The organism is Stenotrophomonas sp. CFBP8994 (genome assembly GCF_034044835.1).
GTDB lineage: Bacteria > Pseudomonadota > Gammaproteobacteria > Xanthomonadales > Xanthomonadaceae > Stenotrophomonas > Stenotrophomonas rhizophila_A.
In genome coordinates this window covers 56,142-112,542 of record NZ_JAXCWT010000008.1, presented here as the reverse complement: position 1 = coordinate 112,542, position 56,401 = coordinate 56,142, and the positions used below count along the sequence as shown (strand labels likewise).

The following is a 56,401-nucleotide window of genomic DNA, read 5'->3' as shown; positions in this document are numbered from 1 at the left end:
GCGCTCTACCAACTGAGCTATTCCCGCAAAATCAGGCGCATATGTTACCGGAACCGCGGGTAACACACCAGCCTTTTACACTTCATCGCCGCGTGCCACCGCGGAGAAAAACAAAGCCCCTGGGGGGCCCTGTCGAAATCTGGAGCGGGAAACGAGACTCGAACTCGCGACCTCAACCTTGGCAAGGTTGCGCTCTACCAACTGAGCTATTCCCGCAGTGTTGCTGCGTCCTGCGACCGGCACCTGCGTCGAAGGAGCGCTATTGTGTCGGGATTCCTTCACGTCGTCAACAGGTTTATGCAGCGGTATTCAGCCGTACAGGCGCATGCCGCGACGATGAAAATAGACCTGTTCGGCCACCCGCCGCAGCAGGCGGGACTGCAGCAGAAGATCCAGCGGCCAATCCGCCTGCAGGTGGTCCATGGCCCAGCGCAACACCCGTTTGCGCCGGAACGTGGGCGCGGCGCGGACGGCGACGCTTTCGGCCGCAGGCCCCCTGCCGCGCAGGTGGCGGGCCACCGCATCGCCAACCGTCCAGCCATGCCGCCAGGCCGAATGGATGCCACCGGCCGACAGCGGCGAGACGATACCGGCCGCATCGCCAGTGAGGATCACGCCCGGCGCCGCGATTGGCCCGCGTGCGAGCCCGCAGGGGACCAGCCCGGCGCGGGTCGCGCTGGGGCGAGCCGCTTCGGGCAGTCCGATCACGCTGCGGATGTGCGCCAGGAAACCCGCCAGGTCCGGCTGGCGCGCATGCGCGGGGTCGTGGCGCAGCGCAAGCCCGATCTGCACGCCGGTTGGGTTCTGTGCTGCCCAGCCGATGTAGCCGGGCGCGAAGCGACGGCTGGCGAAGCAGTGCAGCGCGCCACCTTCTGGCAGCTGCAGGCCGGCAAATTCCTGCTCGATCCCGAACAGGGTGTCGTGCACCCGCCCCAGCCCGGTGCGCTGGGCCACGCGCGAACGGGCGCCGTCAGCGCCCACCAGGTAGCGCGTGCGCCCTGCCCCGGCCACCTGCCAGCCCTCGCCATCGCGCACGGCCTCGGTGAAGGACTGCTGCAGGCGAAGCTCGACACCATGCGCAGGCAGTTCGGCTGCCAGCCAGCGCATCAGGTTCGGCGTGTCGGTGGTCATGAAGTAGTAGCCCGGTGCGGCCAGCTGCACGCTGCGCAGGTTCGGCGCATACAGGCGCACGCGTTCCACGCGTTGCAGCAGTGCGGGCGGAATGCGCTGCAGCCAGGTCTGTTCAACGACCTCTTTGACCAGGATGCCGGTGGTATGCAGGCGCGCGCCTGGATCTTCCTTGCGTTCCAGCACGCATACGCGCAGGCCGAATTCGGCAGCGGCCAGTGCGCAGGCGGCGCCGGCGAAACTGGCGCCGACCACGACCAGGTCCCAGTCGTATGCGGCGTTGGGGGTGTTCATTGCGATGCATTCCTGCGGATGCGGGCGCACAGGATCGCGGCGGCAGGCGGGGCGGCCATGAAGTGCCGGTGAAGCGGGAATGAAGCGCGGCCACCAACGAAAAAAGCGACCCGAGGGTCGCTTTTTTCTTGAATCTGGAGCGGGAAACGAGACTCGAACTCGCGACCTCAACCTTGGCAAGGTTGCGCTCTACCAACTGAGCTATTCCCGCTTGGGAGGCGAAATTCTACAGCCAAACGCGGTGCTGTCAACAGCCCTCAGCCCTTCTTTTTCAGGCGTGCGGTTTCACGTGCGGCGCGTTCGTCCTCGCGCAGGCTCGGCCACGCCGCATGCAGGTACTGCAGGCCGGAGAACAGGGTGAGTACCGCAGCGATCGCCAGGGTCCAGTCGCCGACATGGAATACCGGTTCGCCCATCCAGATATCGGACACCGGCGTGTTCGGCGCCACCGAATACAACAGGCACAGCAGCGCGACCATCTGCGCGGTGGTCTTGATCTTGCCGATCAGGGCCACCCGCACCTTCGCGCGCTGGCCGATTTCAGCCATCCATTCGCGCAGTGCCGACACCGCGATTTCGCGGCCGACGATGACGGCGGCCCAGAATGCCATCCACGGCGTGGGGTGGCCCTGCACGATCAGGAACAGCGCCACGGCCACCATCAGCTTGTCCGCAACCGGGTCGAGGAAGGCGCCGAACGCCGAGGCCAGGTCGTAGCGGCGGGCGATCCAGCCATCCAGCCAATCGGTCAGCGCGGCGATGCCGAAGATCGCCGCCGAGGCGAAATTGGTCCAGGTGTAGGGAAGGTAGAACACCAGCACCAGCACCGGGATCATCACGATCCGCAGCAACGTCAGCCAGGTGGGGAGGGTCAACTTCATTGCGTCTCTCTACTCGCCGGCCGCAGGGGGCGTGGGCAGTCCATGAAGGTTAGCGTAGATGCGTGCGGCAAGGGCGTCATTGATGCCCTCCACCTCGGCGATTTCCGCCTCGCCGGCCGCCTTCAGGCCGACCAGCCCGCCGAAATGCTTGAGCAGGCTGGCGCGCCGGCGCGGCCCGATGCCGGGAATGTCCTCCAGCTTGCTGGTCATGCGCGCCTTCTGCCGGCGGCCCCGATGGCCGGTGATCGCAAACCGGTGCGCTTCGTCGCGGACCTGCTGGATGAACTGCAGGGCCGGTGATGCGGCGCCGGGGCGCAGCTCGCGGCCATCGGGCATCACCAGCGCTTCGTGTCCGGCGCGGCGCTCCACGCCCTTGGCCACGCCCACCAGCATCACCCCTTCCACGCCGAGGTCGGCCAGTGCGGCCTGCGCCTGGGCCAACTGGCCGGCGCCGCCGTCGATCAGCAGCAGGTCCGGCAGCACGCCCTCCTCTTCCACCGCGCGACGGAAGCGACGGTCGATGGCCTGGCGCATGGCCGCGTAGTCATCGCCGGGTTCGATCCCGCTGATGTTGAAACGCCGGTACTGGCTGCGCACCGGGCCGCTGGCATCGAACACCACGCATGAAGCGACGGTGGCTTCGCCCATGGTGTGGCTGATGTCGAAGCACTCCACGCGCTTGACCTGCTCAGCCAGGCCGAGCATCTGCCGCAGGTCCTCGCTGCGCGCATGCTGGGCGCTGCGGCTGGTGAGCTCGCTGACCAGCGTGATCTGCGCGTTGCGGCTGGCCAGCTCGACATAACCGGCCCGTTCGCCGCGCACGTTCCACTTCAGCTGCACCTTGGCCTCGGCCGAGGCGCTGAGCGCCGATTCGATCAGGCTGGCATCCGGAATCTCGCGGTCCAGCAGGATCTCGCGCGGCGGGGAATGTTCGGCGTAGTACTGCGACACGAAAGCGCCGAGCACTTCGTCCGCGCTTTCCTCGCCGTTGGTGCGCGGGAAGAACGGTCGCGTGCCCATGTTGCGGCCATCGCGGAACGCCAGCAGCATCACGCAGGCGCTTGCGCCCTGCGTGGCGCAGGCCAGCACGTCCAGGTCGGCGGCGCGGCCATCCACGTACTGGCGGGTCTGCATGCTGCGCAGGGACGTGACCAGGTCGCGCAGGCGCGCGGCCTGCTCGAATTCCAGCGCTTCGCTGGCCGCCTGCATCTGCGTACCCAGTTCGCGCGCCAGCTGGTCGCTCTTGCCTTCCAGGAACATCGAGGCGCGCCGCACCGATTCGGCGTAGTCGTCGGCGGCCACCAGGTCCACGCACGGCGCGCTGCAGCGGCCGATCTGGTACTGCAGGCACGGTCGCGAGCGGTTGCGGAACACGCTGTCCTCGCAGCTGCGCAGCTTGAACAGCTTGTGCATCAGGTTGAGCGTTTCGCGCACCGCGGTCACCCCCGGGTACGGACCGAAGTACCGGCCCGGCACCGCGCGCGGCCCGCGGTGCAGCGCGATGCGCGGCCAGTCTTCGCGGGTCAGCAGCACGTGGGGATAGGTCTTGTCGTCGCGCAGCGAGACGTTGTAACGCGGCGACAGCGACTTGATCAGCTGGTTTTCCAGCAGCAGCGCTTCAGCCTCGGAACGCGTCACGGTCACATCCATGCGCGCGACCTGCGACAGCATGGACATGATCCGCGCGGTCTTGGGCGCGCCATTGAAGTAACTGCCCACGCGGTTGCGCAGCGCGCGGGCCTTGCCGACATACAGCAGGGTGTCGTCGGCGGCGTACATGCGGTACACGCCGGGCGCGGTGCTCAGGTGGGCCGCGAATGCCTTTCCATCGAAGGCCGGAGCGGTAGTGAGGGTCATTCGCTGATCGGCACGTCGCTCAGTACGCCGCTCACCGGGTCGAAACGCAGTACGGCATGGGCATCGGTCTCGGCGATCCACACCGCACCGCCGCCCAAGGCCAGCCCGGCCGGACCATGCAGCCGCCGCGGCAGCGCCACGGTACTCAGTTCACCGCCGCCCAGGCGCAGGGTGCGCAGTCGGCCGTTGCCGGCGTCGGCGATCCACAACACGGGCGCGTCCGGGCTCATCGCAATGGCCTGCGGGTACTGCAGCTGGGCAGCGGTGCGCGGGCCATCCTGGTCGCCGAACGACCACATCCCCTGCCCCACCAGCGTCTGCACCAGGTCGCCGCGCAGCTGCATCGAACGGATCGACGAACCCAGCGCGTCGCATACGTACAGCACCTGCTGCACCGCCGCCAGCGCGGTCGGCTGCGCGAACGCGGCCAGATGGCCGCTGCCGTCACGCTCGTCGATCGCGCCGGAGCCGGCGCGCCAGGACAACGCGCGCTGGCCCAGGTGATAGCTCCAGATGCGGTTGTCGCCGGCCATCGCGATATGGATCTGGTTGTCGGCGACCACCAGGCCCTGCGGATGGTTCAGGGGGGTCTGGCGCGGGTCGCCCACCGCGCCTTCGCGCGGCTCGCCCGGACGGCCATTGCCGCACAGGGTGTCGACCTGCCCGGTCAGCAGGTGGATCCGGCGCAACGCATGGTTGCCGGTGTCGGCGACGTACAGCCACTCGCGTTCCAGGGCCAGGCCCTGCGGCCGGTTGAACGCGGCCTCGCCCGGGCCGCCATCCATCATGTCGGCGGTGCCCATCCCGAACTGGCGAAGCACCCGCCCGGCATGGCTGCACTCGAGGATGCGATGGTGGCCGCTGTCGGCGATGTACAGCCGCTCGGTGCTCACCGCCAGCGCGGTCGGGAACAGCAACGGCAGGCGCGGCTCGGGATGCAGCTCGCGCTGGCGCGATGCGTCCGCATCCAGCGGGCTGGACGTCCCCTGGCAGAGTGCATTGAGCGCACGATCCAGCTCCTCGCCGAAGCCGACCAGGCGGTCGACCTCACGCCCCTGTGCATCCAGCAGCACCAGGGTCGGCCAAGCCGCCACGTTGAAGCGGCGCCAGCCGTCCCAATCGGCATCCAGCAGCGCCGGCACTGTCACGCCCTGTCGGCGGAGCAGTTTCAGCGCCTGCTCCGGTTCGCGCTCGAAGTCGAAGCGCGGCACCTGCAGGACCAGTACCTGCAGCTTGCCGGGGTTGCGCGACTGCCATTGGCCAAGCTCGGCCAGTCGGTGCGCGCACCACACCGAGGCGGCGTTGACAAAGGCCAGTACCACCGGGCGACCACGCAGTTCGGTCAGGGTGGTCGGGGCGGCATTGAGCCACGTGGCGAATTCGGGCAGATCCTGGACGGGCTGTACGTTCATGCGCTGATTATGCCGGACTGGGCGTCATGCAACCGTCGTGCCACCGTCAATTTCGCGGCGGGCCAGCCAGCCCTCGGCACGCACCAGGTCCTCGGGCGTATCGATCCCCGGCGGGAAGGCGGCCGGCGACAGCGCCACACTCAGCCGGTGGCCCGCCTCCAGCACCCGCAGCTGCTCCAGCGATTCCAGCTGTTCCAGCGTGCCCGGCGGCAACGCGGCGAACTGCTGCAGGAAACCGGCCCGGTAGGCATAGATGCCGATGTGGCGCAGCCAGTGGGGGCCGGACAGGCGCTCGCGCGACTGCGCGAAGGCGTCGCGGTGCCAGGGAATGGGAGCGCGGCTGAAGTACAGCGCGTCCAGGTTCTGCTGGCGTACCACCTTGACCACGTTCGGGTCGAACAGGGTCTCGGCATCCTCCACCGGGGTGGCCAGGGTCGCCATGGCGGCACCGCTGTAGACCAGAGCTTCCGCCACCGCGCGGATGCCCTCGGCCGGGGCGAACGGCTCGTCGCCCTGCAGGTTCACCACCACGGTGTCATCGGACCAGCCGGCCTGGCGGGCGCATTCGGCCAGCCGGTCGGTGCCGGAGGCATGGCTGGCGGCGGTCATCGCCACCTGCACGCCGTCCAGGCCCTGCAGGGCATCGGCGATGCGCGCATCGTCGGTGGCCACCCAGACCTCGCGCGCACCGGCCAGCAGCGCGCGTTCGGCCACGCGCAGCACCAGCGGTCTGCCGCCGAGCAGCCGCAGCGGCTTGCCGGGCAGCCGGGAGGCGGCGTAGCGCGCCGGAATGGCGACGACGAAATCGACGGGCTGGCTCATGCGGACCTCTCGGCAATACACGGGAACAATGGCCGCCAGTGTGCCGCAAACGCGGTGCTCAGCGCTTGCCGAGTTTGTCCACGCGGTCCAGCAGGTTGACCCAGAACGCGGCGGGCAGATCGGCCGACAACGGCACCGAAAAATGCCATTCGTTGGCGAACGCCTTGCACTTCACCGCGTCCTTTTCAGTCATCAGCACCGGCAGTTCGCTGCCAAAGCGAAGGTCCGCCGCCTGATACGCATGGTGGTCGGCGAAGGCATGCGGGACCACCCCGATACCGTGCGCACGCAGCATGTCGAAGAAGCGCTGGGGGTGCGCGATCCCGGCCACGGCATGCACGCGCTGGCCACGGAAGTGCGACAACGCGCGGGCACGGCCGCCGCTGAGCGGCTGCGCGCTGTCGATATGCAGCTGCATCGCCCATTCGCCGAATCCGCAGGAGGCGAGCGCGGACGGATCGGCGCTGGCCTGGCCCAGGTTGACCACGCGGAAGTCGCAGTCGCGCGCGCGTTCGGCGGGTTCGCGCAACGGCCCGGCCGGGATCAACCGGCCGTTGCCGTAGCGGCGTTGTGCGTCCACCACCTCGATTTCGATGTCGCGCGCCAGCCGGTAGTGCTGCAGGCCGTCGTCGCAGACGATGATGTTGCAGCCCGCCTCGACCAACGCGTTGCCGGCGGCCACGCGGTCGGCATCGACCCGGACCGGCACGCCGGTTTTCCACGCGATCAGCACCGGTTCGTCGCCGCCCAACGCGGTCGGCGTGCTCGCCTCGACCCAGCGCGGGACCTTGGCCTCTTCGCGCCCATAACCGCGACTGGCCACGCCCGGCTTCCAGCCCGCCTCGCGCAGGCGGTCCACCAGCGCGATGGTCAGCGGGGTCTTGCCGGTACCGCCGGCGGTCACGTTGCCGACCACGATCACCGGCACCGGCAGCGCGTGGCGCTTGCGCCAACCGCCCCGGTACAGCCCACGGCGCAGCGCCACCACGGCGCCGTACACCGGCGCCAGCAGCCGTGCGGCAAACGGAATCGCACTGCCGTCGTACCAGTACGACGGCGTCTGGGAACCCTTGGACGCCATCAGGGCTGCCTTTCGCGGAACTGCATCTTGTGCAGGTGCTCGTAAAGCCCGCCCAGCGCCAGCAGCTCGCGGTGGGTGCCGCGCTCGACGATGCGGCCGTGGTCCATCACCAGCACCTGGTCGGCATGTTCGATGGTGGACAGGCGATGTGCGATCACCAGCGTGGTGCGCTCGGGCATCAGGCGCTGCAGGGCATCCTGCACCAGCCGCTCGGACTCGTTGTCCAGCGCGGCGGTGGCTTCGTCGAGGATCAACACCGGCGCGTCGCGCAGGATCGCGCGGGCGATCGCCAGGCGCTGGCGCTGGCCGCCGGACAGCAGCGCGCCGTTCTCACCCACCGGGGTCTGCAGCTGCTGCGGCATGCGCTCGATGAACTCCCACGCATTGGCGGCCTCGGCGGCAGCGCGGATCTGCTCGTCGCTGGCGTCCATGCCGTAGGCGATGTTGGCGCCCACGGTATCGTCGAACAGCATGACCTTCTGCCCGACCATCGCCACCTGGCGGCGCAGGTCGGCCAGCGGGTAGTCGTCCAGCGGCACGCCATCGAGCAGGATGCGGCCGCCGCTGGGCTCATAGAAACGCGGCACCAGCCGGATGAGGCTGGTCTTGCCGCTGCCGGAGCGGCCGACGATGGCCGTTACCGTGCCCGGCTTGGCATCGAAGGTGATGTCGTCCAGTGCGATGCCGGTATCTTCGCGATAACGCAGCATCACGTGCTGGAAAGACAGCTCGCCACGCACGCGCTGGGCGCGGGTGCTGCCTTCGTCGCGCTCGACCGGCAGGTCAAGGATGCCGAACAGGCGCTCGGCAGCGGCCACGCCGCGCGAGATGGAGGTCTGCACGCTGGTCAGGCGGCGCAGCGACGGGATGATGGCCATCATCGAGGTCATCAGGCCCATGAACTGGCCGGCATTCAAGCGCCCGGCCAGCGCTTCGCGGGTGGACACCCACACGATCACGGCCAGCGCCAGCGCGGCCAGGAACTGCACGGTGCTGGACGCCAGCGCGCGGGTGGTTTCGACCTTCATGTTCAGGCCGAGCATGCGGTTGGCCAGCCGCGAGTAACGCGAGATCTCGTGCGCCTGGGTGCCATGCACCTTCACTTCCTGCTGCGCGGCCAGCGACTGTTCGGCGGTCTGCGCCATGCTGCCCATGCCGTCCTGGATGCCGCGGCTGATGCGCCGGTAGCGCTTGCCCACGAACGACACGATCACGCCGATCAGCGGCACCACCACCAGCATCGCCACGGTTACCTTGACGCTCATCTGCAGCATCACCACCAGCATGGCGATGATGGTCAGGGTGTCGGCGACCAGGGTCTTGAGCGCATCGGCGCTGGCCTGGGTGACCTGCTCGGTGTCGTAGTTCAGGCGGCTGACCATCACCGGCGTGGCTTCGCTGTCGAAGTGCGACGACGGCAGGTGCAGGTACTTGGACAGCACCTGTTCGCGCAGGTCGCGCACCACGCTGCGGCCGGTGCGGGCCAGCGCGTAATCGCTGACCAGCGTGGCCAGGCTGCGCATCATGAACAGCCCGAGGATGGTCAGCGGCAGGATCACCGCCATGCGCGGCTCGGGGTTGACGAAGCCGCGGTTGACCAGCGGTTCCATCAGCTTGGTGAAGTGGTAACCGGCCAGGGCTTCGACCACCATCGCGATGACGGCGGCCACCATGAACACCCAGTAGGCGCGGGTGTAGCCCAGCAGGCGTTTGTAGATCGGCCATACCGGCGCGTGTTGTTTACTCATGGACGCACCTCCGGCGCGGTAGCGATGGCGATGCGACGGAAACCGAGCTGGCCCAGGGCATCCTGGGCGGTCACTACGGCCTGGTACGGGGTGCGGGCATCGGCGCGCAGCAGTACGGTCTGCTCACGGTCGGTGCCGGCGACGGCGGCAATGGTCTGCTTGACCGATTCCACGTCCGTGCGCAGTACTTCCTGATCGTTGATGAAGTAACGCCCTTCGGCGTTGACCAGCACGCTGAGCGAGCGCGGCGGCTCGGTGGTGTCCTGCTGGCTGGCGGTCGGCAGCTGCAGCTGCAGCGTCGAGCGCGCGTCGAAGGTCGTTGTGACCACGAAGAAGATGATCAGCACGAGGATGACGTCGATCAGGGGTACCAGATCGATGTGCACCTCGTCCTGGACCCGGTCGTTGCGGATACGCATCCGTCAGCCCTTGGCCGTGACGGGCGCGGCGCCGGCCGCCGGCGCGGTGCCGGCGCGCGGTGCCGCGTTCATGACGCCGGGGCGGCCGTCCAGTGCGTCCAGCAGGGCCGAGGCCTCCATTTCCATCTCGATCACGTAACCGCCGATGCGGCCCTTGAAGTAGCGATGGAACATCAATGCCGGGATGGCCACGATCATGCCGGTGGCGGTGCACACCAGCGCCTTGCCGATGCCGCCGGCCAGCTGGTTCACATCGCCCACGCCGTGGTCGAGGATGCCCAGGAACATCTGGATCATGCCCACCACGGTGCCGAGCAGGCCCAGCAGCGGGCCCGCCGATGCGATGGTGCCCAGCGCGTTCAGGAACCGCTCCATGCGGTGCACCAGATGCCGGCCGGCATCTTCGATGCGCTCGCGGATCTGGTCGCGCGGGCGGTTGCGCGCTTCCAGCGCCACGGCCAGCAACGCGCCCAGCGGCGAGTTGGCCCGCAGCGACTGGATGTGATTCGGATCGAGCTTGCCGCGCGCGGCCCAGTTGCGCACTTCCTGGCCCAGCCCCGGGGGCAGGACCTCGTTACGCCGCAAGGTCCAGAAACGCTCCAGGACGATTGCCAAAGCCAGTACGCCCAACAGCAGCAGCGGCACCATCGGCCAGCCACCGGCCTTGACCAGTTCCCACACGTTTCAACCCTCCGGCCCATTGGCCGCCTGTATGACCGCCGATAGGATAGCAGCCGACCGCGTCCGCTCCGCGGCATCCCACCAACGGCGTTCGAAAAGACGCTGTTCCCGCACCTGCAATCCCTCCTGGCCCAGCCACAGGCGCAGCGCGCCGCTGTCGGCGGTGTTCAGCACTTCGGCAGGGACCGCCTGCCAGCGCTGCACGACGTCCCGGCGCGGGTGCCCGAACCGGTTGCCATGCCCGGCCGAGACGATGGCCAGGCGGGGCGACACCGCCTGCACCCAGTCGGCGCCGGACGAGTTGGCGCTGCCGTGGTGCGCCACCAGCACCGCGTCGGCGCGCAGCGCGGCCGGTACCGTGGCAACCAGCATGGCCTCCTCGCGCTGGCCGATGTCGCCCGTCAACAGCACCACGCCATGCGCGGTCTGGATGCGCAGCACGCAGCTGCTGGCGTTGCCTGCGTAGTCCATGCCCGGCGGCGGATGCAGGACGGTGAAGTCCACCCCGTCCCAGCGCCAGGCGTCGCCGCTGCTGCAGGGCAGCTGGATGGCGGGCACCGCACCCGACGGCGCCTGCAGCTGTGGCTCGCGAAAGGCGCGGCGCACCGCCGGCATGCCACCGGCGTGGTCGCGGTCGCCATGGCTGAGCAGCAGCCGGTCCAGCCCAGCCTCGCCCAGCGCGTGGAGGGTCGGCACCACCACCCGTTCGCCGGCGTCGAATCCCCCTTCCGCAGCGGGGCCGGCGTCATACAGCAGGCGGTGGTGGCGGGTGCGCACCCACACAGCCAGGCCCTGCCCCACGTCCATCACCAGCAGCTCGACCTCGCCGGGGCCGGGACGATCGCGGGCCGGCCACAGCAGGGGCAGGCACAGCAGCAGCGCCGGCAGGCGCATCCCGGCGGCGCGCGGCAGCAACAGCCAGAACACCCCGAGAACGGCGACCGGAACCGCCGCGACGCCCGCCTGCGGCGCCCACCACAACGCCCACGGCTGGCGCGCAAGCGCCCCGAACAGCCACCAGCTCGCGTCGAAGCAGGCGGCCGCCCAGCGCCACGGCCAGCGCCCCGCCCCGTCGATCAGGGCTTCAAGCCCGGTGCCAAGCAACGCCAACGGCACCACCACCAGGCTCCACCAGGGAATGGCCAGCAGGTTGACCAACGGCCCCGCCCGCGAGGCCTGCCCGAACAGCGCCACGGTGAGCGGCAACAGCGCCAGGGTGGCCACGCCCTGTGCGGCCAGGAAGGTTCGCAGCCAGTGCACCCCGTGCCCCGGCAGGCACCACACCAGCCACAGCACCCCGGCGAAGCTGAGCCAGAAGCCCGGGGCCAGCACCGACAATGGATCCACCAGCAGCACCGCCAGCGCCGCCAGCGCCAACGCCTGGCCAACGGTGGCCGGTCGTCGCACGCAGCGGGCGGCGGCGACCACCGCGATCATCAGCACCGTGCGCACCGTGGGCAGCGCGAAGCCGGCCACGGCCGCATACAGCGCGGCACCGGCGACGGCCGCCAGCGCGGCCGCCAATGGCCGTGGCCAATAGCGTCCCAGCGCAGCAACCGCTCGCCAGGCCAGCCCCGCCAGCCACGCCGCGAACCCGGCCACCAGCCCGACGTGAAACCCGGAGATCGCCACCAGGTGGGTCAGGCCGAGCGCGCGCAGATCATCCCAGTCGCCCTGCCCCAACCCGCGGGTATCGCCCAGCGCCAGCGCCTGGATGAAACGGGCGCCGGCGCCCGGCACGTGTCCGGCGATGGCATCGGCCATGCGCTCGCGCCACGCCGGCAATCCGGTCGGGTCGCCCAAGGCCATCGCTGGGGCGCGCACGTGCCCGGTGCCGCTCAACCGCTGCAGCAGCGCATGCCGCTCGGCGTCGAAGCCACCCGGGTTGCGCAATCCACGCGGTGGGCGCAGCCGCGCGTGGAGCTGCCAGCGTGCGCCGGCGCGAAGCGAGCAGCGCAGCGCCGGTTCGGCTGCAGGCTCGCGCGCAGGCGTTTTTGCCGCAGTGACGTCATACCAGGCCAGCGCAAGCTCGCGGCCGCGCAGGTGCGCGGGCATCGTCGCATCGTCATCCACGCGGAACCGGAAGCGGGTGCTGCGTGATCCATGTTGCGGCAGCTCCACCACCCGGCCGCGCAGCACCTGGTCCGCAGGCGCGGCAGCTGCGGGCAACTGCAGGGCCAGGCCGGCATGGGCGTGCAGGGTGACCCAGCCGATCCCGGCCAGCACTGCGCCGCACCACCGTGCACGCGGCACCGCACACCAGACCCCTGCACCGCACAGCAGCGCGCACCACGCAGGCATCCGGGGCAACAGCACCGGCGCGAACACGACACCGCACACACCGGCCAGCAGTGCGACCGCACATGCCTTGCCGAACAGGGGCAAAGGCGCTGGAAACGAACGGGAGAAGACGTCCGACAGGAACGACATGCAGGCCACCACGCGCTGGAGCCTGCATCCTTGGCCCTCAGCAACCAGGTCGCCATCAGGTGGGTGCGGAACGCGTTGTGGGGAAGCGCCGCTGTCACGGAACCCACAACGCAAAAAAGCCGACCTGATGGCCGGCTTTTCTGTTGTTCCACCGCAGTCGCTGGGACTGGAGTGGTGGGCGGTACAGGGTTCGAACCTGTGACCCCTACCATGTCAAGGTAGTGCTCTACCGCTGAGCTAACCGCCCGTTTGTCTCGCCGCGCCGCTGCAATTGCGTCGGTGCAGGCCGCGTATATTACGGACGTCGGGTGTGAAGAGCAACACTTTTGTGAAGGTATTTCACAACGCGTTGTTCAGCCCAGGCTGGCCTCCTTCAGCTGGCGGATCTGGTCGCGCACGCGCGCCGCATCTTCGAACTCCAGGTCGCGGGCGTGCTGGTACATCTGCTGCTCCAGCGCCTGCAGCCGCTTGGCGATCTGGGCCGGTTCCAGGGTGCGGTAATCCACCGCCTCCTCGGCCACCCGGCCACCGCGTCCCTTGCCTTTGCCCCGCGCTTCTTTTTCGGCCGCTTCGGAGCGCGCACCTTCCAGCACGTCCACGATCGGGCGCAGCACCGACTTGGGCACGATGCCGTGCGCTTCGTTGTACTCCACCTGTTTGGCACGACGGCGGTCGGTTTCGTCGATCGCCGCCTGCATCGAACGGGTGATCTTGTCCGCGTACAGGATCGCCTTGCCGCGCAGGTTGCGTGCGGCACGGCCGATGGTCTGGATCAGCGAACCGGTCGAGCGCAGGAAGCCCTCCTTGTCCGCGTCCAGGATCGCCACCAGCGATACCTCCGGCATGTCCAGGCCTTCGCGCAGCAGGTTGATGCCGACCAGCACGTCGAACTTGCCCAGACGCAGGTCGCGGATGATCTCCACGCGTTCCACCGTATCGATGTCCGAATGCAGGTAGCGCACCCGGATGCCATGTTCGGTGAGGTACTCGGTGAGGTTCTCGGCCATGCGCTTGGTCAGCGTGGTGACCAGCACGCGGTCGCCGAGCTTGATGCGCTCGTTGACCTCGCTCATCAGGTCGTCAACCTGGGTGCCCACGGGGCGGATCTCCACCACCGGGTCGATCAGGCCGGTCGGGCGCACCACCAGCTCGGTGATTTCATCGGCGGCTTCGCGCAGCTCGTACGGTCCCGGGGTAGCGGACACGTAGATGCTGCGCGGGCAGCGCGCTTCCCACTCTTCGAAGCGCAGCGGGCGGTTGTCCAGCGCCGAGGGCAGACGGAAGCCGAATTCGACCAGGGTTTCCTTGCGCGAGCGGTCGCCCTTGTACATCGCGCCGATCTGCGGAATGGTGACATGCGATTCGTCGATGACCAGCAGCGCATCGGGTGGCAGGTAGTCGAACAGGGTCGGCGGCGGCTCGCCGGCGGCCTTGCCGGTGAGGTGCCGCGAATAGTTTTCGATGCCGTTGCAGAAGCCGACCTCGGCCATCATTTCCAGGTCGAACTGCGTGCGCTGCGCCAGGCGCTGCGCTTCCACGAGCTTGTTCTGTTCGTACAGCTGTTCCAGCCGCACCTTGAGCTCGGCCTTGATCGTATCCACCGCCGACAGCACCCGCTCGCGCGTGGTGGCGTAGTGCGTCTTGGGGTATACGGTGTAGCGCTGCAGGCGGCGCAGGCTTTCACCGGTAAGCGGATCGAACATGCTGATCTGTTCGACTTCGCCATCGAACAGTTCGATGCGCACCGCTTCGCTGTCCGATTCCGCGGGGAATATGTCGATGACCTCGCCGCGCACGCGGAACGTGCCGCGGTGCAGCTCGTACTCGTTGCGGGTGTACTGCAGCTGGGTGAGATGGTTGATCAGGTCGCGCTGGTCGATGCGTTCGCCGGTGGACAGGATCAGGCGCAGCGACAGGTAGTCCTCGGGCGCACCCAGGCCGTAGATTGCCGACACGGTGGCCACCACGATCGCATCCGGGCGCGACAGCAGGGTCTTGGTCGCCGCCAGCCGCATCTGCTCGATGTGCTCGTTGATCGAACTGTCCTTCTCGATGAAGGTGTCCGATGACGGCACGTAGGCTTCGGGCTGGTAGTAGTCGTAGTAGCTGACGAAGTACTCCACCGCGTTGTGCGGGAAGAACGCCTTGAACTCGCCGTACAGCTGCGCGGCCAGGGTCTTGTTCGGCGCCATCACCAGGGTGGGCTTCTGCACCTGCTGGATGACGTTGGCAATGGTGTAGGTCTTGCCCGAGCCGGTCACGCCCAGCAGGGTCTGCTTGGCGATGCCGGCTTCGAAATTGGCCGTCAGCTTCTCGATCGCGGCCGGCTGGTCGCCCGCCGGGGAGTACGGAGATACAAGTTCGAAGCGATCGCTCATGGTGCCGCCATAGACCGGGCCTTCCATTATAGCGGGGGGTTGGGTGACGGCCGGCTGAGGGGGTGGCCTACCCTGGAGTCTGCCTTTGACCGATGGTCGGCCTGCTCCGGACAGGGCACGGTGACGGATTGTCTCCGGTATCTCCCATGCACCGCCCTAGCCCCTTCCCCCGGCCCCGGGGGTTCACCCTGCTGGAACTGATGGTGACCCTGCTCATCCTGGCCGTGCTTTGCGCGCTGGCCCTGCCCTCGCTGAGCGCCACGGTCAGCCGGATGCGTGCCGACATGCTGCGCATGCAGCTCGTCTCGGTGTTCAACAGCGCGCGCAGCACCGCGATCACCCGCGCCGCGCCGGTGGCGGTCTGCCCGAGTGAGGACGGCATGCACTGCGGGGACGACTGGAGCCGGGGATGGCTGATCCACCTGGACCGTGGATCGGAATCGGGGACTTCCCCGCCCTCGTCGACGGATGTCCTGCAGTACCGCCCCGGGTACCGGGATGGCTCGGTGGTGGCGCGGTCCAGCCAGAATCGCCCGCGCCTGCGCCTCCAGCCCGACGGGCGCAGTGGCGGCAGCCCGCTCACGGTGGCCATCTGTGCCGCAGGGCAGCTGCACGGCGAGGTGGTCGTGAACAACGTGGGCCGCACCCGTGCCGCACGCAGGCCGGGCACCGTGGACTGCCCGCACTGAGCGGCCGGGTCTACCTCTACACCAGCCACCGAAACGACAAAAGCCGCGATTGCTCGCGGCTTCTGCAGAAACTGGCGCCCGAAGTTGGACTCGAACCAACGACCCCCTGATTAACAGTCAAGTGCTCTAACCGGCTGAGCTATTCGGGCGGGGACGCGAATTCTAGACGTTCACTCGTGGCGTTGCAACCGCCGGCGGCCATTTACCAGCAATCCAGCGCACTGGTGTTGGCCGGGGTCTTCACCCCCGCCTGGTTCACCGAGATGGTGCCGCACGGGTCTTTTGCCTGGTCACCCTGCGGAACTGCCGTAATCGTAAACGCGTTGGCATTGGCCGACGCAAAGGTCACCTGGTACATCGGCTTGCTGCCATCGCGTGGCGAGGCGATGGTAGTGCCGCTGTTTTCCACGAACTTGAAGTTCGTGTAGCTGTTGTTGAGCGTGTGCTGGCGCTCGGCGCGCTGTGCGTACTCCACCAGCTCCGCCTTGGCCGCGGCGCGCTTGGACTTGCGCACCTGGGCCGTGTAGGAGGGATAGGCGATGGAGGCGAGCACCGCGATCACTGCCACGGTGATCATCAGTTCGATGAGGGTGAAGCCGAGCATCTTGCGCGGGCTGCGCCACTGCTGGGAGGAAAGCTTGCTCACAGGATCTGCCTCCACGATTGGCGACCGCATGGATAGGGAACGTAGACGATGTCCGGGCCATTGGGATAGCCCATATAGCAGCCGGCCCCACCCGGAGGCGATGGCGCCGGACCACTACCGCCACCGCCACCGCCGCCCCCCAGAGAAGCAACGGGCACACGCGGCAACGCAAACGGGGTGTTGTTGAGTACGGGCGCACTCCCCGTGCCCTTGTTCTTGAGGCCCGCAGTACCGACAGCGAAGCCCGTGCCGCCCGGCGAATTAAGGGTGGCACGGCCCAGCGCACCCTCACCGGTCAACGGATTCAGTCCGAAGAACCAATTGATACCGGTGGCGGCGCAGCCACCCGAGGTGGCGGGCTGCGGCGCGTACGTGGACAAGCTGACGATACCGTTCGCCAGCGAAGGATTGCCGACAACACGCTCGCTGAGGCCATCCTTGAGGGAGCTGACCGGCAGGTCGACATACCATCCACGGGCGGTAGATGGAGTACCCGCAATGGCAACCAGGGTCCGCTCGTCACCCGAGGTGTTGATCGTCCGTCCCACGAGATTGCTGCGCGTAATCGTGCTGGTGACCGCGCCGACGTTGGTATCGTTCACCGCATAGATGCTCTGCTTCGAGTTGTCGCGCACATCTTCATTGAAAGAGAAGCTGCCGGTGCCAAAGTACAGCATCAATCCGCCATTGGGACCCGAGCCGGTGGTGATGCCACCGGTAATCGGCTGGCGCACCGTAAGCCCCTTGTCAACCGACGGGAGGCTCGTGAACAACGGCATGGTCGGCGGCGTCATGTCGCGCAGGTCGAACTTCCACACCGCACCCTTCTGATCGGTACCGTAAACGGTGTCGGAAATACCATCGCGAGAGCGAACATTCTGGTCGGCACCGCCCCAGCGGTCGACCACGACGATGCTGCCCAAGCCGTTGGTGCCCGAAGGGACCCCCGTACCGGTCTCGACCGCTTCGATCATCGTTGTCTTACCGTCGGCGATATCCACGACAAACAGCACCGCCTTGCCGTTCGCGCTGTTGAAACCATTGCCAAAGATCGCCTTCCACTCCACCGCGTTGCCCACCTTCACCGGCACGATCACCGGCTTGGCCAGGACGAAGCCGATGTTGTTCCGCACATCCGCCTTCAGGTTGGCGTCCAGGTCGCTGATCTCCCAGAGCTTCCGGTTTCCACCGAAGGTAGTACCCGCGGTCACGTCCAGGCCGAATACACCGCGGCCACCGGCACCGGACGCGGCCACCAAGGTGGTGTGCCACGCACTGCCGTAATAGGTGTCACCTACGGCAATCTGCCCGTCTACGTAATATTTGTGCTGGAACTTCTGGGAGCTCTTCTTTTCCGGTTCCGCACGGAACAGCAGGTTCGCCATGTGACCGAGTGCGGTATTGGGAATGTAGGCAAACGCTTCACTGCCGCCACCGGAGACCGTCTCGCCCTTCGCATTCATGCCGCCATTGAATGCGTGCAGCATGCCGTCGTTTGCACCCACGTAGACCATGTAGTTGGCCTGCTTTGCCTTGGTCTCCAGATAGGTCGCATAGGCCTTGCTGATCGTCTGGTCCGCCAGGCGGCGGTAGCCGTAATCGTCGGTGGGCGAGCTGATGAATGGGGTGGACGTGACGATGTCACCCAGCCGGGTGGTTCGATCGCGCAGGTTGCCTCCATTGCGCACTTCGCGGGAGGTGTCGCCGCGCAGGTAATTGACGGCCGCAGCAACATCGATATTGCGGTCGGTCAGCTCCTTGGTGGCGGCGCAGATCGACATGTCCGGATACAGCCCCGGCTTCAGGCACAGGTCGTCGAGCGTCACGTTGCCGGAGGTGAATTCCTTGGTCGCACCATTCTTCGTGAAGAATATCTTGCGTGCGGATGCGCCCGGCAACTGCGCACTTGCTTCCCAGAAGGGCGTCTGTACCACCGCACGCGTGGTCGGATCAACCGACAGCTTGGTGGCCGTCAACTTGCCGAACCAGTCAGTGCCTTCGTTGGTGTACTCATAGTACGGACTGACGCTCAGCGAGCCTGCACCGATGCGCGCCCCGCTGAAGCCGGTACCGCCGGACGGCGACGAACCGGAGGTCACGGCCGACAGCACGCGGCGCATTGCGTCGGTGATTTCCGCCGGGGTACGCGCATTGATGTACTCGCCGCGGGTATTGACGGCGGCGTGCCAGATGTCGTCAACGGTGCTGCGCGCATCGTTCTCCCACGCAGGCCAGTTGTTGTAGATCGCGGGCGTGGTATACGCGTTCTGCGGATTGTCAGGGTCGAACAGATTGCCGCGCGCGCCCAGGGTCACGCCATAGAAGTTCAAATGAAGGTTGGTCTGGCAGTCCAGCTGCGGGTCAGGCGAACCGGTCTTGCAGGCTGCAGGCACTGGCACCTGGCCCGCCGTGAGGTCAGGGCGGAGCGGCGCGAGGCCGTTGATGTTGTTGTAATACTTCGTGACGATATCAGCCATGGTATCGGCATTGCCGTCTTTGAACGGGACACCCATGTTCTGGTCGTTGTTACCGACCGTCTTGGTGCCGCCATTGCTGAAGCCGTCGGTGAACAGCATCACTGCATTTTTCTGGCAGACCTCCAGCACCGGCGCTGCATCATCTGACCGGGTGAACTGCTGCGTGGCCGAATACACGGCCTGGCGGTTGGGCGTGCCTCCACTTGCCGGCAACGCCAGCATCTCATCAAACAGCGCCTTACGCTCGGTATCGACGCTCAGCTTACGCATGGGCAGGCGCTTGGCGGCGGTGTCGTAGCTGCCATTCTGGTTGATGCGGAAATAGCCCACGCGCAGATTGGCGACATTCGAAAGCGAGCGAGTCATGCCGGCGATCATCGCGCGGTTGCGATTACCGTAGTACGTGAACCAGTTGGCGAAATTCTTCGAACCGGCATCGGAGTCGCTGGCGGGAAGCGTGTACTTCCACATGGCGCAACCCGTACCACACGCGTTGTTCACCTGTACACGGGTCGCATTCGCATACGCATTGGTGCCGTTGAGCTGCGGGTATGGATCGCTGGTACCGTTGACTACCTTGATGTAGAAGGTTGCGGGCCAGTACTGGACGCGCGCGTCAGTGGTGCCACCGCTCCACGTGCCCGCATTGCGGTATGTCGAGCCATTGATGTAGGCGCCCGCCTGGTACGACATATTGTTCAGGAGGCGGAAAGTTTCGGTACCGTAGTAATTACTGGTCAGGTTGACCGTCGTGGTGGCACCTGTTGGCTTGGGATCTATGCGGGCTGCGGACGGGATGGCCTCAGCAAAAGAAACATCCTTGTCGTCCTTCCACGGCTCGTACTTGATCGTCGGATTGAAGTACGTTGGGTTGTACTGCGCAGAGCGGGCGAAGCCCAGCGAATCGAGCGGCGGCAGCCCGAAATAGTTACCGCTGATGCGCGGCCCTGGCATCAGGTAGAAGTAGTCGCAGGTGTTGCCAGTGGTATTCAGCGCACCGTTGGTGTCGAAGAAGCTCTGTCGCGAGTTGTTCCAGCAGCCCTCGCCGTCCTGACCTGGGAACTGAGTCTGAAAGGTCATCGAGCCGGAGTCATCCACGGCCATGATGAACGCCGGGGTCGTGTCTGCCGGAATATTCAGCGGCTTCTGAGCGAGTATGCCCTGCCCCTGCGCGGCAATCAGGTTGTAGCCCACAAATGCCAGGCCAATCACTGCCACCGCCGAACCGGCGGCCGTCCATTTGAATCTGCGCGAAGCCATGGCCGCGTTCCTCAGAGCTTGAAAATGGTGTCGATGACCGAACGCGACGTAGGGTTGTCCTTGTCGTCGGCGGCATACGCGGTGATCTGGAAGGTAGCCGTGGCTTGGTCAAGCGGCAGGCCTTGGTCGTTCGAGTTGCCGCCCGGACCACCACATTGATCGATCTGGCGTACCCGCACCGCCGGCGCAGCGGCATTGGCCTTCGCCAGGTCCCTGCCCCACTGGACCGGATCGAATCCGTCTTCACAGTTCTGGGTGATGCTGGCAGCGTCAACGAGACTGTTGCCAGGCGGCGACTCGCGGTCGGTGATCGCCTCCACGGCATCCTCTACGTTGCGCACGGCGCCTTCCGTATTCTGGAAGGCGCGGCCGGCAGCACGGTAGTTGGAGGCCATTTTTTCCTGCATGCCGGCTACCTGCATGCCGGCCACACCGATCAGGGCGAGCAGGAGCAGCATGATCAGGGCGACATACAGCACGGCACCGCGCTGTTGGGCGGACGCCGGGATAGGACGGTGACGGGGCGGGCGGTTCATGGTCAGTTCCCGAACAGACGGTTGCGCAGGGCTACGCTCACTTCATAGGCGGTGCGATAGCGCCCATCGGTGACGGCATCCTGGTTGTAGGTCATGCCCAACACGCCCAGCCGGGCGGCCGCGTCGGTGGGCTTGGAGTTCGCGTTGGTGCCCGTGCGGTCTGAACTGCGAGCGACCAGTCCGACCTGGACCAGGCCCACTCGGCGCCATTGCCCCGCACCGGTTGCATTGGCGGCAGTGGTGACGCCAGAGGCCACGTTCTGCACGCTGATGTAACCGGAGGGCGCGGTTGCTCCGGTGATTTCTGGAGTCGAATCCAGTCCGTACATCAACTGCAGGTTCTCGATGCCCTCAACGAGCTCTTCGTTGATCGCATACACGCCAGCCGAATTGGCACGCGCACGTCGCAATCCGGGACCATTGGTGCCGGCCCCGATGTAATACACCATCGACTCTGCGCGGTAGAGCTCGGTCGGCTCGGGCTGAGGCGCATATCGGGTGAGGTCAACGGTGCCTGCCGTGATCTCGTCAGTGGCCAACGTACCTGCAAACACGTCAACGTTGTCGCAGTTGGCAATTCCAAACATGGTCGGCGCGGCAACTCCGCCTTCCGTGAGGCGCTTCCAGCGATCTGTGCCTGCCGCGACCTTAATTTTCTGCCCATTTATGGCAGTCACCGGCACGCCTTCCGGCGCCAGGAACCGCAGCACCAGGATGTCGCTTCCCGCCATCGGCGCGGGGTTAAGGCCAGAAATGGATCCCGGCAAGCTGCCTGGCACAGTTCCGGCGCCTACGTTCAAGGTATTGGTCGGCCCGGTACCGGCGGCCTCGTAGCCCTGGATCGCCACGCTGAAGTCCAGCGGGCTGCCGTTGCCTATGTTTGCTGCGGCAAGCATGTTGTTACGCGGCAGGCCGGTTTCCTTGATGAAGTGGGCCTGGTCGTTCACGCAGCCCATGTGCCCTGCCATGCGGATGTCGCGCTCGAGGAAATCCAGCGCGAAACGGCCGTTTTCCTGTGCACGGGCCACGCCTTCTGAGAGACGAGAGGCCGAATGGGACGCGATGAAGACCTGGGTGATGCCCAGCATCAGGATCAGGCCGATGACCAGCGAGATCATCAGTTCGATCAGGGACAGACCTGCCTGGCGGCTGCGGAACATGTGCGGACCTTTCATAGCTGGGTCTGGGTGCGGAAGGTGGTGGCGGCGTCGGGGGCTGTCTTGCTCCAGCGCTCGTCGGCCCAGCTGATCTCAACGGTGGCCACACCGTTCGCGACAGTGACGTTGGCGGCGGCGTTGTCGCCCAGCGCCTTGACCACCTGGCACTGCCAGCGCGCGATGTTCTGTTCCACCGTGACGGTATTGATCGGCCGCGCGCACACGCCTGTGGCCGTCTTGCTGCCCGAGGCGAAGGTGGCATTGCTGTACCACTCCGACGAATGGCGGTTGCTGCGCATCTGTTCGGTGAGGTCGTAGGCCAGGTTGGTGGCCTGGGTGCGGTAGTTGGCGCTCTGCACGTAGCGAACGTTCATGGTCTGCAGCAGGGCGAAGCCGAGCAGGCCAAACGCCAGCACCACCACGGCAACCAGCACCTCAAGCAGGCTGAAGCCGCGTTGGTGGCCACGCGGACGATAGGGGGTTCGGATCATTTGCAGGGTCCCTTGACGGTAGTGACCTGCCCGGAGGCGTTGATGGTCATCGTACTCTGCAGCGGCTGGCTGTCGCACTTCTGCGGACGCAGGGTCACCTCCTGGTCGGTGCCGTTGCGCCTACGCCCACGGCCATCAAAGGAGATCATGTCGCTCGGGCCGGTCACGACCAGTGCGCTGTTGATGGCGGCGTAGCGCAGCACGGTCTCGCTGTTGCTGAAGGCTGCATCGCCATTGGCATCGCTGAAGGCCAGCATGCCCACGGCCCACTTGCCGTCACAACTGGTACCGGTGCTGCTGCCGCAGACCGCGCCGCCCTGATTGTTCCGGATCGCGTCGCTGCGGGCGAGATTGACCAAGCCGATCAGCTCGTTGTGGGCAGTGGCGATCCGGTTGGAGCGGATCAGGTTCTGGAAGTTCGGGAAGGCAATGGCAGCCACCACCCCGACCACCACGACGGTGACCATCAACTCGATCAGTGTGAAGCCCTTGGACAGGCGTGCAGACATGTGACGCTCCCCAGCGTGATGACACGAACAATGGACGCCCTGCCGCCCAGCGGCAAGCGACAGCAGGACGAACGGTCGCCCGGAGGCGACGGGCGTCAAACCGTTGACACCCGTACGGTTGGGCAGGGGTGGCTCGGGCTCCCGACCCGGCCACCCCGCTTTCTCAGGCCAGCACCCTGTAGCAGGGCTGGTACTCGCCCGAGATCTTCATCCGGCGCTGTTCGACGAAGGCACGCAGGAGTTCATCCAGGGCCTGCATCATGTCGGCGTCGCCGTGGATCTCGAACGGACCGAACTGCTCGATCCGGCGCATGCCGTCTTCCTTCACGTTGCCGGCCACGATGCCGGAGAACGCGCGGCGCAGGTCGGCCGCCAGTGCATGCGGCGGGCGCCCGTGGTGCAGGTCCAGCGCGGCCATCGCTTCATGGGTCGGCACGAACGGTTGCTGGTACTCCCACGGGATCTCGATGGACCAGTTGAAGAAGAACGAATCCTTCTGCACCAGGCGGTGCTCGCGCACGCGCTTGATGCCGGCCGACATCTGCCGGGCCACCGCGACCGGGTCGCCGATGATGATCTGGTAACGCTCGGCCGCAGCGTCGCCCAAGGTCAGGCGGATGAAGCGGTCAATCTGCTCAAAGTACGGCGCGGCCACGGTCGGGCCGGTCAGGATCAGCGGGAACGGCAGGTCCTTGTTCTCTTCGCGCAGCAGGATGCCAAGCAGGTACAGGATCTCTTCGGCGGTACCCACGCCGCCGGCGAACACGATGATGCCGTGGCCGATGCGCACGAACGCTTCGAGACGCTTCTCGATGTCCGGCATGATCACCAGGTGGTTCACGATCGGGTTCGGCGATTCGGCAGCGATGATGCCCGGCTCGGTCAAACCGATGTAGCGCGTGGTGTGCTTGCGCTGCTTGGCATGGGCAATGGTGGCGCCCTTCATCGGGCCCTTCATCGCGCCCGGGCCGCAGCCGGTGCAGATGTCCAGGCCGCGCAGGCCCAGCTCGTAGCCGACCTGCTTGGTGTACAGGTACTCATCGCGGCCGATCGAATGGCCGCCCCAGCACACCACCAGGTTCGGGTCGCCCGGGTTGAGGATGCGCGCGTTGCGCAGCAGCCCGAACACCGCGTTGGTGATGCCCTCGGACGATTCCAGCTCGGCCGCGTAGGCCGGGCCCATTTCGATGGCCATGTAGGCCAGGTCGCGCACGACCGCGAACAGCAGCTCGGCCACGCCGCGGATGATCTCGCCGTCCACGAACGCCATCGCCGGTGCATTGACCAGGTCGATGCGCACGCCACGGTCCTGCTGGGCGACCTGGATGTCGAAATCGGGGTATAGATCGCGCGCGGCGCGCGGATCGTCGGAGGCACTGCCACTGGTCAGCACGGCCAGCGCGCAGCGGCGCAGCAGCTCATGCATGCCACCGCCGGAGGCATCGCGAAGGCGCGCCACTTCTGCGCGCGACAGCACATCCAGCCCACCGCGCGGGTAGATCCGCGCGTCCTGCACCGGCAGCGTCCGCGCCGGCTTTTCGGTGATCGTCATTTCCATTCTTTTCGCTTCCTCAAGGTTGCCGACTGTACCGCTGCCCCCTTAAAAAGCAAAACGGCCGGGAAACCCGACCGTTGGATGCGTTTCGACCCCGGCGACGCCTCGGGGGCTGCCGTACGTGCGCGATTTTCGCGCAACCGGACGAGCATACGCTCATCCGCCAACGCAGACAAGCGCCCTCGCCTTCCTCGATACCGCACACAGCAGAACGGCCGGGTATCCCCGGCCGTTCTGTTTACCTTGCCACTAGCTCAGTTCATCAGAACTGGTAGCGGAAGCCCAGCTGCACCGACCACTGCGAGACACCGACGTCGAAGCCGTCCGCGTCATTGTTGGCCACCGCCGGCTCGTCCGCGCCGCGGAAGTTGTACACGTACTTGCCGTCCTTGATGCCCTGCAGGGTGGCCACACGCGCATCGGCGAAGAAGCCGTAGTCGTAGATGTTGCCCCAGTCCTTGTTGATCATGTTGCCGATGTTCTGGACGTCCAGCCAGATCTCCGACTTGTGACCCTTCATGAAGCCCGGCAGTTCCTGGCTGATGCGCAGGTCGAAGGTGTTGATCCAGCCGGTACGGAACTGATTGGCCGGGGCCGCCTGGCCGGCGTACTTGGCCAGCTGCGGGTTGTTCTTCAGCCACTCGAAGAACGAGGCCTCCATGGCCGGATCGGCAGTGAACTGGCCACTCTGGGTCAGGTTGCCGAACAGCACGTCGCCCGGGCCCGTCGGCACGTAGAACAGGTCGTTCGCGGTGCGGCTGTCGCCGTTGGCGTCGTTCACGTAGACGTAGCTGTACGGACGGCCGCTGCGACCTTCGTAGACCAGGCCGACGCGGGTTTCGTAGTCGCCAAAGAACTTGTGCTTCCAGTTCAGCGCACCCGACAGGCGGTCGCGGATCTGGTAGCGCGAGGTGTTCTCGATCTCGTCATTGGCGTTGAAGGCGTACTGGTAGCCCCAACCCGAGCTGGCGGTGGAGCTGGTCAGCGTGCCGACTTCGGTGGCATCGGTGTAGGTGTAGCCCAGGTTCCAGGACCAGTCGCTGGCGGCATCCCACGGCTTGGCCAGCGAGACGGTGAACTGCGAGGTGCGGCCCTTGTCGGTGTTGGCGATTTCGTACACCGCGTCGTAGGCCTGATTGCGGCCTGCGCGTGCGTTGCCGGTGGCCCAGGCATTGCCGGTGCTGCCGCGGGAGTAATACATGTCACGGCCGTCCGGACCCTGATACTGCACCGGACCCAGGTTCAGGTTCTTGTAGTACAGGGCATCCTTGACCTTGGTGACCAGCAGCTCGGCCGAGGCCACGATGCCGTACCACGGGGTCTCGTGGTCGAAGGCCAGGTTGGCCTTGTACACCGACGGCATGTTGAAGTCGCTGCCGACGAAGTTGACGTTCTGGCGGTTCGAGCCCGGCGTGGTCGGGACCGGCTGGCTGTCCTTGCTCGGGTTGAACGGCAGCGCCGGGTTGTAGCCGCTGGTGTAGGCGTAGACCGAATTATTGAAGCCGGTCGCCGAGTAGCTGTTGCTCAGCCACACCTGCGGGGCGTCACCCTGGAACAGGCCCACGCCGCCGCGCAGCTGGGTCTGGCGATCGGTGTCGAAGGTGTAGTTGAAGCCGACGCGCGGCTGGATCAGGAACTTGTTGCTCAGCACTTCGCTGTTGTCCAGGCCGAAGAACTGCGACGCTGCGGCGTTGTAAGCCGGGGCCGGGCTGGTGTCGGCGCGGTCGGCACGCACGCCCATGGTCAGGGTCAGGTTGTTGTTGACGTACCAGGTGTCCTGCACGAACAGGGCCAGGTTGCTGAACTTGTAGTCCGCCGGAATCGAACCCGGGGTGCGTTCCGGATTGTAGTTGTAGCTGCTCCAGCGGCCGGCAGCGAAGTTGTCCAGGCCGTAGAAGGTGTACGCGCCCCACGAGTTGGCGCCGAAGTAGTTGTAGATGTCGTTGGTGTCGTACGACGCGCCGAACTTGACGTCGTGGTCACCCAGGGTCCAGGTAGCGGCGGCGTAGTAGTTCCACGCCTTGGTCTCCAGGATGTTGTCCTGCGAGTTGACTTCGGTACCGAGGTACAGCGAGTCGCCGGACGGCGAGGCTTCGTTGCCCTGGAAGAAGATGCGGATGCTCGGCGCGTCGGTCGAGACATTACGGATCGCCGAGTACTCGCGGTACGAGGCCTTCAGCTCGGTCGAGAAGTTCGGGGACCAGTCGCTGAACAGCTGGGCGACGTAGCTCTCGTTGGTCTTGTCGTGCTGGTACCAGTACGAGCTCAGCGAGGCCGAGCTGGTGGTCATGCCGTTGATGCGCAGCTTGCTCTGGTCGATCTTGCTGTAACGGATGTTGGCACGGTGGTTGTCGCTGATGTTCCAGTCCAGCTTCAGCGCGTACTCTTCCATCTCCGTATCGCCATTGCTTTCCAGGCCACCGGCGGCAATGCCGTAGCCTTCAGCAATCTGCTGCGCACGGGTCACGTCGGCCAGGGTGAACTGCGGGTTGGCCTTGCCCAGCGCGGTGCCGCTCAGGTCGGCGCCCGGGGCGGCCTGCTTGAACTTTTCGTAGTTGGCGAAGAAGAACAGCTTGTCCTTCACGATCGGGCCGCCCACGGTCATGCCGTAGGTTTCTTCCTTGGTGAAGCCGTTGAACTTCTGGCCTTCCGGGTTGTCGCCGAACCAGTCGCCGTCACGGTAGGTGCCGTAGACCGAGCCGTGGAAATCGTTGGTACCGGACTTGGTCACCGCGTTGACGGTGGCACCGGCGGCGGCAGCGATGCTGACGTCGTAGTTGGACAGGTTGATGTCCAGTGCTTCGATGGCTTCCATCGCGACCGGCTGGCGACGGGTCGGCATGTTGTTGCCTTCCAGGCCGAAGGTGTCGCTGGCGGACACGCCGTCGATGTTGATCGAGTTGAAGCGCGGGTTCTGGCCACCGGCCGAGATCGAGCCCGAGGCGCGATCGATGAAGGTCACGCGCGGGTCAAGACGCATCAGGTCCTGGATGTTGCCGCCGATCGACGGGGCCGTCTCGATCTGCTGCTGGCTGATGTTGGTGCCCGAGCCCATCTTGGTCGAGCTGAACACTTCCGAGCCACCGGCGACAGCCACGACCTGCACGGCGTCCAGGTTGGTCGCCGCAACGTCGCCGGTCAGGGCGGCGTTGACGGTACCGGTCTGGTTCACGCCCAGGTACACGCCTTCTTCGGTCTTGGTGCCTTCACCGGGCTTGTTGATGGTGATGGTGTACGGACCACCCACGCGCAGGCCGCGCGCGTTGTATCGACCCGCCGCATCGGTCGTGGCGCGGCTGACCGTGCCCGATTCGGTGTGCGTGATGGTGACTTCGGCGCCAGCAACAGGCTGGCCAGCGGCAGACGTTACCTGGCCGCCGACACCGGCAGAGGTGCTCTGGGCGAAGGCGGGGGCGGCAGCAAGTACTGCCATGAGGCCAAGGGTGAGCTTGGACATCCGGAGACAGCGTGGGTCGATCATTGGGAGTAGCCTCGATGCGAGTTGGCGATGGCGGAAAAAAAAGCGCGCCCAAGCAGCCATTCAGCGGCTGTCTGGACTTTTATCTGGGTTCCCTTGCCGCAGGCTGGTTTCAGCCGCAACGGTTAACACTAGATTAACACGATAAGCCCGCTATATGACCGTTTGGCGACAAAACACACGCCATCACAACGCGATCGTGACGCGTTCTTCACATCTGGCTGAACAGCGCGCTCCGCCGGGGTTCTTTCGCGTTCAGGTTCGAGGGTGCGTATTCTTGCGCCCCGCTTCCGCGCAAGGGTAAGTCGCGGCTGTTGCCAGCCGGTTACGCAAGATCCAGCACCGTGCCCCGGTGGGCGATGCCCTGCGCCGAGAGCAGTTCCACGGCCGCCGCAGCACAGGCCGCCGGGTCGCGGGCCATGCCGTCCTCGTCGATCGAGTAGGCACGGGCGCGCAGCGCAGTGCGCATCGGGCCGGGCTGCAGACCGCTGACCCGCACCGGGCTGTTGGCCAGCTCATCGTGCAGCGCGGTGATCAGGCCGCGCAATCCGTGCTGGGCGGCGCCGTAGCCGCCCCAGTAGGCCCGCCCTACCCGGGCCGGGTCGTCCACGGTGAGCACCAGCGCCGCATCGTCGCGCTGGCGCAGCAGCGGCAGGCAGGCCTGGGCCAGCCAGGCCGGTGCGGTCAGGTTGACGTGCACCGCCCGCGCGAACGCGGCCGGGTCGGCGTGTTCGAACGGGGTGAGGCCGGCAAAGTCGGCGGCACAGTACAGCACGCCATCAAGCCGGCCGAGCTCGGACTGCAACCGCTCGGCCAGGGTGGCGTAGTCGTCCGGGGTGGCCCCTTCCAGGTCCAGCGGGTACAGCAGCGGCTCGGGGCCGACCGCTTCCACCGCTGTATAGACCCGGTCCAGCCGGCGCAGCTTGCGTCCCAGCAGGACCACGGTGGCACCTGCGGCCGCGCAGGCAATGGCGGCGGCACTGCCCAGACCCCCACCCGCACCGGCCACCAGGATGACGCGATCGGCAAGCGATGCGGTCCCGACCGCAACGGACGGGACCGCACTCACGGCTGAGATGCCTCTTCGACGATCCGCTTGAGTTCGCCGGATTCGAACAGCTCCTGGATGATGTCGCAGCCGCCGATCAGCTCGCCGTTGATGAACAGCTGCGGGAACGTCGGCAGGTTGGAGAAGCGCGCCAGGTTGGCCCGGACCTCGGGCAGTTCCAGCACGTTGACGGTGCGCAGCGACACGGCACCGGCGGCCATCAGGGCCTGCACGGCGCGGCTGGAGAAGCCGCACATGGGGTACTGCGGGGTGCCCTTCATGAACAACACGAGGGGGTACTTGTCCACTTCGGCCTGGATCTCTTGCATTACCGCCACCACGACTCTCCCTGCGCCACGGGACACCCGACCTCGCCGGTCGGATAGACTTCCCAGACGGTCATTGTAATCCTACTGGCCCTGCCTCCGGCGCCCCGTCTCCAGCCTGCAGCCACCCATGCCCCTCGAACTGCCCCGCCTGCCCTACGACCGCACCGCCCTGCAGCCGCATCTGTCGGCTACCACCCTGGACCTCCACCATGGCCAGCATCACCGGGGTTACGTGGATGCGGTAAATGCACGCATCGAGGGCACCGAGCTGGCCGAGCTGCCGCTGGAAGAGATCGTGCGGCAGAGCCAGGGCAGCCTGTTCGACGCGGCCGCCCAGGCCTGGAACCACGCGTTCTATTGGCAGTGCCTGCACCCGCGCGGCGGTGGCGAACCGCAGGGGCGGCTGGGCGAACTGATCAGCCGCCATTTCGGCGACGCGAAGCGGTTGCGCGAAGAATTCGACCGGGTCGCGCTGGGCGTGTTCGGCGCCGGCTGGGTGTGGCTGGTGCAGCACCCCAATGGCGCGCTGGCGATCCAGGCCACCCGTAACGCCGGCACCCCGCTGACCGGCCAGAGCACCCCGCTGCTGGCCTGCGATGTGTGGGAACACGCGTATTACACCGATTACCAGAACGAACGCGGCCGATACCTGGACGCGTTCTGGAAAATCGTCAACTGGGATTTCGTGGCCACGCAGTTGCGCGATTGACGCGGGTACCGACCAACGGTCGGTACCTACCGGATCTGCTTCGCCCGGTAGGTCACGACCGTTGGTCGTGACCGTGCTTCATCAATCGCGCAGGGCGGCTACGGCAGGGGCCACCTGGTCCGGGCGACCCAACTGCTGCCCCACTGCCTCAAGGGCAGCCGCCAACGCTCCGGCCTCATCCTCGCGCAACGTGGCATGCCCGACCTTGCGGCCGTTGCGCGGCTCCTTCCCGTAGTCGTGCCAGTGCCCGCCAGGCTGTGCCAGCACGGCATCCGCATCGGGCATTTCACCCAGCCAGTTGAGCATGCAGGCATGGCCCAGCATGCGGGTGTCACCCAGCGGCAACCCCACCACGGCACGCAGGTGGTTCTCGAACTGCGAGGTTTCGCTGCCTTCGATGGTCCAGTGCCCGGAGTTGTGCACGCGCGGCGCCATTTCGTTGGCCAGCAGCTCCTCGCCGCGGCAGAACAGCTCCAGCGCGAACACCCCCACATAATCCAGCCGTTCGGCCAGCGTCTGCGCATAGCCGATGGCGGCGTCGTGCTGCGCAGCTGTCAGTTGTGCCGGGGCCAGGCTGGCCGACAGCACGCCATCCACATGCCAGTTGCCGGTGACCGGCCAGGCACGGAACTCGCCATCCTGGCCGCGCACGGCGACCACGCTGACTTCGCGCTCGAAGGCGACGAAGCCCTCCAGGATCAGGCCGGTGCGGGCCACCTGCCCGCCCAACGCATCCCACGCCGCATCGATGTCGGCCGCACTGCGCAGGCGGAACTGGCCCTTGCCGTCGTAACCGAAGCGGCGGGTCTTGAGGATGCACGGCAGGCCGAACTCGGCCACCCGGGTGGCCAGTTCGTCGCGGCTGCCGATGTCGGCGAACGCCGGCAGCGGAATGCCGAGCTCGCGGAAAAGGGTCTTTTCGCTCAGGCGGTCCTGCGCCACGGCCAGCGCGTCGGGGTTGGGATACACCGGCACCCGGTCGGCCAGGAACTGCGCGCTGCGCGCCGGCACGTTCTCGAAATCGAAGGTCACCACGTCCACCCGTTCGGCGAACGCGGCCAAGGCGGCCTCGTCCTCGAACGCGGCCACCTGCAGCGGCGCCAGCTGCCCGCCACAGGCGTCCGCGGCCGGGTCGAACAGTTCAAAGCGCAGCCCCATCGGCGCGCCGGCCAGGACCATCATGCGGGCCAGCTGGCCGCCGCCCAGGATGCCAACGGTCACCGTGGTCATTGACGCGGATCGTCGTGGGCCATGACGTCTTCGGTCTGGCGGGAACGGAAACCCTCCAGCGCCTGGCCGATGGCCGGCTGCTCCGGCGCCAGCATGGCGGCGGCAAACAACGCGGCGTTGGAGGCGCCGGCATTGCCGATGGCGAAGGTGGCCACCGGGATGCCGGCCGGCATCTGCACGATCGACAGCAGCGAATCCATGCCGTTCAGGGCCTTGGACTGCACCGGCACGCCCAGCACCGGCACTGCGGTCTTGGCCGCGATCATGCCCGGCAGGTGCGCGGCGCCGCCGGCACCGGCAATGATGGCGCGAAGCCCGCGCGGGCCCGCCTGTTCGGCGTAGGTGAACAGCACGTCGGGCGTACGGTGCGCCGACACGACTTTCACTTCGTAGGGAACACCGAGCGCGTCCAGCTTCTGCGCCGCGTGCTGCATGGTCTCCCAGTCGGAGCGGGAACCCATGACGATGCCGACGAGCGGCGCGGATTGGTTGGGGGTCATTGGCCGTCACCTGCCTTAAAGACGTATTCTAGCCGCCTTCCACGCAAGACGAAGAACCCATGGATCGCAAAGTCATCGACCTCCTGTGCGCGCCCCGCACCGCCCAGCGCCTGTCCCTGCTGGATTCCAAGGGCCTGGACGCGCTCAACCGGGCCATTGGCGTCGGCACGGTGACCAACCTCGAGGGCACCCCGCTGGTCCAACCCGTGCGCGAAGCGCTGCTGACCCAGGACCGCAAGCAGATATTCCGCGTCAACGATGGCATTCCCGTGCTGCTGCCGGAAGAAGCCATCGATACCGCCCAGATTGCCGATTTTCCCAAGTAATGAGCCTGAGCGTGCTGACGCCTCCTGACCCCGGCCAGGTGCAGGCCGATGTCGCCCGCGCCCTGGCCGAGGACATCGGCCCAGGAGATGTGACTGCCGCCCTGCTCCCGGACCGCCCCGACAGCGCCTACCTGCTGTGCAAGCAGGATGCGGTGATCGCAGGCCGGCCGTGGTTCGATGCCACCCACCAGGCCTTGGACCCGCAGGTCCGGATCGAGTGGCGGGTGGCCGAAGGCGATGCGGTGACCGCCGGCACCGTGCTGGCGATCCTGCAAGGGCGCAACCGCAGCCTGGTCAGCGCCGAACGCACCTCGTTGAATTTCCTGCAGACGCTGTCGGGCACCGCCACCACTACCGCACGCTACGTCGCGGCGGTGAGCGGGACCGGCACGCGCATCCTGGACACCCGCAAAACCCTGCCCGGCCTGCGTGCGGCGCAGAAGTACGCGGTGCGCTGCGGTGGCGGCGACAACCATCGCCAGGGCCTGTACGACACGGTGATGCTCAAGGAAAACCACATCCGCGCCGCCGGTTCGCTGACCGCTGCGGTCAATGCCGCACGGGCACAGTGGCCACGGCTGCCGCTGGTGGTGGAAGTGGAAGACCTGGACCAGCTGCGCGAAGCGCTGGCGGTGGGTTGCGACCGCATCCTGATCGATGACTTCGACGCGGCCAGCCGCCGTGAAGCGGTGCGGATCGCCGCCGGACGCATCCCGCTGGAGGTTTCCGGCAGCGTGGACCTGGCCGGGCTGCGCGCAATTGCCGAGGACGGCGTCGATTGCATCTCGATTGGCGGGCTGACCAAGCATGTGCAGGCGATTGATCTGTCGTTGAAGCTCGGCGATCCGCCCTGATCGGGTACCGACCAACGGTCGGTACCTACCGGGGCATGCGTACCGACCAACGGTCGGTACCTACCGGGGCATTCGTACCGACCAACGGTGGGTACCTGCCGGCGACACCGGTGGCGCAGCGCTGCCTTCACGGGCTTCCCCTGCCGGCTCTGCGACGCTTCCCGTGCCCCCACCCGGAGAGCGCGGATGCGCCCGCTGCCCCTGCTTGCCTGCCTGACTCCCCTGTTCCTGCTGCTTCCCGGCGCTGCCGCCGCTGCCGAGGTCTGCGACATCCCGCCGCGCTATGGTCTGAGCCCGCTGGCGGCGAGCATCGTGCGGACCGCCTGCAACGAGCACCGACTGTGGTACCGGCCCTTCATCGATGGTGAAGGCCGTGCGCGCAACCTTGGCGTCAGCGAGGCCGAACGGGAATACCTGGCCGACGACGGCATGCCCGCGTGGCAGCGCGTGGTCGGCTACTGGCGCGACAGCGGCACGCTGGGGCCGATGGGCAGCCAGCCTGGCGCCACCAGCTGCATGGAGCCGTTCGGTTCGCGCTACACCGACAGCGACTGCCGCGCGTTCCTGATCGACAACCCGTGGTCGGCCGCCTTCATCTCCTGGGTGATGAGCCGCGCCGGGGTGCCCGGCTTCACCCGCTCGCCGCGCCACATCGACTACATCCGCGCCGCTTACCAGAACACCGGCCCGTACCGGATGGCGGATCCAGCGCAGGAAAAGCCCGCGCCCGGCGACCTGTTGTGCTACCTGCGTGGCCGCAACGAATCATTGAGTTACGCCGGGCTGGTGCAACAGCTCAGCGGCGGCACGGTGGCGAACTGGAAATCCCACTGCGAGGTGGTGATCGCAGCGAACATGGGCGGCGACCACACGCTGTACCTGATCGGCGGCAATGTGATGAACACGGTGGCAATGCGCAAGCTGTCGCTGGATCGCAGCGGCCGCATCCAGCTGCCCCCGGCCCCCTCCAGCGATCCCTACGACATGGGCTGTACCCCCGGACGCGAAGACGAGTGCAACTTCAACCGGCAGGACTGGGCGGCGCTGCTCAAACTGGTGGCGACCTCGCCGATGGGGTCGACGCCCAGCTATCCGCCATCGCCATCGCCCGCGCCGGCCACCGGCCCGCTGCCGGCACCCGCCCAGCCCGGGGTGCCGGCGACGACGACGCCGCCAAAGCCCACCTTCCCGCGCGTCGTGCCGCCGCGGCCCACACCACCGCCAACGCAATCGCCTGCCCCGCAACCGCAGCAGCCGCAGAAGCAGGACGGGTCGCCGGCTTGATCCGGCGCCGGTCCGTCGCCATCTTGGTCGTTCCTGACCCCGATTCCGCACCGAGCCGCCGATGCCCAGTCTTATCCTGTTGATGATTGCCGGCGCGTTCGCCTACGCCTTCTGGAACTCCTCGCGCGCCGCGGCCGAACGCGCCATCGAACTGGGCCGCAACGCCTGCCGCGCCGCCGACGTGCAGTGGCTGGACCAGGCCGTGCATGCCAGTGGCATCCGCGTCTGCCGCAAGGACAACGGCTGGCTGGGCTGGGAGCGCACCTACCGCTTCGAGTACTCCCACGATGGCATCGACCGCCATACCGGGCGGATGGTGCTGCGCGGCGATGAACTGGTGGCCTTCGTCGGGCCCTCGGCCGCGCGCATCAGCGAAATCCGTCGCAGCGTGGACACCACCGGCGCCGAGGATGTGTAGAAACAAAATCGCCGCCCGAGGGCGGCGATCTCTTATTTGACCACCCGAAGGTGCGGGCGACCGCTCGGCTTGGGCGGGGTGTCATCCGGGGTCGGCGTGTCATCCGGCGGCAAGGTATCGTCCGGGCTCGGCTCGTGGCCGGGAATATCATCCGGCAGTGCCATGCCCTGCCCGGTTTCGCGGGCGTAGACGGCCAGCACGGCCGAGATCGGCACCTGCACCGGGTAGCTGGTGCCCGAGAAGCGGGCCGAGAAGCTCACGCTCTCGTTGTCGATGTGCAGCCGCACCACCGCGCGCTCGGCGATGTTGAGGACCACGCGACCGTCCTTCACCGCACTCTGCGGCACCTGTACGCCAGGCATGCCAGCGTCGACCAGGATATGCGGGGTCAGGTCGTTGTCGTTGATCCATTCCACCAGCGCCCGCAACAGGTAGGGGCGATGGCTGGTCATGCGGAAAGTGTCTTCAGTCATTGTGGGGTGCCGCGGAAATGTGACAAGTGTACGCGCCCTCCCGTGCAGCGGTCAGCATGCACGTCCCCCGGCGTAAAGCGCCGATGCAGCGAACCGCCGATCAGGCCGGCAGGTCGCGCAGCTTCTTTTCCTGGTCGGTCAGGCTGCGGATGAAGCCCGGGTGGCGGAAAATGCGGTTGCCGTAATCCTCGATGGACTTGCCATCCTTGGGCAACGGCACGTCCAGCGACTGCAGGCGCCAGATGATCGGCGCCATGGCGCAATCGGCCAGGCTCATTTCCGGGTTGAGGAAGAACTTGCTGGCCTTGAACAGTGGCACCGCGCTGGTCAGCAGTTCCTTCAACCGCTTGCGCCCCGCCTCGGCCTGGGTCTTGTTGCCGAGCTGGATCGCCTGCACCTGCGGTACCCAGTCGTGTTCGATGCGCAGCATCGCCAGCCGGATCCGCGCACGCGAGAGCGGGTCCACCGGCATCAGCGGCGGGTGCGGGTAGCGTTCGTCCAGGTATTCGCTGACCACCGAGGCCGCGTACAGCACCAGCTCGCGCTCAACCAGCGTGGGCACCGAGTGGTACGGATTGAGGTCGATCAGATCCTCGGGCGGGTTCTGCGGGTCGACGGGCACGAAATCGTAGGTAACGCCTTTGGCGGCCAGCACCAGGCGCACGCGATGGCACAGCACGTCGTCGTTCGAGGAAAACAGTGTCAGGGTGTTCCGCATGCGTACGCTCGCCGCCATCAAAGGCTCTCCAGCGATCGGTATCCGCCGGTCGCATCGGCGCTGTCGGCCCATTGCCGACAGTCGTCACAGTACCCGAGTGTGCAACTGCCCATCACAAAAGCCAATAGGCCGATCGACTTACGCCGTATCGATCAATGCACGTCCTTCCAGTACTCCTTCTTCAGCAGGTAGGCCAGGAAGGTCAGCAGTGCCAGGAACAGGATCACCCACACGCCCAGCTTCTGCCGCTTCAGCGCCGCGGGTTCACCCGCGTACTCCAGGAAGTTGGTGATGTCCCGCACCGCCTGGTCGTACTGCCCCGGGTCGACGTTACCGGGTTGTGCCAGCGTGAGCCCGGTCACCGGCGCGTCCGCACCCGGCGCTTCCGGCTTGCCGTGCACGGCGTGCTGCAGGCCCTGCATTTCCCACAGCGGGTTGGGCATGGAGGCGTTGGGGAACAGCGCGTTGTTCCAGCCCAGCGGGCGGCTGGGGTCCAGGTAGAACGACTTCAGGTAGGTATAGACCCAGTCGCTGCCACGCACCCGCGAGATCAGGCTGAGGTCCGGCGGCATCTTGCCGAACCACTTCTCGGCTTCCGCCTTGGGCATCGTCACCGGCACCGGTTCGCCGATCGGCACGCCGGTGAAGTTGAGGTTGTTCATCACCTCTTCTTCGGTCAGGCCCAGGTCCTGCGCCATCCGCGAATAGCGCAGGTACTTCAGCGCATGGCAGCCGGAGCAGTAGTTCATGTAGAGCTGCGCGCCGCGCTGCAGCGACGCACGGTCGCCCAGGTCGTTGCCGGCCTGCAGGGTCTTGCCGCCTTCGGCGGCGCCGGCCACGGTGCTGGCCAGCAACAGGGCGGCCGCACAGGCCAGCCGGACAATCCAGTGGTCAGTCATGCGTGGTCACCCGGTCCGGTACCGGCAAGGTCCTGTCCAGCTTGGTCCATAGCGGCATGGTGATGAAGAAGGCGAAGTACAGGAAAGTCAGCACGCGGCCGACATAGGTTTCATGCGCATCGGTACCGGGCCCGGAACCGATCACGCCCAGCCAGATGAAACAGACCGCGAACACGCCGAGCAGCGCGCGCGACAGCCAGCCGCGGTAGCGGTAGGACTTCACCCGCGCCTTGTCCAGCCACGGCACCAGGAACAGGATGGCGATGGCCGAGAACATCACGATCACGCCGCCGAGCTTGTTGGGCACCACGCGCAACATTGCGTAGTACGGCGTGTAGTACCACACCGGTTTGATGTGCTCCGGCGTGACCAGGCGGTTGGCCTCGGTGAAGTTGTCGTGTTCCAGGAACAGGCCGCCAAAGCCGGGCGCGAAGAAGATGATGAAGGCCGCGATGATCAGCAGGAAGCCGGCGCCGACCCCGTCCTTGAGCGTGTAGTACGGGTGGAACGGAATGCCGTCGGTGGGCGCGGTCGCCGACCAGCGGTTGCCCTTGGGCCCCTTCTTGATCTCCACGCCATCAGGGTTGTTCGAACCCACTTCATGCAGCGCACCCAGGTGCAGCACCACCAGCAACAGCAGCACCAGCGGCAGGGCGATCACGTGCAGGGCGAAGAACCGGTTGAGGGTGGCATCGCTGGGCAGGTAGTCGCCCATGATCCACTCGGTGAGCCCGTTGCCGATCACCGGAATGGCGCCGAACAGCGAGATGATCACCTTCGCGCCCCAGAACGACATCTGCCCCCACGGCAGCACGTAGCCCATGAAGGCTTCGGCCATCAGCACCAGGTAGATCAGCATGCCCAGGATCCACACCAGCTCGCGCGGCTTCTGGTAACTGCCGTACATGAGGCCGCGGAACATGTGCAGGTAGACCACGATGAAGAACAGCGAGGCCCCGGTGGAGTGCATGTAGCGGATCAGCCAGCCCCACTCCACGTCCCGCATGATGTATTCAACGGAGTTGAAGGCTTCCAGCGCACTGGTCTTGTAGTGCATCGTGAGGAAGATGCCGGTCACGATCTGGTTGACCAGGATCAGCAGCGCCAGCGAACCGAAGTAGTACCAGATATTGAAGTTCTTCGGCGCGTAGTACTCGCTCACATGCTTGCGGTACACCGGCATCAGCCCGGGCGCGCGCGCGTTGACCCAGTCGGCGACGCCGGTGGCGGTACGGGAAAGGATGTTGGCCATGATCAGGCTGCCCCCTGCGGATCGACGCCGATGATGATGGTGCTGTCGTCCTGGTAATGGTGCGGCGGCACCAGCAGGTTGATCGGCGCCGGGACGCCATCGAAGACGCGGCCGGACATGTCGAACCGGGATTTGTGGCAGGGGCAGAAGTAGCCGCCCTTCCATTCCGGGTCGAACGGCTCGGGGCGGATCTCGGCCACCATTTCCGGCGAACAGCCCAGGTGGGTGCACAGCCCGACCAGCACCGAGACCTCGGCCTTGATCGCGCGGAATTCGGGGTTCTGCTTGAGCACGTAGTCCGGCTGCTGGTCCTTGTTCTCCGACGCAGGATCCTTCAGCCGCCCATCCAGCCCGTGCAGGGCGTCAAGGATGGCCTTGGACCGTTTAACGATCCAGATCGGCTGTCCACGCCACTCCATGACCAGTCGCTGGCCTTCCTGCAGGGCGCTGATGTCGGCAAGCACAGGGGCACCGGCCAGTTTGGCGCGGGCGCTGGGATTCCAGGACTTGATGAACGGAACTGCGGCGAAACCGACGCCGACTGCTCCCACCACTGCGGTGGTTGCGGAAAGAAATCGTCGACGTCCAGTGTTGACTGGATCGTTTACCCCATCGTTGGCCATCCGGCACTCCGATATTGATTTAGGTAGCTTGAGGCTGCCAGTAGACCGGTGGGGGCCAGTCCACAATGAATCCTGATCGACTATAGCGGAACCTGACTCGGCGACACAATGGTGGTCGCACCACGAGGGCCGGCCCACGGCCGGCGCTGCCGGGGCAGCGTACACATCTGCAGCGCCGGGCGTTGGCCGGCCTTCGCGATGCGGTCGAAAGCGGACGGGGATTACTGCGTGGAGGCGGTGGCGCCGCGGTAGCGGTCGGCGAGCAGGGCGACGCGCTTCACGTAGTACTGCGTCTCGCTGTAAGGCGGCACGCCACCGTGGCGGTCGACCGCGCCTTCGCCCGCGTTGTAGCCCGCTGCGGCCAGGGTCAGGTTGCCGTTGAAGCGCTTGAGCAGCCACGACAGATACTGCACGCCGCCGCGGATGTTCTGCGCGGCATCATAGGAGTCGGTCACGCCGAAACGGCGCGCGGTCGGCGGCATCAGCTGCATCAGGCCCTGCGCGCCGGCACGGCTGAGCGCGGTCGGGTTGTAGGCGGATTCGGCATGGATGATCGCGCGGACGACCGCCTCTTCCACCCCGAACTCGCGCGCGGCTGACGCGATCTCTGCCTGGAAGGCCGTGGTGTTGAGGCGGACCGAACCGAAGTTCACGCCCGGACTGGCACCGCAGGCGTAACAGCGCTCGATGAAGCTGTAATGGATGGTGCGGACCTGGCCCAGGCTGGCCATCTGCGCGGGCCGGCGGCTGGTGTAATGCCGCACGCCATCCTTCATATACGAGTAGACCTGCCCGTTGACCACGCGCTGCGCCTTGCCGGTGCGTGCCGCCGGCGCCGGCGCGGCAGTAAGCACGGCGGCGGCCTGGGCGGGTGCCGGGGTCGGGGCCAGCGCGGTGCCGGACGCGGCACCGTCCTGGACCGGCGCAGCGGTTGCCACCACCGCAGGGGCGGAAACAGGGGCTGGAGACGGTGGCGGAACGTAACGGCGCGGGGCGCTGCGGTCGGGACGGTAGTTGCTGACCACGCTGCAGCTGGTGCCGGCGACGCGTTTGCTGACATAGCTGGGAATGCCGTCCGCGCCAACACACTTGTACAGGGTGCCCGCACTGGCCGGCACAGCGGTCAGCGCAGCCAAGGCCAGCGCAGCGATCCCCAAGATCCCCTTCATGGGGCGGAGTGTCCCCGTTTCGCGCGCCGTTGCCAAGCCCCGCAGCCACGCAGGGCGTGGCTCTACCGGGCGCCCGGGGTACAATGGACGGCTACCCGGCAGCCCTCCCCGGCTGCCTGCCCGCCCACCCGACTGGAATAAGCGCCATGACCGGGACGCCAGCTTCGACCCTGCCGACCTCGGCCGGCACCGCCGTGCCTGCCATCGATTCGCCCCGCCCCGACCTGCTGCCGCTGCCCGGTTCCCGGCCGCAGGTGACCGGCCCCGTGCGCGGCAAGCTGTACATCAAGACCCACGGTTGCCAGATGAACGAGTACGACTCGACCAAAATGGCCGACGTACTTGCCGCCGAAGAAGGCCTGGAGCTGACCGACGACCCGGCCGAAGCCGACGTGCTGCTGATGAACACCTGCTCGATCCGCGAGAAAGCGCAGGAGAAGGTGTTCAGCCAGCTGGGCTACTGGAAGGCGCTGAAGAACAACGGCCGAGGCGTCATCATCGGCGTGGGCGGTTGCGTGGCCTCCCAGGAAGGCGAAGCGATCATCAAACGCGCCCCGCATGTGGACCTGGTGTTCGGCCCGCAGACCCTGCACCGCCTGCCCGAGCTGATCCGCCAGCGGCGCGAATCGGGCAAATCGCAGGTGGACATCAGCTTCCCCGAGATCGAGAAGTTCGACCGCCTGCCCGAGCCGCGGGCCGAGGGCGGTTCGGCGTTCGTGTCGATCATGGAAGGCTGCTCCAAGTACTGTTCGTTCTGCGTGGTGCCCTACACCCGTGGCACCGAGGTCAGCCGCCCATTCGAGGACGTGGTGGTGGAAGTGGCGCAGCTGGCCGCGCAGGGCGTGCGTGAGATCAACCTGCTGGGCCAGAACGTCAATGCCTACCGCGGTCCCTATGGGGACGGCGAGTTTGCCGACCTCGGCCTGCTGATCCGCACCATCGCCGAGATCGACGGGGTGGACCGCATCCGCTTCACCACCTCGCACCCGCTGGAGTTCAGCGATTCGCTGGTGGATGCTTACCGCGACGTGCCGCAGCTGGCCAATTTCCTGCACCTGCCGGTGCAGGCCGGCAGCGACCGGGTGCTGTCGGCGATGAAGCGCGGCTACACCGCGCTCGAATTCAAGGCCAAGATCCGCAAGCTGCGCGCAGTACGCCCGGACATTTCGATCAGCTCGGACTTCATCGTCGGCTTCCCCGGCGAGACGGACGCGGACTTCGAGAAGACCATGAAGCTGATCGAGGACGTAGGCTTCGACCACAGCTTCTCCTTCATCTATTCGCGCCGACCGGGCACGCCCGCAGCCGACCTCGAGGACACCCTCAGCGATGCGAAGAAGCACGCGCGGCTGTCGCGCCTGCAGGCCCGGATCAACGAGCAGGCAGCCGCCATCTCCCATGCGATGGTCGGCACGGTACAGACGGTGCTGGTGGAAGGTCCGTCGCGCCGCGATCCGAATGAGCTCACCGGCAAGACCGAGAACATGCGGTCGGTGAATTTCCCGGGGCAGGCGCGATTGGTCGGCCAGCTGGTCGATGTGGAGATCACCGAGGCGTACAGCAATTCACTGCGCGGGCGGTTGGTGGTCGCCTGATCAATCCAGGCGCTTGCGGAACCGCAGGATGGCCAGGGTCATCATCACCACGATGAAGCCCAGCAGTGCCAGCACCTCCGGCCACAGTTCCCACCAGCGGGCGCCGCGCAGCATGATGCCGCGCACCAGGCGCAGGAAGTGGGTGAGCGGCAGGATCTCGGCCAGCCACTGCACGATGCGCGGCATGCCGGCGAACGGGAACATGAAACCCGACAGCAGGATCGATGGCAGGAACACGAACATCGTCATCTGCATGGCCTGGAACTGCGACTGCGCGCGGGTCGAGATCAACAGGCCCAGCGCCAGGTTGGCGGTGATCAGCAGCACCGCCGCCAGGTAGACATCCAGCACGCTGCCGCGCACCGGCACCTCGAACAGCCACATCCCCAGCAGCAGCACCAGCGTGGTCTGGACCAGGCCGATCACCGCATACGGCAGCACCTTGCCGACCATCAGCTCGCTGCGGCTCAGCGGCGTGGCGATCAGCAGCTCCATGTTGCCGCGCTCGCGTTCGCGCACGATCGCCACGGCGGTGAACATCACCATGGTCATGGTCAGGATGATCCCGATCAGGCCGGGCACGATGTTGATCGCCGAGCGCCGCTGCGGGTTGTAGAACGCCACCACGCTGATCTGCCCAGCCGCACCCGATGCGCCCGCGCGCAGTGGCCGGTCGTTGCGCACCGGCCGGGTGTCCAGCGGCACCTGGGCCAGCTGCACCGCCGCGCTCTGCACGACGGTGTCGCTGCCATCCACCAGCACCTGCACCGCCTCACGGCCGTCGAACCGGCGTCGCTCGAAATCAGGCGGCACCACGATGCCGATGCTGACCTGCCCGCGCCGCAGCGCGGTCATCAACTGGTCGGGAGTGTCCACGTGCAGGGTCGGGGTGATCACCCCGGTGGCCACCATGTCGGCCAGCAGCGCGCGCGAGGCCGCGCTGCCGGCCTGGTCGGCGATGCCGGTCTCCAGGTGGCGGAGGTTGAGGTTGATCGCATAGCCGAACAGCACCAGCTGCATCACCGGGATGCCGACGATCATGGCCAGGGTGATGCGGTCGCGGCGCATCTGCCGCAGCTCCTTGAGCACGATCGCCCACAGCCGCCGCAGGTTCATGGCGTGGCCCCGGCCGCGGCGGGCGTCTCGCGGCCACGCGTGGCCGAGACGAACACGTCTTCCAGGTTGGCGGCGCTGCGCACCACCTCCGCCCCCTGCCCGGCTGCGCGCAGCGCCTGCTGCAGGCGCGCTTCGGCATCGTCGCCGCTGTCCAGCAGCACGCGCAGCGTATTGCCGATCTGCGCCACGCTGAGCACCCCGGGCAGGCCTGCCAGCGCCCGCTGGGCTTGTCGTGGCTGCGCCGCATGCACTTCCAGGGTGCGCCCCTGCAGCGCGGCGGTGAGTTCGGCCGGGCTGCCATCGGCCACCAGCACCCCCTGGTCGAGGATGGCCAGGCGGTGGCAGCGCTCGGCCTCGTCCATGTAATGCGTGGACACCAGCAAGGTGGTGCCGGCGTCGGCCAGGTCGAAGAGCTTTTCCCAGAAGTCGCGCCGCGACTCGGGGTCCACCGCACTGGTCGGCTCGTCCAGGAACAACAGCTCCGGCGCGTGGATCACCGCACCGGCCAGTGCCAGCCGCTGCTTCTGGCCGCCGCTCATGGTGCCGGCCAACTGCTTCTGGCGGTCCTGGAAATGGTAGTGCTCCAGCAACTCGTCGATGCGCTGCCGCGCCCGGGCGCGCGGGATGTCCTGCACCGCCGCCAGGAACTCCAGGTTCTCGCGCACGGTGAGGTCTTCAAACAGCGAAAAGCGCTGGGTCATGTAGCCGATGCGCCGGCGCAGCGCCTCGGCCTGCTCCGGTATGCGCAAGCCCAGCACTTCGATCTCGCCCGCGCTCGGGGTGAGCAGGCCGCACAGCATGCGGATGGTGGTTGATTTGCCCGAGCCATTCGGCCCCAGGAACCCATAGACGTTGGCGCGCGGCACGCTGAGGTCGACATGATCCACCGCCACCAGCGATCCAAACTGCTTGGTCAGCCCGCGCGCGCGGATCGCCGGTTCGGCGGCGTTCAAAACACCACCCGCACCGGCACGCCGGCGGGCAGGTCCGCCAGCGGCGTGCTCCCGTCGGCGCGGTCCAGTTCGATTTCCGCCAGCCAGCTCAACCGCGACACGTCGTCGCCGCTGAGCGCGTAGTACGGCGTGAAGCCGGGATCGCTGCGGATGCTGCGCACATGGCCGGCAAACGCGCCGTCGCGACCCTGCAGGTGAATCTGGGCCGCCTGCCCCACCCGCACCTTCAGGCGCAGTGGCTCAGGCAGGTACACCCGGGCGTAAGGGCGGTCGCCGACCAGCAGCACCACCAGCGGGGCCCCCACCGGCGCCTGGTCGCCCAGCCGGTAGGGCAGCGCATCGACGCGCCCGGCGCGCGGGGCAACGAGGTCGAGCTTGCGCAGCGTCACTGCCTGCGCCGCGGCCTGGGCCTGTGCCGACTGCAGGGCGGCTTCGCCCTGGGCCACCTGCTCCACGCGGCTACCGTGTTCCAGCGCCAGCAGCGCCTGTTCGGCCGCCTGCACCGCGCCTTGCGCGCTGCCGGCGGCCGCCCGCGCGCGGTCCACGTCGGCAGCGGCCACCAGTTGCTGCCGACCCAGCGGCTGCAGACGGCGGTAATAGGCCGACGCGTCGACGGCCTGCGCGCGTGCCGACGCCAGGTTGGCCCGCGCCTGGTCGATGTCCTCGCGGCGAGGGCCCTCACGCAGTTCCTGCAGGGCCTGCCCGGCCTGGCTGGCCTGCGCTTCCAGTGCCTGCAGCTGGGCGGCGGTGCGGATCGGCTCCAGCTGCAGCAGCGCCGCCCCGGCGGCCACCTGCTGGCCTTCGTGAACCCGGATGGCCACGATGGTTTCCGCCGCGGGCGCCGGCACGGTAATGCGGTCCCACTCCAAGGTACCGAGCGCGGCCGGCGGCTCCTGCCGGCACGCCGACAGCAGCAGTCCCGCGCCGGCCAGGAACACCCCACGCATGGACAGGTAGCTGGCTGCGGACATCGACGCGGCTCCGGCAGGGCACGGCGGGGGAAGAAGAGGTCACCTTGCGCATGCACCCGTGAAGGATCGGTCACGCGTGCCAGCGGGTCCGCGCACTGGTCATGAAATGATCACCCTTCCGCAGCCATTGCGCCGCAGGGGGTACAGCCGCTTATCCACACCTTTCCCGCGCAACCGCCCACAAGCGGTGTGGAAAACCCCGAGCTAGATGTCGCTTTTTTGACCACGCACGCGACAGCATTGCGGCAGTAGGGCCGTCAGAGACTATCCACAGGTTGCTGCACTGCTGCTGCACAGCCGCTGTGGAGAACCGCGCTGCTGTGGCGAGGCCTGCACGCCCGCGCTACCCTGTCCTTCCTATCCCCAACTTGCGGCACGGCCATGACGACCGTCGCCGCCGGACGCAATGACCGCACTGGCACACCGCGACTTCACCCTGGCCCCGGAAGACAACGAACGCCTGGCCAACCTGGCCGGCCCCTTCGACGAGCACCTGCGCCAGATCGAACTCAAGCTCGGCGTGGAAATCGCCAACCGCGGCCACGTCTTCCGGGTCACCGGCCCGAAGGCCGTGGCCGAGGAAGCACAGGCGCTGATCGAAGCGCTGTACCTGGAGGCGGCCGAGACGCCCTTCGACAGCCACGCCATCCACCTGCGACTGAACCAGGCCAACGTGGAGCACCTGGTGGAGCGCAGCTACGAAGCGCAGGAAGTCACCATCAAGGTCAAGCGCGGCACCGTGCGCGGCCGTGGCGCCAACCAGGCGCGCTACCTGCACCAGATCACCACCCACGACATCAACTTCGGCATTGGGCCGGCCGGTACCGGCAAGACCTTCCTGGCCGTGGCCAGCGCGGTGGATGCGTTGAACGAATCGCGGGTGCAGCGCCTGATCCTGGTGCGCCCGGCGGTGGAAGCCGGCGAGAAGCTGGGCTTCCTGCCCGGCGACCTGAGCCAGAAGGTCGATCCGTACCTGCGCCCGCTGTACGACGCGCTGTATGAAATGCTGGGCGTGGAAAAGGTGATCAAGCTGCTGGAGAAGAACGTCATCGAGATTGCGCCGCTGGCGTACATGCGTGGACGCACGCTCAATGATGCGTACGTGATCCTGGACGAAGCGCAGAACACCACCGTCGAGCAGATGAAGATGTTCCTGACCCGGCTGGGCTTCGGCTCCACCGCCGTGGTCACCGGCGACCTGACCCAGACCGACCTGCCCAAGCACGTGAAGTCCGGCCTGCGCGATGCCATCGAGGTGCTGCGCGACGTGGACGGGGTGAGCTTCACCTTCTTCGAGGCCCGCGACGTGGTGCGCCACCCGCTGGTGGCGCGCATCGTCAGCGCCTACGACCGCCGCGACCTGCAGCAGGTCAAGCCGGGCGCCGAATGAGCGCGGCCATCGCGGCGCGGCGCCACACGCGCGATACTGTGGTTTCCCGATAGAACCCGAAGTACCGGAACCGCCATGACCAAAGGCCCCATTCGACTCGATGTCGCCGTCAGCTACGCCCTGCCCCGTGCCGGGTTGCCGTCGGCGGTGAGTTTCCGCAGATGGGTGGCTGCGGCACTGAACGGCCGCATCCGCGAGGCCGACCTGGCCATCCGCGTGGTCGACGCCAAGGAGGGCCAGTCGCTGAACCGGCACTACCGCGGCAAGGACTACGCCACCAACGTACTCAGCTTCCCCGCCGAGCTGCCCGAGGGCCTGCCCAAGGGGGTCAAGTTCCCGCTGCTGGGCGACCTGGTGATCTGCGCGCCGGTGGTGGCCGCCGAAGCGATGGAACAGGCCAAGGCGCTCAACGCCCACTACGCGCACCTGACCGTGCACGGGGTGCTGCACCTGCTGGGCTGGGACCACGAGGACGACAAGGAAGCCGAAGCCATGGAACAGCTGGAGCGCGAGATCCTGGCCGACCTCGGCATCGCCGACCCCTACGCCGGCGAGCGCTGAGCCGCCGCCCCTGACGGACGTTTCCTGCATGACCTTCGCACGCCCCGCCTGCCTGTGCCTGCTGGCCCTGTTTTCCACCCCTGCCATGGCCGCCGCCCCGACAACGGCCGCCCCAGCCGCCCCTGCCGCCGCGCCGCTGGACCTTGCCGCGCTGATCGAGTGCCGCCAGCGCGTGGCCGACTACGACGCGGTCGCCCCGGTCGTGGCCGACCCGCTCAAGGCAGTGGCCAACGGCATGCAGCCGCTGCCGCAGAACAACCAGTTCATGAGTGAGTACCGCCTGGCCACGCTGTTGACGGTGTTCGGCCAGCGCACCGAATACGTGGCGGTGTCCGGGGCCAGCATCATGGCGATCCTGGATGTGCCCGATCCCCGCCCGATGGCCAAGACCCTGGCCCTGGAAGACGGCGTGGACAACCCGGACAAGTTCATGGCCGGCCGTGAGGTGGTCAGCCGGGACGTGACCGATCCGCGCACCGGCGAACCGATGATCGAGTCGATCATCCTGAGCCTGTCCACGGTCAAGACGCACCCCGGCAAGACCCTGGCCGGCTGCACCTACAGCCTGGACCTGCCCGCCGAGGACGAAGCCCCGGCCGACACCCCGGCAGCGCCGGCCGGCGCCCTGCCCCCGTCCGTGAACACACCGCCGGGCGGGCGCTGACAGCGGCCCGCATCCTGCTAGACTGGCGCCAACGCCCGGCTCGCCGGGTGCCTTTTTTGCAGAGATGTCTGAAGACGACAGTAGTGGCTCCGTTCCGGAGCAAAATGAGAAGAAGCGCAGCTGGCTTGAACGCCTGACGTCTGCCTTCTCCGGCGAACCCCACACCCGCGACGAGCTGGTGGCGGTACTGCACTCCGCGCACGAAGACGGCCTGATTGCCGCCGACACGCTGCGCATGATGGAGGGCGCGGTCTCGGTGGCGGAACTGACCGTGGGCGACGTGATGATCTCGCGTTCGCAGATGGTCTCGCTGCCGGTGGAAGCCCCCTTCCTTGAACTGATGAAGCAGGTGGTCGAATCCGGCCATTCGCGCTTCCCGGTGCACGGTGACAACAAGGACGACATCCTCGGCGTGCTGCTGGCCAAGGACCTGCTGCGCGGCGTGGTCGCCGACAACGGGCCGGCCAACGTGCGCGAGCTGCTGCGCCCGGCGGTGCTGATTCCCGAAGCCAAGAAGCTCAACGTGCTGCTCAAGGAATTCCGGCTCTCGCGCAACCACATGGCGATCGTGGTGGACGAGTACGGCGGTGTTGCCGGGCTGGTCACCATCGAGGACGTGCTGGAGCAGATCGTCGGCGAGATCGATGACGAGCATGATGAAGCCGAAGACCACACCGCGCAGATCGCGATCCAGGCCGACGGCCAGTACGTGGTCGACGCGCTGACCCCGATCGGGGATTTCAACGAGCGTTTCGGCGCCGCGTTCCCGGACGACGACTACGACACCATCGGTGGCCTGGTCACCGAGGCGATCGGGCACCTGCCCGAAACCGGCGACGAGCTGACCCTGGACCGCTTCGTGTTCCGGGTGGCGCGCGCCGATGCCCGCCGCGTGCAGGCGTTCCATGTGACCGTGCTGCCGCCCGACGCCATCATCGAGGATTGACCCACGCCATGCGGCCCCTGCTGACGCGGTGGCCGTTGTGCCGCCTGTTGTTCCTCCTGTTCCTGGCCAGTGTGTCCGGCCTGCCGCTGGCTGCACTGGCACAGGCAGCGCCTGGACCTTCGGCGGCCAGCGCCGCCGCGCCGCCCGCCGAAGCGCCGCCACCGCGCATCGGCATCGTGACCATGCAGCCGGGCAGCATCTTCTTCGAGCGCTTCGGGCATGACGCGATCGTGGTCGAGGACCCGGTCACCGGCGACGCCACCTCGTACAACTTCGGCTATTTCGACCCCAGCGAACCGGACTTCGTCGGCCGCTTCCTGCGCGGCGAGATGATGTATTACCTGGTGGCGCTGCCGCTGGACCAGGACCTCTCCTACTACCGCGACAGCGGCCGGGGCGCCAACCTGCAGTGGCTGGACCTCAGCCCGGAGCAGGCGCGTGCGCTTGCCGCGTCGCTGGCCGAGCGCGCCAAGCCGGAAAACGCGCGCTACCGCTACGACTATTACACCGCCAACTGCGCCACCATGGTGCGCGATGCGATCGATGGTGCGCTCGGCGGCGGGCTGCACTCGCAGCTGTCCGGCCGTTCGCGCGGCAACACCTACCGCAGCGAATCGGTGCGGCTGGCCTCGCCGGCCCCGTGGATGTGGCTGGGCTTCGACATCGGGCTCGGCCCGTTCGCCGACCAGCCGCTCTCGCGGTGGCAGGAAGCCTTCGTGCCGATGCGCCTGGCCGACGCGCTGCGCGAGGTGCGCAACAGCGACGGCCGCCCGCTGGTGCAGGAAGAGCTGGAGCTGCTGCCGCATCGCATGGCCCCGGAACCGACTGAATCCGCGCGCCGCTGGTGGCCGTGGCTGCTGTGCGGGCTGGTGCTGGCTGCCGGCGTGCTGGCCCTGCGCCGCCGCCGGCGCCTGCTGGCCGCGCTGGCCCTGCCGCTGTGGCTGTTCTGCGGGATTGCCGGCGTCCTGCTGGCCTACCTGTGGGGCTTCAGCGCGCACCACGCCGCCTGGGCCAACCGCAACCTGCTGCAGCTCTCGCCGCTGTGCCTGCTGCTGCTTCCCGGCGCGGTGACGCTGCTGCGCGCACGCGTGCCCGGCGCCTGGTTCCGCTGGACCTTGTGGGCGGTTGCCCTGCTCTCCCTGCTGGGCCTGGTACTGCACTGGCTGACCCTGCAGGCGCAGGTGAACCTGCAGTGGATCGTGCTGCTCTTGCCGCTGCACGTGGCGCTGGCCTGGACACTGGGCCGTCGTGACCCAGCTGTCACGCATCGCTGACGCAGGATATCGCTCATGGAACACCCCGCCGCCTCCAATCCGACCTGTGTCATCAACTGCGTTCACTACGACGACCAGGGCAAGCGACACGACATCGCGCTGGATGCGATCAGCGATGTGATCGCCAGCAAGAACGGTTTTGTGTGGGTGGGCCTTTACGACCCGGCCGACGCGGTGCTGCTCAAGCTGCAGGAGGAATTCTGCCTGCACGACCTGGCCATAGACGATGCACGCAACGCCCACCAGCGGCCCAAGGTCGAGGCCTACGGCAATTCCCTGTTCGTGGTGGTGACCACCGCGCAACGCGTGCAGGACCGCATCGAGTATGGCGAAACACACGCTTTCCTCGGTCCGCGCTTCCTGGTGACCGTGCGCCACGGCGCATCGCTGTCCTACGCCCCGGTCCGCGCCCGGGTGGAACGCGAACCGCAGTTGCTGACCATGGGCGCCTCCTACTGCCTGTATGCCGTGCTGGACTTCGTGGTCGACAACTACCTGCCGATCACCACTGACTTCCGCGACACGCTGGATTCGCTGGAGAAGGACATCTTCGCCGACAGTTACAAACGCACCACGGTGGTACGCCTTTACGAGCTCAAGCGCGAACTCAACAAGATGCGGATGGCGGTCGCACCGCTGCAGGACGTGCTGGCGCAGCTGCGCCGCTATCCCGGCGAGCTGATTCCCGACGAAGTGAAGCTGTACATCCGCGACGTGCACGACCACGCCGTGCGCATCAGTGATGTGATCGACACCCTGCGCGAGATGCTGGGTACGGCACTGAGCGTGAACCTGTCGCTGGTAACCCTGGCCCAGGGCGAGACGGTCAAGCGCCTCGGTGCGTGGGCGGCGCTGCTGGCCGCCCCGACCCTGATCACCAGCTGGTACGGCATGAACTTCACCCACATGCCCGAGCTGGACAAGCCGTGGGCCTACCCCGCGATGATCGTCGGGGTGGGTGCGGTGTGCGTGGGGTTGTATCGGCTGTTCAAGCGTGCCCGTTGGCTGTAACGCGTATCGACCAACGGTCGATACCTACCGCGTGGACCGGCAGGTGGCGGCCGTTGGTGGTCAACCGCATCAGGCCACGTAAACGGTTTTGATGTTCATGAACTCGTGGATGCCGTGGTCGGCCAGTTCGCGACCGAAGCCCGAGCGCTTGCTGCCGCCGAACGGCAACCGGACATCGCTTTTGACGATGGCGTTGACGAATGCCGCGCCGCATTCCAGCCGCTTGGCGATGGCCTCGCCGCGTACCGGATCTCCACTCCACACGCTTCCGCCCAGCCCGAAGGTGGTGTCGTTGGCCACCCGCAGCGCATCGGCGTCGTCGCGCACGCGCAGGATCGCCGCCACCGGCCCGAACAGTTCCTCGTCGTACGCCGGCATGCCCGGTTCCACATTGTCGAGGATGGTCGCCGGGTAACCCGCATGGGTGCCGGCCACCGGCTCGCCGCCCAGCAGTACCCTGGCCCCCTTCTCCACGCTCGCCTGGACCTGCTTGTGCAGCTCCTCGCGCAGGTCGGCACGTGCCATCGGCGCCAGCGTGGTCTTCTCGTCCTGTGGATCGCCGTACACACGCGCTGCGGCCGCTGCGACGAACTTCTCCACGAACGCGTCGGCAATCGCATCGACCACGATGAAGCGCTTGGCGGCGATGCAGGTCTGCCCGCTGTTGTCGAAGCGCGACTTCACCGCAGCGGCAACCGTCTTGTCCAGGTCCGCATCGTCCAGTACCACGAACGCATCGCTGCCGCCCAGCTCCATCACGCACTTCTTGAGCTGGTCGCCGGCGTTGGACGCGATCGAGCGCCCCGCCCGCTCGCTGCCGGTCAGGGTGACCGCCTTGACCCGCTTGTCGCGCAGCACCTCGGCGGCCTGGTCGTTGTCGATGTGCAGCACATCGAACACGCCCTCGGGCAAGCCGCCGTCGCGGCACACCGCCAGGATCAGGTCGGCGCACTGCGGCACGTTGCTGGCATGCTTGAGCAGGGCCACGTTGCCGGCCATGAACGCCGGCGCCAGGAAGCGGAACACCTGCCAGATCGGGAAGTTCCACGGCATCACCGCGAACACGCAGCCGATCGGTTCATAGCGCACGTAGCTGCGCTGGGCTTCGGTGTCGATCAGCTGCGGCTTGAGGTAATCGGCGGCGTGATCGGCGTAGTACTCGCAGGCCTGCGCGCACTTCTCCACCTCGGCCAGCGCCTCGCCCTTGAGCTTGCCCATCTCGGTGGTCATCGCCTGCTGGATGTCGTCCCTGCGCGCGCGCAGCTGGCCGGCGATGGCACGCAGGATGGCGCCACGCTCCTGCAGCGAACGGGCCGACCACGTCGGGAAGGCCGCGGCGGCGGCGGCCAGCCGCTGCTCGATCCCGGCGGCGTCCAGCAGCTCGTGGCGGTAAGTCACACGGCCCGTGGCGGGGTTGACGATTTCGACGGTCATCGCGGTGCTCCGAAAGACAGGCACCCATTCTGCGCCCGGCCCCGTGAGCCGGGTGTTGTGTCAGCCCTTTTCCTGCAGCGCCATCTGCATGTCGCGCTGCCGGCGCTTCTCGCTGCGCGAGGTAATGAACCACCCCACCACCGCCGCGATCGACACCGCCAGCACCATCAACGTGGCCAAGGCGTTGATCTCCGGCTTGATCCCCATCCGCACCGAAGCGAACACCTTCATCGGGAGCGTGGTCGAATTCGGCCCCGCGACGAAGCTGGCGATCACCACGTCATCCAGCGACAGGGTGAAGGCCAGCAGCCAGCCGGCCACCAGCGCCGGGGCGATGATCGGCAGGGTGATCTGGAAGAACACCTTCAGCCGGCCCGCGCCCAGGTCCATGGCCGCCTCTTCCAGCGACCGGTCCAGCTCCTGCAGCCGCGAGGACACAATCACGGTCACGAAGGACAGCGTGAACGTGACATGCGCGATCCAGATGCTGCCCACGCCTCGGCTGGGGAAGCCGGGAATGCCCCCCATCGCCACCAGCAGCGTCATCAGCGAGAAGCCCAGGATCACTTCGGGCATCACCAGCGGCGCGGTGATCAGGGCGCCGAACACGGTCTTGCCCGGGAAGCGCTTGAAGCGGGTCATCACCATCGCGGCCATGGTGCCCAACACGGTCGCCGCGCTGGCGGTCCAGAACGCCACCTTCAGGCTGATCCACAGTGCATCCAGGATCTGCCGGTTGTTGAACAGCTCGCCGTACCAGCGCGTGGAGAAGCCCGACCACACCGTGGCCAGCTTCGACGCGTTGAACGAATAGATCATCAGCAGCAGGATCGGCAGGTACAGGAAGGCAAAGCCCAGCCCCAGGACCGTCCAGCCCAGCCAGCGGCTGCGGCGCACCATGCTCATGTCAGCTTCCCTTCCAGCTCACGCTGCTGCACCCGGTTGAACAGCAGGATCGGCACCAGCAGCAGGGCCAACATTACGATTGCCACCGCCGAGGCGGTCGGCCAGTCCCGGTTGTTGAAGAACTCGCCCCACAGCACCCGGCCGATCATCAGCGTATCCGGCCCGCCCAGCATTTCCGGGATCACGAATTCGCCCACGGCGGGAATCATCACCAGCATGCAGCCGGCGATGATGCCGGTGCGCGACAGCGGCAGGGTGACGCGCAGGAACGCCTGCCACGGCTTGGCACCGAGGTCGTAGGCGGCCTCCAGCAGGCGGTTGTCCAGCTTCACCAGGTTGGCGTACAGCGGCAGCACCATGAACGGCAGGTAGCAGTACACGATGCCGATGTAGGCGGCGGTCGGGGTGTACAGGATCTGCAGCGGTGCATCGATGACCCCGATCTTCAGCAGCAGCTGGTTGAGCAGGCCGTTGCGGTCGAGGATGCCGATCCACGCATACACCCGGATCAGGAACGAGGTCCACGACGGCAGCACCACCAGCATCATCGCCACGTTGCGCGCGGCCGGGCTCATCCGCGAGATCACATATGCCATCGGGTAACCAATCAGCAGCGTGAACAGCGTGGCGATCACCGCGATCCTGATCGAGCTCAGGTAGGCGAGCACGTACTGGCTGTCCTTGACCATGGCCGCGTAGTTGCCCAGGTTGAGCTTGAGCGAGAACGCACCGTCCACGTATTCCAGCAGCCACGTATACGGCGGCGAGCCGACCTGGGTGCGCGCGAACGAGATCATCAGGATGATCACGAACGGCACCGCGAAGAACAGCAGCAGCCACAGGTACGGCGCGGCGATCACGCCGCTGCGCGTGCCGGGGAGCCAGCGCTTCCAGCCGGTGGCGTTCATGCGGTGAGCACCACGCCATCGTTGTCGCGCCAGTGCACCCAGACGCTGTCGCCCCAGGTCAGGCCATCGCTGGCCCAACGCTGCGAGTTGGCGAAATTGGACAGCACCTTGGACCCGCTGGGCAGGCGCACGTGGTACACCGAATGACTGCCGAAGTAGGCGATCTCCTCGATCACGCCCTGCGCCTTGTTGGTGTCGCCGGCCGGTTCGTCCTTGCCGATCATCACCTTCTCGGGGCGCAGCGCGAACGCCACCGGCTGCCCTTCATAGCCGGTGATGCCGTGCGCCACGTAGATGGGCGCCGGGAACAGCGGCGTGCGCACGGTGACGTACTCGGGCAGGTCCTCGTCGATCACTCCGTCGAACAGGTTGACCGAGCCGATGAAGCCGGCCACGAAGCGGTTGGCCGGCTGTTCGTAGATCTCGTCCGGCTTGCCGACCTGCTGGATCCAGCCGGCATCCATGACCGCGATGCGGGTGGCCATGGTCATCGCTTCTTCCTGGTCGTGGGTGACCATCACGCAGGTCACCCCCGAGGTTTCGATGATGTTGACCAGCTCCAGCTGCATCTGCGAGCGCAGCTTCTTGTCCAGCGCGCCCATCGGCTCGTCCAGCAGCAGCAGCTTGGGCCCCTTGGCCAGCGACCGCGCCAGCGCCACGCGCTGCTGCTGGCCGCCGGACAGCTGGTGCGGCTTGCGCTTGGCCAGCTTCTCCAGCTGCACCAGCTCCAGCATCTCGCCAACCCGGCGGCGGATCGCGTCGCGGGCCAGGCCATCCTGCTTCAGGCCGAAGGCGATGTTCTGCTCCACGCTCATGTGCGGGAACAGGGCATAGGACTGGAACATCATGTTGATCGGGCGCTGGTACGGGGGCAGCGCGTTGATGCGCTGGCCGTCCAGGTCGATGGTGCCGGCGGTGGGGGTCTCGAACCCGCCCAGGCAGCGCAGCAGGGTCGATTTGCCGCTGCCCGAGCCGCCCAGCAGCGCAAAGATCTCGCCCTTGCGCACGTCCAGGCTGACATCGTCGAGTGCGACGAAGCCGTCGAATTCCTTGCGCAGCGCGCGGATGGACAGATAGCCCGGCTCCAGCGCCGGGGCGACCTCGCCTTCCGGCTTGGCTTCGAATGACATGGGCAGCGGCTCCAGGAGCGGCGTCAGGACGGGGGAATGGCCCATTTTAGCGACCGTTGGCGACAGCGGGGATACCGGATCGTGGCGGTTGGGCCCAGCCGGCCCAATGGTCTCAGGAAGAACCCTAATAAGCGTGCCGCCGAGGCGACGTGAACGCCCTGCCTTTGTCGCGTCCACCCGGTACAGACGCGACGGTGTCGAAGTGCCCCTTGACATGCCTGGCCCATTCCCGCGAGAGCGGCAGCTGAAAACGCCTGAACGCTTGTCGCTCCCGGTCTTCCGAAACGGGAATTCAGCCGGTTCCTTGATGGCGTGCACACCTTCCAACACGCATGAACTACAGGCAAGTGACGCGTCACATTCCGCGCGACATCGCGTTGACCTCTCGACGGCGGGAGCGCGATACCTCCACGAACGCCGAACGCGCACATCACAAGGAGTTACCCATGCAAGCCATCCCCGATGCACGGCCCTATGACGCAGTTGTCATTGGAGCGGGACACTCCGGCCTGTCGCTCAGCGCATTGCTGGTGGAGGCAGGCGTGCGTCATAAGGTTCTGGAAGCAGAAACCATCGGCTCCAGCTGGACGCGACGCTGGGATTCCTTCCGCCTCAACACGCCCAACTTCCTGACCGCCCTGCCCGGCTACCAGTACGACGGCACGGATCCAACGGGTTTCGCCACCGCGCCCGAAGTCATCGACATGCTGACCGACTATGCGCGCCGGCGGCGGCTGCCTGTCGTCGAGGGATGCGTCGTGCATCGGGTATTTGCGGCAGGCGACGGCTACCGCGTCATCACCAGCGACGGCACGCTCGAAGCACGCTGCGTGGTCGTGGCCAGCGGGGAGTACCGCCGCCCGCGCTGGCCGCGGGCGTTTTTCTCCCCTGCCTCCGGGCTGGAGGTTGTCCACTCCGGCGACTACCGGCGCCCCCAGCAGCTCGGCCCGGGCGCCGTGCTTGTGATCGGCGGTGGCCAGTCCGGCGCACAGATCGCCCAGGACCTTCGTACCGCAGGGCGCGAGGTGTACTGGTCCATGGCCGATCGTTTCTCGCACATCCGCCGGGTACGCGGCAGGGATTCCATGCACTGGTGGGACATGCAGGGGCTGCTGCACCGGCACGTAAGCGAGCGGCCGGACGTGGCGGCGGGGGTGCCGGGCGCGATGCAGAAGGCAAGAACGGCGGAGTTCCCCTTGGTATCTGGAACCGGCGCGCTGGGCATGGGCAGCTCCATCAGCCTGCTGTCGATGCAGCGCGACGGCATCGTGCTGCTCGGCAGGCTGGAGCACCTGGAAGGCCACATCGCCCACTTCCGCGATGCGCGCCCGCAGATCCGCGAGGCCGTGGCGGGCACCCGCGCCGAGTACAAGCACCTCAACGACATGGCCGATGCGCACTATGCATCCACCACAGAGACACCGACCGACGACGCCCGCTATCTGCCCGAAGAGGTCTACCTGGACTGGGAGCCGGACGCCTCACCACGCTGCATCCGGCTGGACGCCGCCGGCATTGGCTCGATTGTGGCAGCCACCGGCTTCGACGCGCAGTGGCCATGGCTCGAAGTACCGGGCGTACTCGACCCGAACGGCTACCCACTTGGCGATTACGGCGTCTCCCCGCAGCCGGGACTGTTCTTCATCGGCATGTACAACCTGCAGCGACCGAGCTCGAACTTCCTGTGCAATGGTGGGCGGGATGCGCGCGAACTACTCCAGAGCATCCTGACGCACCTGGACGCCAGCGCCTCACCTCCATGCAATAAAGTGGGTCTGAAC

At 66.9% G+C, this 56,401-nt stretch carries 50 protein-coding genes and 5 tRNA genes (2 of these 55 only partly in view); 14 read left to right on the top strand and 41 right to left on the bottom strand.

Annotation, left to right across the window (positions count from 1 at the left end; all coding sequences use genetic code 11):
• The 15 genes from SOM39_RS18485 to uvrB form a co-directional block, all read right to left on the bottom strand.
• Positions 1-27 (bottom strand) — tRNA-Gly (locus tag SOM39_RS18485); it reaches 49 nt to the left of the window's first position.
• A 113-nt stretch (positions 28-140) separates the two neighbouring features.
• Positions 141-216, bottom strand: a tRNA-Gly gene (locus SOM39_RS18480).
• A gap of 93 nt (positions 217-309) precedes the next feature.
• Positions 310-1,422, bottom strand: coding sequence for an NAD(P)/FAD-dependent oxidoreductase (locus tag SOM39_RS18475; protein WP_320459191.1), 1,113 nt, complete (start codon positions 1,420-1,422; stop codon positions 310-312).
• 135 nt (positions 1,423-1,557) lie between these two features.
• Positions 1,558-1,633: transfer RNA gene (locus tag SOM39_RS18470), tRNA-Gly, on the bottom strand.
• 46 nt (positions 1,634-1,679) lie between these two features.
• Positions 1,680-2,303, bottom strand: coding sequence for a CDP-diacylglycerol--glycerol-3-phosphate 3-phosphatidyltransferase (gene pgsA / locus SOM39_RS18465; RefSeq protein ID WP_068850761.1), 624 nt, complete (start codon positions 2,301-2,303; stop codon positions 1,680-1,682).
• Positions 2,304-2,312: 9 nt separating this feature from the next.
• Positions 2,313-4,160 (bottom strand): excinuclease ABC subunit UvrC, encoded by a 1,848-nt coding sequence (gene uvrC / locus SOM39_RS18460; RefSeq protein ID WP_320459190.1) that lies wholly within the window; start codon positions 4,158-4,160, stop codon positions 2,313-2,315.
• Positions 4,157-5,572: a hypothetical protein gene (locus tag SOM39_RS18455; RefSeq protein ID WP_320459189.1), complete on the bottom strand. Its 1,416-nt coding sequence runs from the start codon at positions 5,570-5,572 to the stop codon at positions 4,157-4,159. Before SOM39_RS18455 ends, uvrC begins: the two co-directional genes overlap by 4 nt.
• 24 nt (positions 5,573-5,596) lie before the next feature.
• Complete coding sequence (kdsB, locus tag SOM39_RS18450) at positions 5,597-6,394, bottom strand: 3-deoxy-manno-octulosonate cytidylyltransferase (RefSeq protein WP_217536018.1); 798 nt, start codon at positions 6,392-6,394, stop codon at positions 5,597-5,599.
• Between the two features lie 58 nt (positions 6,395-6,452).
• Positions 6,453-7,475 (bottom strand): tetraacyldisaccharide 4'-kinase, encoded by a 1,023-nt coding sequence (gene lpxK / locus SOM39_RS18445; RefSeq protein WP_320459188.1) that lies wholly within the window; start codon positions 7,473-7,475, stop codon positions 6,453-6,455.
• Positions 7,475-9,223, bottom strand: a complete 1,749-nt coding sequence (gene msbA, locus SOM39_RS18440; RefSeq protein ID WP_320459187.1) for a lipid A export permease/ATP-binding protein MsbA — start codon at positions 9,221-9,223, stop codon at positions 7,475-7,477. The genes lpxK and msbA overlap by 1 nt, the downstream gene beginning before the upstream one ends.
• Positions 9,220-9,642 (bottom strand): ExbD/TolR family protein, encoded by a 423-nt coding sequence (locus SOM39_RS18435; protein WP_068850743.1) that lies wholly within the window; start codon positions 9,640-9,642, stop codon positions 9,220-9,222. Before SOM39_RS18435 ends, msbA begins: the two co-directional genes overlap by 4 nt.
• 3 nt (positions 9,643-9,645) lie before the next feature.
• A complete protein-coding gene (locus SOM39_RS18430) occupies positions 9,646-10,323 on the bottom strand; it encodes a MotA/TolQ/ExbB proton channel family protein (RefSeq protein ID WP_095364023.1) in 678 nt (225 codons plus the stop codon).
• Positions 10,324-10,326: 3 nt separating this feature from the next.
• Entirely contained in the window at positions 10,327-12,753 is a 2,427-nt protein-coding gene (locus SOM39_RS18425; RefSeq protein WP_320459186.1) for a DNA internalization-related competence protein ComEC/Rec2, read from the bottom strand.
• A 172-nt stretch (positions 12,754-12,925) separates the two neighbouring features.
• Positions 12,926-13,000, bottom strand: a tRNA-Val gene (locus SOM39_RS18420).
• A 106-nt stretch (positions 13,001-13,106) separates the two neighbouring features.
• Positions 13,107-15,131 (bottom strand): excinuclease ABC subunit UvrB, encoded by a 2,025-nt coding sequence (gene uvrB / locus SOM39_RS18415; protein WP_068854624.1) that lies wholly within the window; start codon positions 15,129-15,131, stop codon positions 13,107-13,109.
• 92 nt (positions 15,132-15,223) lie between these two features.
• Between uvrB and SOM39_RS18410 the strand changes: the two genes are divergently transcribed.
• Complete coding sequence (locus SOM39_RS18410) at positions 15,224-15,820, top strand: GspH/FimT family pseudopilin (RefSeq protein ID WP_349254904.1); 597 nt, start codon at positions 15,224-15,226, stop codon at positions 15,818-15,820.
• A 72-nt stretch (positions 15,821-15,892) separates the two neighbouring features.
• Here the strand turns inward: SOM39_RS18410 and SOM39_RS18405 are convergent.
• The 11 genes from SOM39_RS18405 to grxD form a co-directional block, all read right to left on the bottom strand.
• Positions 15,893-15,969, bottom strand: a tRNA-Asn gene (locus SOM39_RS18405).
• A gap of 53 nt (positions 15,970-16,022) precedes the next feature.
• Positions 16,023-16,424: a type IV pilin protein gene (locus SOM39_RS18400; protein WP_320459208.1), complete on the bottom strand. Its 402-nt coding sequence runs from the start codon at positions 16,422-16,424 to the stop codon at positions 16,023-16,025.
• A gap of 38 nt (positions 16,425-16,462) precedes the next feature.
• Positions 16,463-20,203, bottom strand: a complete 3,741-nt coding sequence (locus SOM39_RS18395) for a pilus assembly protein (protein WP_320459184.1) — start codon at positions 20,201-20,203, stop codon at positions 16,463-16,465.
• A gap of 11 nt (positions 20,204-20,214) precedes the next feature.
• Positions 20,215-20,739, bottom strand: coding sequence for a pilus assembly PilX family protein (locus SOM39_RS18390; RefSeq protein ID WP_320459183.1), 525 nt, complete (start codon positions 20,737-20,739; stop codon positions 20,215-20,217).
• Between the two features lie 2 nt (positions 20,740-20,741).
• Positions 20,742-21,899, bottom strand: coding sequence for a PilW family protein (locus SOM39_RS18385; protein WP_320459182.1), 1,158 nt, complete (start codon positions 21,897-21,899; stop codon positions 20,742-20,744).
• 11 nt (positions 21,900-21,910) lie between these two features.
• Positions 21,911-22,387 carry a type IV pilus modification protein PilV gene (pilV, locus tag SOM39_RS18380; RefSeq protein WP_320459181.1) on the bottom strand — a complete coding sequence of 159 codons (477 nt, stop codon included), beginning with the start codon at positions 22,385-22,387 and terminating at the stop codon, positions 21,911-21,913.
• A complete protein-coding gene (locus tag SOM39_RS18375; protein ID WP_320459180.1) occupies positions 22,384-22,896 on the bottom strand; it encodes a GspH/FimT family pseudopilin in 513 nt (170 codons plus the stop codon). Before SOM39_RS18375 ends, pilV begins: the two co-directional genes overlap by 4 nt.
• 163 nt (positions 22,897-23,059) lie before the next feature.
• The gene (gene ppnN, locus SOM39_RS18370; RefSeq protein WP_095364063.1) at positions 23,060-24,448 is read right to left on the bottom strand and encodes a nucleotide 5'-monophosphate nucleosidase PpnN; all 1,389 of its coding nucleotides are present in this window, start codon (positions 24,446-24,448) and stop codon (positions 23,060-23,062) included.
• 265 nt (positions 24,449-24,713) lie between these two features.
• On the bottom strand, positions 24,714-27,908 hold the full coding sequence (locus SOM39_RS18365) for a TonB-dependent receptor (RefSeq protein WP_068850709.1): 3,195 nt from the start codon (positions 27,906-27,908) through the stop codon (positions 24,714-24,716).
• Between the two features lie 346 nt (positions 27,909-28,254).
• The gene (locus tag SOM39_RS18360) at positions 28,255-28,998 is read right to left on the bottom strand and encodes an SDR family NAD(P)-dependent oxidoreductase (protein WP_320459179.1); all 744 of its coding nucleotides are present in this window, start codon (positions 28,996-28,998) and stop codon (positions 28,255-28,257) included.
• Positions 28,995-29,315, bottom strand: coding sequence for a Grx4 family monothiol glutaredoxin (gene grxD / locus SOM39_RS18355; protein ID WP_068854623.1), 321 nt, complete (start codon positions 29,313-29,315; stop codon positions 28,995-28,997). The genes SOM39_RS18360 and grxD overlap by 4 nt, the downstream gene beginning before the upstream one ends.
• A 118-nt stretch (positions 29,316-29,433) precedes the next feature.
• Between grxD and SOM39_RS18350 the strand changes: the two genes are divergently transcribed.
• Complete coding sequence (locus SOM39_RS18350) at positions 29,434-30,015, top strand: superoxide dismutase (protein WP_068850703.1); 582 nt, start codon at positions 29,434-29,436, stop codon at positions 30,013-30,015.
• Positions 30,016-30,096: 81 nt separating this feature from the next.
• Here the strand turns inward: SOM39_RS18350 and SOM39_RS18345 are convergent, their stop codons facing one another.
• Both SOM39_RS18345 and purE read right to left on the bottom strand, forming a co-directional pair.
• Complete coding sequence (locus SOM39_RS18345) at positions 30,097-31,245, bottom strand: 5-(carboxyamino)imidazole ribonucleotide synthase (RefSeq protein WP_320459178.1); 1,149 nt, start codon at positions 31,243-31,245, stop codon at positions 30,097-30,099.
• The gene (purE, locus tag SOM39_RS18340) at positions 31,242-31,745 is read right to left on the bottom strand and encodes a 5-(carboxyamino)imidazole ribonucleotide mutase (protein ID WP_068850697.1); all 504 of its coding nucleotides are present in this window, start codon (positions 31,743-31,745) and stop codon (positions 31,242-31,244) included. Before purE ends, SOM39_RS18345 begins: the two co-directional genes overlap by 4 nt.
• Before the next feature lie 59 nt (positions 31,746-31,804).
• On the opposite strand from purE, the gene SOM39_RS18335 reads away from it, so the two are divergent.
• The 4 genes from SOM39_RS18335 (at position 31,805) to SOM39_RS18320 (ending at position 34,627) form a co-directional block, all read left to right on the top strand.
• Positions 31,805-32,071, top strand: coding sequence for a Trm112 family protein (locus tag SOM39_RS18335; RefSeq protein WP_320459177.1), 267 nt, complete (start codon positions 31,805-31,807; stop codon positions 32,069-32,071).
• A complete protein-coding gene (nadC, locus tag SOM39_RS18330) occupies positions 32,071-32,925 on the top strand; it encodes a carboxylating nicotinate-nucleotide diphosphorylase (protein ID WP_414715900.1) in 855 nt (284 codons plus the stop codon). Before SOM39_RS18335 ends, nadC begins: the two co-directional genes overlap by 1 nt.
• Positions 32,926-33,111: 186 nt before the next feature.
• Positions 33,112-34,209 carry a DUF2272 domain-containing protein gene (locus SOM39_RS18325; RefSeq protein ID WP_320459175.1) on the top strand — a complete coding sequence of 366 codons (1,098 nt, stop codon included), beginning with the start codon at positions 33,112-33,114 and terminating at the stop codon, positions 34,207-34,209.
• A 61-nt stretch (positions 34,210-34,270) separates the two neighbouring features.
• Positions 34,271-34,627 (top strand): DUF3301 domain-containing protein, encoded by a 357-nt coding sequence (locus SOM39_RS18320; protein ID WP_068850685.1) that lies wholly within the window; start codon positions 34,271-34,273, stop codon positions 34,625-34,627.
• A gap of 32 nt (positions 34,628-34,659) precedes the next feature.
• Here the strand turns inward: SOM39_RS18320 and SOM39_RS18315 are convergent, their stop codons facing one another.
• From SOM39_RS18315 to SOM39_RS18290, 6 genes are all read right to left on the bottom strand, one after another.
• On the bottom strand, positions 34,660-35,100 hold the full coding sequence (locus SOM39_RS18315; protein WP_093534021.1) for a ClpXP protease specificity-enhancing factor: 441 nt from the start codon (positions 35,098-35,100) through the stop codon (positions 34,660-34,662).
• Positions 35,101-35,200: 100 nt separating this feature from the next.
• Entirely contained in the window at positions 35,201-35,836 is a 636-nt protein-coding gene (locus SOM39_RS18310) for a glutathione S-transferase N-terminal domain-containing protein (protein ID WP_145478065.1), read from the bottom strand.
• A gap of 134 nt (positions 35,837-35,970) precedes the next feature.
• On the bottom strand, positions 35,971-36,717 hold the full coding sequence (locus tag SOM39_RS18305; RefSeq protein WP_093534019.1) for a cytochrome c1: 747 nt from the start codon (positions 36,715-36,717) through the stop codon (positions 35,971-35,973).
• Entirely contained in the window at positions 36,710-37,969 is a 1,260-nt protein-coding gene (locus SOM39_RS18300) for a cytochrome b (RefSeq protein WP_068850673.1), read from the bottom strand. Before SOM39_RS18300 ends, SOM39_RS18305 begins: the two co-directional genes overlap by 8 nt.
• 2 nt (positions 37,970-37,971) lie before the next feature.
• Positions 37,972-38,592, bottom strand: a complete 621-nt coding sequence (gene petA, locus SOM39_RS18295; RefSeq protein ID WP_068850670.1) for a ubiquinol-cytochrome c reductase iron-sulfur subunit — start codon at positions 38,590-38,592, stop codon at positions 37,972-37,974.
• Between the two features lie 221 nt (positions 38,593-38,813).
• A complete protein-coding gene (locus SOM39_RS18290; protein ID WP_320459174.1) occupies positions 38,814-39,761 on the bottom strand; it encodes a lytic transglycosylase domain-containing protein in 948 nt (315 codons plus the stop codon).
• 146 nt (positions 39,762-39,907) lie between these two features.
• Here SOM39_RS18290 and miaB point away from each other — a divergent pair, with 146 nt between their 5' ends.
• Positions 39,908-41,356 carry a tRNA (N6-isopentenyl adenosine(37)-C2)-methylthiotransferase MiaB gene (gene miaB / locus SOM39_RS18285; RefSeq protein WP_320459173.1) on the top strand — a complete coding sequence of 483 codons (1,449 nt, stop codon included), beginning with the start codon at positions 39,908-39,910 and terminating at the stop codon, positions 41,354-41,356.
• On the opposite strand, the gene SOM39_RS18280 is transcribed toward miaB, so the two are convergent.
• Genes SOM39_RS18280 through SOM39_RS18270 form a run of 3 tightly spaced genes read right to left on the bottom strand, consistent with a single transcriptional unit; the run spans position 41,357 to position 44,396 of the window.
• Positions 41,357-42,472, bottom strand: a complete 1,116-nt coding sequence (locus SOM39_RS18280) for an ABC transporter permease (protein ID WP_093533862.1) — start codon at positions 42,470-42,472, stop codon at positions 41,357-41,359.
• Positions 42,469-43,404 carry an ABC transporter ATP-binding protein gene (locus SOM39_RS18275; protein WP_320459207.1) on the bottom strand — a complete coding sequence of 312 codons (936 nt, stop codon included), beginning with the start codon at positions 43,402-43,404 and terminating at the stop codon, positions 42,469-42,471. The genes SOM39_RS18280 and SOM39_RS18275 overlap by 4 nt, the downstream gene beginning before the upstream one ends.
• 17 nt (positions 43,405-43,421) lie before the next feature.
• Positions 43,422-44,396 (bottom strand): HlyD family secretion protein, encoded by a 975-nt coding sequence (locus SOM39_RS18270; protein ID WP_320459172.1) that lies wholly within the window; start codon positions 44,394-44,396, stop codon positions 43,422-43,424.
• A 406-nt stretch (positions 44,397-44,802) separates the two neighbouring features.
• Between SOM39_RS18270 and SOM39_RS18265 the strand changes: the two genes are divergently transcribed.
• The 6 genes from SOM39_RS18265 (at position 44,803) to SOM39_RS18240 (ending at position 50,242) form a co-directional block, all read left to right on the top strand.
• Positions 44,803-45,786, top strand: a complete 984-nt coding sequence (locus SOM39_RS18265) for a PhoH family protein (RefSeq protein ID WP_068850654.1) — start codon at positions 44,803-44,805, stop codon at positions 45,784-45,786.
• Between the two features lie 75 nt (positions 45,787-45,861).
• A complete protein-coding gene (gene ybeY / locus SOM39_RS18260; protein ID WP_184124186.1) occupies positions 45,862-46,347 on the top strand; it encodes an rRNA maturation RNase YbeY in 486 nt (161 codons plus the stop codon).
• Between the two features lie 85 nt (positions 46,348-46,432).
• The gene (locus SOM39_RS18255; protein ID WP_320459206.1) at positions 46,433-47,011 is read left to right on the top strand and encodes a hypothetical protein; all 579 of its coding nucleotides are present in this window, start codon (positions 46,433-46,435) and stop codon (positions 47,009-47,011) included.
• 64 nt (positions 47,012-47,075) lie between these two features.
• Positions 47,076-47,957 (top strand): HlyC/CorC family transporter, encoded by an 882-nt coding sequence (locus SOM39_RS18250; protein ID WP_093533867.1) that lies wholly within the window; start codon positions 47,076-47,078, stop codon positions 47,955-47,957.
• Between the two features lie 8 nt (positions 47,958-47,965).
• Entirely contained in the window at positions 47,966-49,231 is a 1,266-nt protein-coding gene (locus SOM39_RS18245) for a DUF4105 domain-containing protein (RefSeq protein ID WP_320459171.1), read from the top strand.
• Between the two features lie 15 nt (positions 49,232-49,246).
• Positions 49,247-50,242 carry a magnesium and cobalt transport protein CorA gene (locus SOM39_RS18240; protein WP_217536067.1) on the top strand — a complete coding sequence of 332 codons (996 nt, stop codon included), beginning with the start codon at positions 49,247-49,249 and terminating at the stop codon, positions 50,240-50,242.
• A 69-nt stretch (positions 50,243-50,311) separates the two neighbouring features.
• Here the strand turns inward: SOM39_RS18240 and SOM39_RS18235 are convergent, their stop codons facing one another.
• From SOM39_RS18235 to SOM39_RS18220, 4 genes are read right to left on the bottom strand one after another with little or no spacing between them, the layout of a single operon-like run.
• Positions 50,312-51,676, bottom strand: a complete 1,365-nt coding sequence (locus SOM39_RS18235) for an NAD-dependent succinate-semialdehyde dehydrogenase (protein WP_320459170.1) — start codon at positions 51,674-51,676, stop codon at positions 50,312-50,314.
• Positions 51,677-51,736: 60 nt separating this feature from the next.
• The gene (locus tag SOM39_RS18230; RefSeq protein ID WP_320459169.1) at positions 51,737-52,582 is read right to left on the bottom strand and encodes an ABC transporter permease subunit; all 846 of its coding nucleotides are present in this window, start codon (positions 52,580-52,582) and stop codon (positions 51,737-51,739) included.
• Positions 52,579-53,490, bottom strand: coding sequence for an ABC transporter permease subunit (locus SOM39_RS18225; RefSeq protein WP_320459168.1), 912 nt, complete (start codon positions 53,488-53,490; stop codon positions 52,579-52,581). Before SOM39_RS18225 ends, SOM39_RS18230 begins: the two co-directional genes overlap by 4 nt.
• A complete protein-coding gene (locus SOM39_RS18220; protein ID WP_320459167.1) occupies positions 53,487-54,620 on the bottom strand; it encodes an ABC transporter ATP-binding protein in 1,134 nt (377 codons plus the stop codon). The genes SOM39_RS18225 and SOM39_RS18220 overlap by 4 nt, the downstream gene beginning before the upstream one ends.
• Positions 54,621-55,066: 446 nt before the next feature.
• Between SOM39_RS18220 and SOM39_RS18215 the strand changes: the two genes are divergently transcribed.
• Positions 55,067-56,401, top strand: the 5' portion of a protein-coding gene (locus tag SOM39_RS18215) for an NAD(P)/FAD-dependent oxidoreductase (protein ID WP_320459166.1). It continues 36 nt past the right edge of the window; only the first 1,335 of its 1,371 coding nucleotides appear in the window; the start codon lies at positions 55,067-55,069; the stop codon falls past the right edge of the window.

Bases quoted from the DNA above. Each gene is read 5' to 3' on its own strand.
- SOM39_RS18475 (WP_320459191.1), bottom strand. From the start codon at position 1,422: ATGAACACCCCCAACGCCGCATACGACTGGGACCTGGTCGTGGTCGGC.
- pgsA (WP_068850761.1), bottom strand. From the start codon at position 2,303: ATGAAGTTGACCCTCCCCACCTGGCTGACGTTGCTGCGGATCGTGATG.
- uvrC (WP_320459190.1), bottom strand. From the start codon at position 4,160: ATGACCCTCACTACCGCTCCGGCCTTCGATGGAAAGGCATTCGCGGCC.
- SOM39_RS18455 (WP_320459189.1), bottom strand. From the start codon at position 5,572: ATGAACGTACAGCCCGTCCAGGATCTGCCCGAATTCGCCACGTGGCTC.
- kdsB (WP_217536018.1), bottom strand. From the start codon at position 6,394: ATGAGCCAGCCCGTCGATTTCGTCGTCGCCATTCCGGCGCGCTACGCC.
- lpxK (WP_320459188.1), bottom strand. From the start codon at position 7,475: ATGGCGTCCAAGGGTTCCCAGACGCCGTCGTACTGGTACGACGGCAGT.
- msbA (WP_320459187.1), bottom strand. From the start codon at position 9,223: ATGAGTAAACAACACGCGCCGGTATGGCCGATCTACAAACGCCTGCTG.
- SOM39_RS18435 (WP_068850743.1), bottom strand. From the start codon at position 9,642: ATGCGTATCCGCAACGACCGGGTCCAGGACGAGGTGCACATCGATCTG.
- SOM39_RS18425 (WP_320459186.1), bottom strand. From the start codon at position 12,753: ATGTCGTTCCTGTCGGACGTCTTCTCCCGTTCGTTTCCAGCGCCTTTG.
- uvrB (WP_068854624.1), bottom strand. From the start codon at position 15,131: ATGAGCGATCGCTTCGAACTTGTATCTCCGTACTCCCCGGCGGGCGAC.
- SOM39_RS18410 (WP_349254904.1), top strand. From the start codon at position 15,224: ATGGTCGGCCTGCTCCGGACAGGGCACGGTGACGGATTGTCTCCGGTA.
- SOM39_RS18400 (WP_320459208.1), bottom strand. From the start codon at position 16,424: ATGCTCGGCTTCACCCTCATCGAACTGATGATCACCGTGGCAGTGATC.
- SOM39_RS18395 (WP_320459184.1), bottom strand. From the start codon at position 20,203: ATGGCTTCGCGCAGATTCAAATGGACGGCCGCCGGTTCGGCGGTGGCA.
- SOM39_RS18390 (WP_320459183.1), bottom strand. From the start codon at position 20,739: ATGAACCGCCCGCCCCGTCACCGTCCTATCCCGGCGTCCGCCCAACAG.
- SOM39_RS18385 (WP_320459182.1), bottom strand. From the start codon at position 21,899: ATGTTCCGCAGCCGCCAGGCAGGTCTGTCCCTGATCGAACTGATGATC.
- pilV (WP_320459181.1), bottom strand. From the start codon at position 22,387: ATGATCCGAACCCCCTATCGTCCGCGTGGCCACCAACGCGGCTTCAGC.
- SOM39_RS18375 (WP_320459180.1), bottom strand. From the start codon at position 22,896: ATGTCTGCACGCCTGTCCAAGGGCTTCACACTGATCGAGTTGATGGTC.
- ppnN (WP_095364063.1), bottom strand. From the start codon at position 24,448: ATGACGATCACCGAAAAGCCGGCGCGGACGCTGCCGGTGCAGGACGCG.
- SOM39_RS18365 (WP_068850709.1), bottom strand. From the start codon at position 27,908: ATGTCCAAGCTCACCCTTGGCCTCATGGCAGTACTTGCTGCCGCCCCC.
- SOM39_RS18350 (WP_068850703.1), top strand. From the start codon at position 29,434: ATGCCCCTCGAACTGCCCCGCCTGCCCTACGACCGCACCGCCCTGCAG.
- SOM39_RS18345 (WP_320459178.1), bottom strand. From the start codon at position 31,245: ATGACCACGGTGACCGTTGGCATCCTGGGCGGCGGCCAGCTGGCCCGC.
- purE (WP_068850697.1), bottom strand. From the start codon at position 31,745: ATGACCCCCAACCAATCCGCGCCGCTCGTCGGCATCGTCATGGGTTCC.
- SOM39_RS18335 (WP_320459177.1), top strand. From the start codon at position 31,805: ATGGATCGCAAAGTCATCGACCTCCTGTGCGCGCCCCGCACCGCCCAG.
- nadC (WP_414715900.1), top strand. From the start codon at position 32,071: ATGAGCCTGAGCGTGCTGACGCCTCCTGACCCCGGCCAGGTGCAGGCC.
- SOM39_RS18325 (WP_320459175.1), top strand. From the start codon at position 33,112: ATGCGCCCGCTGCCCCTGCTTGCCTGCCTGACTCCCCTGTTCCTGCTG.
- SOM39_RS18320 (WP_068850685.1), top strand. From the start codon at position 34,271: ATGCCCAGTCTTATCCTGTTGATGATTGCCGGCGCGTTCGCCTACGCC.
- SOM39_RS18315 (WP_093534021.1), bottom strand. From the start codon at position 35,100: ATGACTGAAGACACTTTCCGCATGACCAGCCATCGCCCCTACCTGTTG.
- SOM39_RS18310 (WP_145478065.1), bottom strand. From the start codon at position 35,836: ATGGCGGCGAGCGTACGCATGCGGAACACCCTGACACTGTTTTCCTCG.
- SOM39_RS18305 (WP_093534019.1), bottom strand. From the start codon at position 36,717: ATGACTGACCACTGGATTGTCCGGCTGGCCTGTGCGGCCGCCCTGTTG.
- SOM39_RS18300 (WP_068850673.1), bottom strand. From the start codon at position 37,969: ATGGCCAACATCCTTTCCCGTACCGCCACCGGCGTCGCCGACTGGGTC.
- petA (WP_068850670.1), bottom strand. From the start codon at position 38,592: ATGGCCAACGATGGGGTAAACGATCCAGTCAACACTGGACGTCGACGA.
- SOM39_RS18290 (WP_320459174.1), bottom strand. From the start codon at position 39,761: ATGAAGGGGATCTTGGGGATCGCTGCGCTGGCCTTGGCTGCGCTGACC.
- miaB (WP_320459173.1), top strand. From the start codon at position 39,908: ATGACCGGGACGCCAGCTTCGACCCTGCCGACCTCGGCCGGCACCGCC.
- SOM39_RS18280 (WP_093533862.1), bottom strand. From the start codon at position 42,472: ATGAACCTGCGGCGGCTGTGGGCGATCGTGCTCAAGGAGCTGCGGCAG.
- SOM39_RS18270 (WP_320459172.1), bottom strand. From the start codon at position 44,396: ATGTCCGCAGCCAGCTACCTGTCCATGCGTGGGGTGTTCCTGGCCGGC.
- SOM39_RS18265 (WP_068850654.1), top strand. From the start codon at position 44,803: ATGACCGCACTGGCACACCGCGACTTCACCCTGGCCCCGGAAGACAAC.
- ybeY (WP_184124186.1), top strand. From the start codon at position 45,862: ATGACCAAAGGCCCCATTCGACTCGATGTCGCCGTCAGCTACGCCCTG.
- SOM39_RS18255 (WP_320459206.1), top strand. From the start codon at position 46,433: ATGGCCGCCGCCCCGACAACGGCCGCCCCAGCCGCCCCTGCCGCCGCG.
- SOM39_RS18250 (WP_093533867.1), top strand. From the start codon at position 47,076: ATGTCTGAAGACGACAGTAGTGGCTCCGTTCCGGAGCAAAATGAGAAG.
- SOM39_RS18245 (WP_320459171.1), top strand. From the start codon at position 47,966: ATGCGGCCCCTGCTGACGCGGTGGCCGTTGTGCCGCCTGTTGTTCCTC.
- SOM39_RS18240 (WP_217536067.1), top strand. From the start codon at position 49,247: ATGGAACACCCCGCCGCCTCCAATCCGACCTGTGTCATCAACTGCGTT.
- SOM39_RS18235 (WP_320459170.1), bottom strand. From the start codon at position 51,676: ATGACCGTCGAAATCGTCAACCCCGCCACGGGCCGTGTGACTTACCGC.
- SOM39_RS18230 (WP_320459169.1), bottom strand. From the start codon at position 52,582: ATGAGCATGGTGCGCCGCAGCCGCTGGCTGGGCTGGACGGTCCTGGGG.
- SOM39_RS18225 (WP_320459168.1), bottom strand. From the start codon at position 53,490: ATGAACGCCACCGGCTGGAAGCGCTGGCTCCCCGGCACGCGCAGCGGC.
- SOM39_RS18220 (WP_320459167.1), bottom strand. From the start codon at position 54,620: ATGTCATTCGAAGCCAAGCCGGAAGGCGAGGTCGCCCCGGCGCTGGAG.